A 47,552-nucleotide genomic window follows, 5' to 3' on the forward strand; every position below is an offset into this window, starting at 1 on the left:
CAGCATTTTCCGGCCTTCTGGCGCCAGTGTCATTGTTCTCTTTCCCTAGTGCTAAATCAGCAGGCCACGACGTTGACGGCGAGCCCGCCCATGGCCGTTTCCTTGTATTTGGAGCTCATGTCTTTGCCGGTCTCGCGCATGGTGATGATGACCTCGTCGAGCGAGACCCGGTGCGAGCCGTCGCCCCAGAGGGCCATCTTGGCCGCGTTGATGGCCTTCGCGGCGGCGATCGCGTTGCGTTCGATGCATGGCACCTGGACCAGCCCGCCGATCGGATCGCACGTAAGACCCAGGTTGTGTTCCATGGCGATTTCGGCGGCGTTCTCCACCTGCGCGGGCGTGCCGCCCATGACTTCCGCGAGCCCGGCGGCTGCCATCGACGACGCCGAGCCCACCTCGCCCTGACAGCCCACCTCGGCGCCGGAGATGGACGCCTGTTCCTTATACAGCACCCCGACGGCACCGGCGGCGAGCAGGAAACGCACCACCACGTCGTCGCGGTCTTCCTGGGTCGCCTGGTCCATCCCGGGAGCGAAGTGCAGCGCGTAATAGAGGACAGCGGGAATGATGCCGGCGGCGCCGTTCGTGGGTGCGGTCACTACGCGCCCGCCGGAGGCGTTCTCCTCGTTGACAGCCAGGGCGATCAGGTTCACCCATTCCTGCCAGTATTTGGGGTCCCGGTCCTTGTCCTCCTTGAGGAGGCGTTCGTGCCAGTCGGGAGCACGACGGCGGACCTTCAGTCCGCCGGGCAGCAGCCCCTCGCGCTTGAGGCTGACCTCGACGCAGCCTTCCATCACGGAATAGATGTGGAGCAGGCCCGCCCGGATGTCCTGCTCGGAACGGGAGGCGCGCTCGTTGACCAGCATGATGTCCGCGATGGACAGGCCTTGGGAGCTGCAGTGCTCCAGCAGTTCCGCGGCGGTGCGGAACGGCAGCGGCAGCTCGCCCTTCGATTCCTCAAGCTCCTTCAGGGCCGCATCCTCCTCGCCCTCGCGGACAATGAACCCGCCGCCGACGGAGAAGAACGTCGCCTTGCGGAGCTCGGAGCCGTCGGCATCGGAAACCGTGAAGGTCATGCCGTTGGTGTGCCGGGGCAGCACGGTCAGCGGCCGCAAAACCATGTCTTTGACCCCGTAAGGCAGCGGCACGGCCCCGGCCAGCCGCAGCGTCCCGGACTCCGCGATAGCCAGCAGCCGGTCCTCGACCTCATCGGGAAGGATCAGCTCAGGGTGATAGCCCTCCAGGCCCAGCAGGATCGCCGTCATGGTGCCGTGCCCGTGCCCGGTTGCGGCGAGTGAGCCGTACAGGTCCACCCGCAGCGACGCCACCTGCTCCAGGACCCCGGAGGACGTCAACTCCTCGGCAAACACCGCCGCAGCCCGCATGGGTCCCACGGTGTGCGAGGACGAAGGGCCAATGCCGATGGAAAACAGGTCGAAGACGCCAACAGCCATGGTCGGTTCCTAACTGGGTAGTTGTGGTCGGTTCGGGCTGGGGAGGTGGACTTGCTAGGGTGGAGTTTTTGTACAGATAATGGGCGCAAACGGGCCTCGAACTCGCGATATCTGTACAAAAACTCCAACCTCGGGGGAGCTACAGTTCGCCGCCGTTTGTTGCCGCGTATTCTTCGGCCGACATCAGCGGGCCCTCGTCGGTGACGGCCACCTTGAACAGCCAGCCGGCGCCGTAGGGGTCGCTGTTGATCAGTGCCGGGTCGGCGACGACGCCGTCGTTGATTTCGGTCACTTCGCCGGTCACCGGCGCGTACAGGTCGGAGACGGACTTGGTGGATTCCACCTCGCCGCAGGTTTCTCCGGCCGTGACCGTGGAGCCGACCTCGGGCAGGTCCACGTACACGATGTCGCCCAGGGCGTCGGCCGCGACAGCGGAAATCCCGATCCCTACAGGGCCGGCCCCGTCAGCAGCAACCCATTCGTGCTCGGCGGAGTACTTCAGTTCAGAAACAACTTTGCTCATGGCATTTTCCTTCGAGGTTTGGTGGGTTACTTGGAGCGCTTATAGAACGGCAGTGCGACGACTTCGAAGGGCTCGGCCTTGCCGCGCAGGTCGACGTCCAGAACCGTACCGACTTCGGAATGCTCGACGTCGACGTACGCCATCGCGACCGGGTAGCCGAGAGTGGGGGAGGGCTGGCCGGAGGTGACCTCGCCGATCAGCATGCCGTCCTTGAGGACGGGGTAGTGGCCGCGGGCGGCGCGCCGGCCCAGGCCTTTGAGGCCCACGAGCTTTTGGCCAATGGTGGAACCGACGCCGGCTGCCTTGATCGTGGCCAGCGCCTCCTTGCCCACGAAGTCGCTTTCCTTGGCCAGCGACACAACCGGGCCCAGTCCCGCCGCGTAGGCATTGACCTGGCGCGAGAGCTCGTTGCCGTAGAGCGGCATGCCGGCTTCCAGCCGCAGTGAGTCTCGGCAGGCCAGGCCTGCCGGGATGAGCCCGTGCACGGCGCCCGCGTCCAGAAGCGCCTCCCACAACCCGGCGGCGTCGTCGTTGGGCACGTAGATTTCGAAGCCGTCCTCGCCGGTGTAGCCGGTGCGCGCAAGAAGGAGGTCCTGAACGGTGCCGTTGACGGCAATCCCTACCTCAACAGCCGCATAGTACTTCAGCTCGGTCACCAGGGAGTGCTGTCCGGCCGGGACGAGCTGGAGCAGGATGGCTTCCGCGTTGGGCCCCTGCACCGCGATCAGCGAGATCTCCGCTGAGACGTCCTCGACGGCGACGTCGAATTTCGCAGCGCGCTCGGCGAGGGCAGCGGCGACCTTCTTTGCATTGCCGGCGTTCGGTACTACGAGGTACTTCTCCTCGCCGCGGCGGTAGGAGATCAGGTCGTCGATGATGCCGCCGTCGCGATCGCAAATCAGTGAATACTTTGCTTTGCCGACGGCGATTGCGGACAGCTTGCCGGCCAGGGCGTAGTCCAGGAAGGCGCCGGCGTCCGGGCCGGTCACCCAGACTTCACCCATGTGGGAGAGGTCGAACAGGCCGGCCGTGTTGCGCACGGCATGGTGCTCGGCCAGCTCGGAGGTGTACTTCAGCGGCATCTGCCAGCCTCCGAAATCGGTGAAGGAGGCACCGGCCGTTTTGTGCTGGTCGTAGAGGGCGGTGTAGTTCTCGGTCATCGGGGAATCCTTAGTTTTCGAAATCTTCGATGGGAGGGCAGGAGCAGACCAGGTTCCGGTCGCCTGCTGCGCCGTCGATGCGGCCCACCGGCGGGAAGTACTTGTCCTGCCTGAGGGTGGGCACGGGGAAGGCGGCCTGCTCGCGGGGATAGGAGCGGTCCCAGTTGGAACTGACGACGGCGGCTGCCGTGTGGGGTGCGTTGCGCAACGGGGAGTTCTCCACGGTGAAGTCGCCGTTGGCGACCTGCTCGATCTCGGCGTGGATGGTGATCATCGCGTCGATGAACCGGTCAATCTCGGCCAGGTCCTCGGACTCGGTGGGCTCCACCATCAGCGTGCCGGCCACCGGGAACGCCAGCGTGGGGGCGTGGAAGCCGTAGTCGATCAGGCGCTTGGCCACATCTTCGGCGGTGACGCCGGTCCGGGCGGTGAGTTCACGCAGGTCCAGGATGCACTCGTGCGCCACCAGCCCGCCTTCGCCTGTGTAGAGGACCGGGAAGAACTCATTCAGCCGCGACGCAACGTAATTGGCCGCCAGCAGCGCGGACTTGGTTGCTTCGGTCAGGCCCTGTCCGCCCATGAGTTTCACATAGGCCCACGAAATCGGGAGCACACCCGCGGAGCCGTACCGGGATGCAGAAATTGCAACGCCGTGCCCCGCCTCATGCGCGGCCTTGTTCGCATCGCCCGGCATGAACGGTGCCAGGTGCGCCTTCGCCGCAACAGGGCCGACGCCGGGTCCGCCGCCACCGTGCGGGATGCAGAACGTCTTGTGCAGGTTCAGGTGGGACACGTCGCCGCCGAACTTGCCCGGCTGCGCGAGCCCGACGAGGGCGTTGAGGTTGGCGCCGTCCACGTACACCTGGCCGCCGGCCGCGTGGATGGCGTCGCAGACCTCACGGACGTCGGCATCGTACACACCGTGCGTGGACGGGTAGGTGATCATGATCGCCGAGAGAACGTCCTTGTGCGCCTCAATCTTCGCGTACAGGTCGGCGTGGTCGATGGTGCCGTCGGCAGCGGTGGCCACCACCACTACCTTCATGCCGGCCAGCACGGCCGAGGCCGCGTTGGTGCCGTGTGCCGACGCCGGGATCAGGCAGATGTTGCGCTGGTCGTCGCCGCGGGACAGGTGGTAGCCGCGGATGGCCAGCAGCCCGGCGAGCTCACCCTGCGAGCCGGCATTGGGCTGGATGGACACCTGGTCGTACCCGGTGATCTCGGCGAGGTCGGCTTCCAAACCATCGATCAGTTCGCGCCAGCCCTCGGTCTGGGAATCCGGGGCGAACGGGTGGATCGAGGCGAACTCCGGCCAGGAAATGGCTTCCATCTCCGCCGTGGCGTTCAGCTTCATGGTGCACGAACCCAGCGGAATCATGGTCCGGTCCAGCGCCAGGTCACGGTCGGATAGCTTGCGGATGTACCGCAGCAGCTGGGTCTCGGAACGGTGCGTGTTGAACACCGGGTGCTGCAGGTAGTCCGACGTGCGCAGCACGGCTTCGGGGAGTTCAAAGCCCGCTGCGTCCCCTACGGGACCGGCGCCGAAGGCGACGGCTACAGCGGAAAGCGTTGCCGCCGTCGTCGTCTCATCGATGGAAACGCCCACGGTGTCCGCGTCGATGCGGCGCAGGTTGATCCCGCGGGCTTCTGCTGCCGTGATGACCTTGCTGGCCTTGCCGGGCACGCGCACGGTGAGGGTGTCGAAGAAGGAGTCGCTGACCAGCTCGCGGCCCGCCGTCTTGAGCGCGGTGGCGAGGATGCGGGCGCTGTTGTGGACCGTCTCGGCGATTGCCTTCAGGCCGTCGGGGCCGTGGTAGACCGCGTAAAAGGACGACACGATGGCCAGCAGTGCCTGGGCGGTGCAGATGTTGGACGTGGCCTTCTCGCGGCGGATGTGCTGCTCGCGGGTCTGCAGCGCCAGGCGGTAGGCGGGCGCGCCGGCGTTGTCCTTGGAGACGCCGACGATGCGGCCGGGGAGCGTGCGCTCCATGCCGGTGCGCACTGCCATGTACGCCGCGTGCGGGCCGCCGAAGAACAGCGGCACTCCGAAGCGCTGGGCAGTTCCGACGGCGATGTCGGCGCCCTGCTCGCCCGGAGGCGTGATCAGGGTCAGAGCGAGCAGGTCAGCAGCCACTGTCACCAGCGCGCCCCGCTCCTTGGCGGCGGCGATAACGCCGGTCTGGTCCCAGACCCGGCCGGAAACGCCCGGCTGCTGGAGGACGACGCCGTTGATGTCGCCGTCGGGCAGTCCCTGGGAAAGATCAGCAACCTCGACCTCGAAGCCGAGGGCCTCGGCGCGGCCCTTGACGACCGCGATGGTCTGGGGGAGGCAGTCGGCGTCCAGGACCGTCTTGCCGTCCTTGGCCTGCTTGTTCTTGTTCGCCCGGCGCATCAGCAGCACAGCCTCAGCCACGGCGGTCGACTCGTCCAGCAATGAAGCGTTGGCGACCGGCAGTGCGGTCAGGTCCTGGACCATGGTCTGGAAGTTCAGCAGCGCCTCCAGCCGGCCCTGCGAGATCTCCGGCTGGTACGGCGTGTACGCGGTGTACCAGGCGGGGGCTTCGAGGATGTTGCGGCGGATCACCGGCGGGGTCACGGTGTCGTAGTAGCCCTGGCCGATCATCTGCACGACGGTCTTGTTCTTGGCGGCCAGACGGCGGAGCTCGGCGAGGACTTCAACCTCACTCAGGGCAGCGGTGAGCCGGAGGGCATTCTCCTGGCGGATGGACGCCGGAACGGCAGTATCAACGAGGCCATCGACCGAGTCATAACCGACGTTCTTGAGCATGGTGTCGATGTCGGCCTGGCGCCGGGCGCCGATATGCCGGTCGGCAAAGGTTGATGGAAGAGATTGAATCGTCATGAGGAACTCCAGGTTTGGCCGGCCACGTGTGGCACGGCATGGTTTGGGTTCCTCCCCGCTCTGTATTGGACCTGAGAGATTCCGCGGACGTGGTTCTCCGCTTGCACCGTCGGTGAGCCAAAAACGTTTTTTGGCTGCTTTCCAGAGTTGCCTAGCCGCGGCGGTACGGGGGCCTGAGAGATTCCTGGGGAGGATTTGCTCCTACGGCGCCTGCCCGGTGAATGACTGGGAGGACTCTCCCGCCACGGTTCGAAAGGCTATGAAGATGTGGGGTGATTCGGCTCACAAGTTACCGGACAATTCTGCACAGCACAAATCGGAGGTCCTCGTTTGACATTTCTCCGTGACCGAGACCACACTGAACCGGTGGCCAGCGGGTCCGGCCGGCAAGACGGCCGCCGTCGGCACGCATAATTTTTTTACATAACTGAAAATGCTTACGATCTGCGGCGGGAGAGTCCTGCCGGTACGTTCAGCAGGCGCCGTAGGAGCAAACCCTCCCCAGGAAACTCTCAGGCCCACGTACCGCCGCGGCGAGGCAACTCTGGAAAGCAGGCAGGCGCGTCCTGTCTCACCGACGGTGCAAGCGGAAGACCATGTCCGCGGAATCTCTCAGGTCCAAGACAGAGTGGGGAGGAACCGAATCAGTGTGGCTATTCGCCACTTGAACGATGGAGTTCCTTATGACGATTCATCCCCCCGCCTCCCCGCCCAGTTCCTCAGCCGGTGAGGCTTCCCGCCTGGAGCGGCAGCTGAGCAACCGGCACATTCAGCTGATCGCCATCGGCGGTGCCATTGGCACCGGCCTGTTCATGGGTTCCGGCAAGACCATTTCCGCCGCCGGGCCGTCCGTGATCTTCGTGTACATGATCATCGGCTTCATGCTCTTTTTCGTCATGCGGGCCATGGGTGAGCTGCTGCTGTCCAACCTGAACTACAAGTCCTTCAGCGACTTCGCCGCCGACCTGCTGGGGCCGTGGGCGGGATTCTTCACCGGATGGACCTACTGGTTCTGCTGGGTGATTACCGGAATCGCGGACGTCATCGCCATCGCAGGGTACTCCCGTGAGCTTTGGCCGGGACTGCCGCTGTGGATCCCGGGCCTGGCCACCGTCGCCATCCTGCTGCTGCTGAACCTCACCACAGTCAAGGCGTTCGGTGAAACCGAATCCTGGTTCGCCCTCATTAAGATCATCGCCATCGCCGCCCTGATCATCGTGGGCATGTTCATGATCTTCAGTGGTTTCCAGAGCGACGCCGGACAGGCAAGCTTCACCAACCTGTGGAGCCATGGCGGCTTCTTCCCCAACGAATTCATGGGGTTTGTGGCCGGTTTCCAGATCGCCGTGTTCGCTTTTGTGGGCATTGAACTGGTGGGCACCACGGCTGCGGAGGCCAAGAACCCGGAGAGGAACCTTCCCAAAGCCATCAACTCCATCCCGGTCCGCGTGCTGCTCTTCTACGTGGGCGCCCTCATCATCCTGATGTCCGTCACGCCGTGGACCCAGTTCGCCGCCGGCCACAGCCCGTTCATTGCGATGTTCTCGCTGGCCGGACTCGGAGCCGCCGCCACGGTGGTCAACCTCGTAGTGCTGACCTCGGCGATGTCCTCGGCCAACTCCGGGATCTACTCCACCTCGCGCATGGTCTACGGACTGGCCCAGGAAGGCGACGCGCCGTCCGTCTTCGGCAGCCTGTCCCGACGCAAGGTACCCAGCAACGCCCTGTTCCTGTCCTGTGTGCTGCTGCTCTCCGGAGTGGTGCTCATGTACGCCGGCCAGGACGTCGGCAAGGCGTTCGATATGGTCACCACCGTTTCCGCCGTCTGCTTCGTCTTCGTCTGGTCGATCATCCTCGCCAGCTACATCGCATTCCGCCGCCGCCGCCCGCACCTGCACAATGCGTCCAAGTTCAAGATGCCCGGCGGCATTCCCATGGTGTGGGTGGTCTTCGCGTTCTTCGCCTTCGTGCTGTGGACCTTGACCACCCAGCCCGACACCCTGACCGCGCTGCTGGTCACCCCCGTCTGGTTCGTCCTGCTCGGTGCGGCCTGGCTGGTTCTGCGCCGCGGGCCGGCGCACCTGGCCCGCTACGCGGCCTTCCAGGATGAACTGAAGGCTGAGGGGACCGCCGCCCGCGAGCATGCGAGCCGGCGTCTCGAAGAGAAGGAAAGCGTCAAGGGATGATCAGGACAGAGGAAAAGCCATCAACTGTTGCCCGTGCGGCGGACCCGACGGCGGAGCGCCAGGCGGAGGACCGGACGACGGTGGCGGATCAGGCCCGCGGGGCCGGCGGGGAGTTTGTGCTCACCTTCCATTGCCCGGATTCCCTTGGAATCGTCCAGGCGGTCGCGGACTTCCTGCTCAAGCAGGAGTGCTACATCGTTGACCTCAAGCAGTTCGGCGACCGGAACGCGGGGCACTTCTTCATGAGGGTCCACTTCGCCTCGACGGGTGACTCGCCGGTTGACACCGCCGCCGTCGAACAGCTCCGGGACAGCTTCGCGCCGCTGGCAGGTCAATGGAGCATGGATTGGCGCCTGGAGCGCCACGACCGCAAGCAGCGGATCCTGGTGATGGTGTCCAAGTACGATCACTGCCTCAACGACCTGCTGGTCCGCGCCCGCAGCGGCGAACTGCCGGTGGAGATAGCGGCGGTGGTGTCCAATCACCCGGACCTCGAAGGGCTCGCGACCTGGCACGGCGTCCCGTTCCACCACATCCCCGTGACGCCGGAGACCAAAGCTGAAGCGGAGGCCAAGCTCCTGAAACTGGTGGACGAGTATGACGTTGAACTGGTAGTCCTGGCCCGCTACATGCAGGTCCTCAGCGACTCGGCCACCGCCCGGCTCGCCGGCAAGGCTATCAACATCCATCATTCATTCCTGCCCAGCTTCAAGGGCGCAAAGCCGTATCACCAGGCCTATGAACGAGGCGTGAAGACGGTCGGTGCCACGGCCCACTACGTCAACTCAGAGCTCGATGAGGGCCCGATCATCGCGCAGCAGGTGATTGAGGTGGACCACACCTACGCACCCGCGGATCTGGTGTCCGTGGGCAAGGATGCGGAGTGCAAGGCCCTGACGAATGCTGTTCGCTGGCACGCCGAAGGAAGAATCATCCTGTCCGGTAACCGCACGGTCATCCTCCGCTAACAAGCCCATGAAACCAGATCTGGAGTTGCTCATGACGAACCAATTGCCTGTGCGCCTGGAGGTCATTCCCACGGACGGTATCTTTGCCAAAGTCCAGACGGACGTTCCTGTGGGATCAACCCTGACCGTGACCTGCCTCCCGCACCACGGGGTCGAGACCACCGTGCGGGCCTCGGTTCAACTTGGCCAACTGGGCTACAAGGTGATTCCGCATCTTGCCGCGCGAAGCCTCGAAAGCCGTGCCCAGCTTGCCACCATGCTTCGTGGCTGCGAGGCCGCGGGGATCACGGAAGTCTTCGCGATCGGAGGGGACGCTCCGGAGGCTGCGGGTCCCTACGGCAACAGCGGCCGGCTCATGGAAGATATTGCCGACCTGACCGGCGGGAACATGGCCATCGGCGTGGCCGGATACCCGGAAGGCCATCCGAAGTTCAACGAGCTGCAGATGCTCGATGCGCTGCTGGAGAAGCAGCATCTGGCCTCGAACGTGGTGACGCAGATGTGCTTTTCGGCGCCCAGGATCGGCTGGTACGCCGAACTGCTGCGCCGCGAGGGTATTCATCTTCCGATCTGGGCGGGCGTGGCCGGGGCCGTCCCGCGGGCCAAGCTCATCTCGCTGGCCACCAAGATCGGTGTGGGTCCTTCGTTGAAGTTCCTGAACCGCAAGGGGCCGCTCGCGCGCAGGCTCCTGAATGCCGGCAGCTATTCATCCCGGTCCCTGGTTTCCGAACTGGACGCCGTGGAACCTGCGCTTGCGGGCATCCACCTCTACACGTTCAACAACGTCGAAACCCAGCCCGCGGTGGACTGGAGCGGCGTGGCAGGCGCGAGGGCTTCCTGAACCGGGAGCGCTGAGCGTTCACAAGACAAGACGGATAACCAGCGCAGAAGACGCCCGGCCACACGGCCGGGCGTCTTCTGTATTTAAAGTTGTCGTCAAAATCTTGCATTGTGAGTTGAAACCCATAATATGGGAACAGCGAATGTGTCGCTCCTCACGACCGACCCCTGCTCCCAACCCTTCAGTGCGGAAGGCCCAATGATCGGATTCCCCCTCATGTCAGACATCGCTGTCCTGATCAACACAGCCGTCGCGGTGCTCGCCGCCGTGCTGCTCATTGTCCGTTTCAGAGTCAACCCAGTCATCGCCCTGGTGCTCAGCTCCGTTTACCTCGGCCTCGCCGTCGGCCTCGCCGTCGGCCTCGGCGTCGAAAAGACCGTCAAGACCATCACCGCCGGATTCGGCGACATCATGGTGGACGTTGGCCTGCTCATCGCCTTCGGCGTCCTGATGGGCTCCATCCTCAACCAGAGCGGTGCCATCCGGCGCCTCGTGGAGCACCTGCTGAACACGTTCGGACCCAAGCGCCTCCCGTACACCATGGGCCTGGCCATCGGAACGCTGCTGCAATCCATTTTCTTGGACGTCCTGCTCGTCATCTCGGCCCCACTGGCCCGCAAGCTGGCACCCAAAATCGGCAAACTCGGCACGGCACGCATGGCCACCGCCATGGCCATCGCCCTCGAATGCGGCATTGTCTTCACGGTCCCAGGCGTCGCATCCCTTGCCCTGGCAGGCCTCCTCAACGTGCCGCTCGGCAAAATGCTGCTGTTCGGCCTGCTGCTGGTCATCCCGACCATCATCATCTCCATCGCCATCATGACCTTCCTCTTCCGCCGCGGTTTCTGGAACGAGGCCAAGGATGAGGACCACACCTTCGTCGCCGAGGAGGACCGGGAGGGTGAAGAGGAAGAGTACGACGGCGGTGCTGGCCGCCCCGTTAGTGCCGGCGCCGCCAGCGGCGGGCCGGGCTCCAACGGAACCGCTGCCTCCAATGGAACCAAGGCACAGGTCGCCGGTAGCGTCGCCGTGGCCGAACGCGAACCCAAGCAGTTCCCGCTGATCGTCCTGTTTGCGCCGCTGCTGACCTCGCTGCTCCTCATCGGGGCAGGAGCCATCCTGCAGATCCTCAAGATCGACCTGCCCTGGCTGCAGCTTCTCGGCGAACCCGTCATCGCCCTGCTGATCGGCACCTGCCTCGTCAGCCGCTCCGCCATCGGGCAGAAGCGCGTCGAGGAGGCCATCGCCGTCGGCTTCAAGGAAAGCGGCCAGATCCTGATCCTCACCGGCGTGGGCGGCTCGCTCGCCGCGACCGTTGCCGCGGCCGGCCTCGGCCACATCCTCGGCGGCTTCTTCTCCGCGAGCACCGTCGCCCCGCTCCTGGTGGTCTGGGCCATCGCGGCCGTGCTGCACATCGCCGTCGGCTCCGTCACCCTGTCCGCCATCACCGCCGCAGGCCTGCTGGCCCCCATCGCACCGGTCATTGGCCTGGACCCTGTGCTGCTGGCTCTGTCGGCCGGCGCCGGATCACTGTTCATGGTCCACGTCACCAGTAACACCTTCTGGCTCCTGCAGTCGCTCCTGGGCCAGAGCGTACGGGGTGCCCTGAAATCGGTGACAGTCGGGGTTTCGGTGGCCTCCGTCGTCGCAATCCTGCTGATCCTGCCCATGAGCCTGCTGTTCTAGCCGAACCTGAGAACCCCACGCGTTTCCGGCGTACGCCCACGAAAGAAGAAGACACCATGACACCACCACGCATCGCGCCCCTGGAGGGCATCCGCGTCCTGGAACTCGGAAACTACATCGCCGCTCCCACGGCCGGGCGGCTCCTCGCTGACTTCGGCGCCGAGGTCATCAAAGTCGAGCGGCCCGGCACCGGCGACGAGCTGCGCAACTGGCGGCTGCACAAGGGCGACACCTCCATGCTGTACCGGACCATCAACCGCAACAAGAAGTCCGTGGTGCTGGACCTGCGAACCGAGGCCGGCAAGGAGGCGGTCCTGAAGCTCGCCGCAAAATCAGACATCCTGCTGGAAAACTTCCGCCCGGGCACACTGGAGAAGTGGGGTCTCGGCCCGGAGGTGCTGAACGCGGCCAACCCCGAACTCATCATCACGCGCATCTCCGCCTTCGGACAGACCGGCCCGCTGTCCGAGCGCCCGGGCTTTGCCGCCGTGGCCGAAGCGTACGGCGGGTTCCGGAACCTCGTTGGCGATCCCGACCGTCCGCCCGTACGGGTCGGCATCTCCATTGGGGATTCCATCGCCGGACTTTACGCCGCGTTTGGCTCCATGATGAGCCTCTACCAGCGGGAAGCCCGACGCCGGGACTCGTCCAGCGCCGTGCCGCTCACCGAGCGCATCATCGATGTGGCACTGAACGAGGCCATGTTCTCCATGATGGAATCCCTGATCCCCGACTACCAGGCGTACGGAGTGGACCGGCAGCGCGTGGGCGGCAGGATGGAAGGGATAGCGCCTTCAAACGCCTACATCTGCAGGGACGGCGCCAGCATTGTGGTCGCCGGCAACGGCGACTCCATCTACCAGCGGTACATGCAGACCATCGGCCGCCCTGACCTGGCCGAAGACCCCACACTGCAGAGCAACGCCGGCCGGTGGGACCGGCGCGAGGAACTCGACCAGGCCATCGGCGCCTGGACCGGCGACCTGGATGCCGCAGATGCGCTGGCCGCCCTCGACGAGGCCGGCGTTCCGGCCGGACCCATCTACACGGCGGCGGACATCAGCACCGACAGCCAGTACGCCGCCCGCAACATGGTCCAGAAATTCGACGTCTCCACCGGTGAGGAGATCCTGCCTGGCGTCGGCTTCCCGGGTATTGTTCCGGTGATCGGCAGCGAATCGCTCCCCATCCGGAACCTCGGCCCGGACCTGGGCGAAAACACGGCAGAAATCCTCTCCGGGCTCCTCGGCATGGACCCGGCAGAGATCAATGCGGCGACCGGCCGCGAGGAGGCACTCCAGGCATGAACCAGCACCACGCCTCAGCCACTAGTTTGGGCAACACCATCCTGCGGGATGTCACCCTGCGGGACGGGCTGCAGCTCACCGGGAAAGTCCTGTCCACCGAACGGAAGCTGGAGACGGTCCGGGATCTGCTTCGCCTCGGCGTTCCGGCCATCGAGCTGGGTTCCATGGCCCGGCCGGACCTCGTACCCACCATGGCCAACACCCTGGAAGTAGTCCAGAACCTCACTCCCGAGGAGCTGGAAAGATGCTGGATCTGGGTGGCCACCCCCGGCCACGTGGCCAAGGCCGCGGCCGCCGGCGCGCGCAACTTCCAGTACTGCCTCTCGGCGTCGGACTCGCACAACAAAGCGAACATCGGGCGCACCACCGAGGAGAGCCTCGCCGCACTGCCGCAGGCTGTGGCGTATGCGCAGGAGGTCAACGGACAGATCCAGCTGTGCATCGCGACGTCCTTCACCTGCCCGTTCGAAGGGACCGTGCCCGAGGAGCGGGTCCTGGCGATCGCCAACGACCCCCGAGCGGAGGGAACGACGGACATCGTCCTCTGCGACACCCTGGGCCAGGCCATTCCCGCCCAGGTGACCGGCCTCATTCAGCGCGTCCGGGCGGAATCCCCGTCGCGGCGGATCGTGTACCACGGCCACGACACCTGGGGCCTGGGCGTGGCCAACACCCTCGCCGCCATCCAGGCCGGCGCCGCCATGGTGGACGGTGCGCTCGGCGGACTGGGCGGCTGCCCCTTCGCCCCCGGCGCCAGCGGCAACACCTCCAGCGAGGACATCCTGTTCGCCGCCCGGCCCGGCTGGGTGACTCCCGAAACCCTCGCGGACCTCGTAGTCCTGTCCGAGAAGCTGCTCGCCGAACTGGGCGAGCCCAACCGTTCCAAGGCGGCGCAGGGCGCCAGGTCCAAGGCCCCGGCGTTCGAATGGGTCATCCCGTCGGACAGTGCTGCCACCGGGGCATCCTGCACGACGGGAGTTGAGTAGGAATGGGCAGCAGTTTTCTGGTCACCACGGCTATTCCGGACCCCGGGCTGCGGTTGCTTTCCGACGCCGGCACGGTCACCGTGCTGCCGTCGCCTCCCGACTATGACACGCTGGCGGCGCTGTGCGCCTCGGGCGAGTACGACGTCGTCCTCACCCAGCTGCGAGACGTGGTCGACGCACCACTGCTGGCCGGCGCGCGGGTGAAGGGAGTGTCCAACTTCGCGGTCGGCTACAACAACATCGACGTGGACGCTGCCACGCGGCACGGCATCCTGGTGGGCAACACCCCCGGGGTGCTGACGGATGCGACGGCGGACATCGCCATGCTGCTCATCCTCGGCACTGCCCGCCGTGTGGTGGAAGCGGACCGGCTGGTCCGCGACGGCAAATTCCACGGTTGGGAACCGGAGCTGCTGCTGGGCCGGGACGTCTCCGGTGCGGTGCTGGGCTTGGCCGGGTTCGGCCGGATTGCCCGCGCCACCGCCCGCCGGGCCCTGGGTTTCGGGATGGAGGTGCTCTTCGCGCCGCGGCCCCCGGGCCACCGGCAGGTCAGCGACGAGGAGCTGGGCGAGTTCGCGGGAAAGGTACGGCAGGTTTCCTGGGACGAGCTGGTGGAACGCAGCGACTTCCTGTCCCTGCACGTGCCCCTCAACGACCAGACCCGGCACCTGGTGGACCGGGCCGTGCTGGAACGGATGAAGCCCGATGCCATCCTGATCAACACCGCCCGCGGGCCGGTAGCGGACGAGGCCGCACTGGTGGGGGCGCTCCGGGACCGCGTCATCGCCGGCGCCGGGTTGGATGTGTTCGAGGATGAACCGCGGCTGGCCTCCGGCCTTGCCGAACTGCCCAACACCGTGCTGCTGCCGCACGTGGGCAGCGCCACCGTCTCGGTCCGCAGCGAGATGGCCCGCCTCAGCGCGCTCAACGCCGTCGCGATCGCCGAGGGACGCACCCCGCCGCACGCCGTCAACACCCTCACCGGCGAATGACCGTCCTGGTCGCCCCGAACAGCTTCAAGGGGACCTACTCCGCAGGCCTCAGCTGTTTCCGTCGGCACGCAGAACCCGTGGGGTGAGCCGCTCGCGGCGGCCATCGGGCTGTCAGCGGACGGAACCGCCGTCGTCGAACTTGCGCAGGCCAGCGGACTGAACGCCTCCGGGGTGCCCGGCTCACCGTGCTCTCCGATGTCACTTCGACGTTCCTGGACGCGCCGCGGATTTTCGGGCCGCAGAAGGGCGCCGGCCACGCCGAGATCGAACCGGAAACGGGTACGCAATTCCGGCCGGAGTATCCCGGTGGTTGCCGTGGTTGGGTCCGTCGCGGAGGACCTCGGCGCCTACGCCCGGAACTTCACCGAGATACTCGTGGCCTCCGATGCCGCGGCGATGTACGCGGCGGGCAACTCGGTGGCCGGGTACTCCGCTTCGCGACCCTGATGTTTCCCGGCGGGGCTTCCCTGCGGGGCGCTACGCCTCGCCGGGAAAGCGGCCGCCGATCAGTCGTGTCATGTGCTCGGCGGTTGCAAGCAGCGGCTCAACCCAGGCCTCACAGGTCTCCAGGGGCATCCGCAACGTGGGCCCGCTGACGGTCACCGCGCCCACCAGTCCGGCCGCGGAGTCGAAAACCGGGGCGGAAAGCCCGGATGCCCCGTGTTCACGCTCACCCACCGTGATGGCGAACCCGTCCGTCCGGGTTTGCTTCACCACGCCCTCGAGATCTTCGGAACTGGTAATGGTGGACTCGGTGATCGGCTCCAGCGGATCCTTGAGCACGGCGTCCATGAGATCGTGATCCCACGCCAGCAGGACCCGGCCCGCCGAACCGGCATAGAGCGGAAGCACCTTGCCCAGGTGCATCTCCCGGCGCAGCGCATGGCGGGTCTCAGCCATGGCGACACACACCCGGTAATGCTGCTCGGCCTTGAAGAAGCATGCGGTCTCGCCAGTGGTGTCGCGCAGAGTCTTGAGCAAGGGGCTGAGGACGTCGATGACTTCCATCCCCCGCGTGGCAGGGGCAGCCCAGTACGCCATCCGCATTCCGATGCGGTAGGCGTCCCCCTCCCGGTCCAGAAAGCCCTGGGAGGTGAGGTTGGTGACCAAGCGCTGGACAGTGGAAGTGGGCATCCCGGTGTACTCCCGGATGTCACTTAGCGACAGCACCGGCCGGGAGAGCGAGAAGGCATCCAGGATCGACGTGATTTTCCCCAGGACAAGCAGGGGGTTGCTGCTGGATTTCGATGAAGCATCGGCTGCCGACATAGGACTCACGCTAGACGGTGGCCTCACCCCGGTCCAATCCTCTGCCCAGGCCCGGACCCTGGAGTTTTTGTACAGATAACGGCCGCAAACGCCCTGGCAACCCGCGATATCTGTACAAAAACTACCATTCACTGCTCCGTAAGTGCCGTTTCCTGTTCTCCTTGAAGGTGACCAGGCTCAGGCCCGGGGCGAGGAGCCGAGGTTCACAGGGTCTTCGTCTGTCAGGTAGGCGAACTCGGAGTGGGCGGCGAGGTCGATGCCGCGGAGTTCGTCCTCTTCATGGATACGCAGGCCCATGGCCATGTCCACCACCTTGGCGATCACCCAGGTCAGGCCGAAGGAGTAGGCCAGCACGGCAACGGTGGCGAGCGTCTGAATGCCCAGCTGCCGCAGCCCGCCGCCGTACAGCAGGCCGCTGACTCCATTGGGCGCGCTGTCCGTGGCGAAGATGCCAATGAGCAGCGTGCCGATGATGCCGCCCACGAGGTGCACGCCCACCACGTCCAGTGAGTCGTCGAAGCCGAGGCGGAACTTCCATTCGATCGCCAGCGAGCAGACGGCGCCGGCGATCGCGCCGATGGCCACCGCGCCCAGCGGGCTCACTGCACCGCACGCGGGGGTGATGGCCACGAGCGCGGAGACCAGCCCCGAGGCGGCACCCATGCTGGTGGTAGCACCGTGCCTGATTCGCTCGACGAGGGCCCAGGCGAGGAGCCCGGCAGCGGCTGCCACGGCCGTGTTGAGGAACACCACCGACGCCGAGTGCCCGGCGGTCAGCGCAGATCCGGCGTTGAACCCGAACCATCCGACCCAGAGCAGGCCGGCGCCCACCAGCACCAGGGGACGGCTGTGGGGCTTGGAATGCTCCATCTTGGGCCAGCCGGAGCTGCGGCCCAGGACCAGTGCCAGGGCGAGGGCGGCGGCACCGGCGTTCATGTGCACGGCCGTTCCGCCGGCGAAGTCAATGGCCTTGATGCCGTTGGCGATCCAGCCGCCGGTCATGGAGCCGTCCGCCGAACTGAACGCAAACACCCAGTGCGCGATGGGGAAGTAGACCAGTGTGGCCCACACCCCGGCGAACACCATCCAGGCGCCGAACTTCATCCGCCCGGCGGCCGCACCGGCAACCAGCGCGGTGGTGACGCAGGCGAAGAACAGTTGGAAGGCCGTGAAGAGCGCAGCCGGCAGGGCGGCGTCGGGGTTGTCCGTCAGCATCGGCTCGAGGCCTGCGTACTGCGTAATGTCCCCGATCAGGCCCAGGCCGTTCACGGAATTGCCAAAGGCCATCGAGTATCCGAACAGTGCCCACAGCACGGCCACCAGGCTGGCCCCGCCGAAGCACATCATCATCATGTTCAGGATCCGGCGCGATCCCACCATGCCTCCGTAGAAGAGGGCCAGGGCGGGAATCATCATGCACACCAGTGCAGAACTTGCGAGGATCCAGGCAACATCTCCAGCGTTCATGGGAACTCCACTCAAGAAATCGGTGTGGTGGCATTTTGCTGAGACCGGACGAATGCCGTTTGTCCCCACAACATAGAGCGCCGGAATCCGCCGTGGGTTTCAGGAAAGTAAATTGGTTGTCACCGTGGTTGGTTGTCACGTGGTTTTGTCACGACGACGACGGCGGCGGGCCCCCCCATTTAGCCCGCCGCCGTCGTGTCTGTGTTGAGTTAGGTCTGTGTGTTGAAAATCGCTCCTAATGCGTGACGCTGTGGGTGGTGTCCCCCGAGCTCGGAAGCTCGCCCAGCCAGCCGGGCACGGCTCCGGCCACGCCCAAAGATCCAATAGCGATTGCCCCCACCACAGCCAGTGCTCGGAGGTGGGCCGACGCCGCCGTCCGCCGCTCCGGCTCGCCGGTTTCCCTGCGCCTCGCGCGGAGCAGGACGAGGGCGATCACCAGGGTGCCAAGTTCGAGGAGGCAGGCGGCCACATCGGCGAGGCCAACAGGCTCGGGCGCATTGGAGTTGGGGCCGAAGGGGAGCCCTGACGTGCGGGACCACACCCACAGAACCAGCGGCACCACGGAGGCGACCGCGACGGCAACGAGGACGTTCAAACCCGGCCGGCCGAGCAGCAGGACGCCGCCGGCCACCTCGGCCAGTGCCAGGGCAAGGAAGAAGGCGCTGGCGACAACCCAGTGACTGAGGTGGTCTGGTATGACAGCGAGGTGGATGGCGGCGGACCCGAACAGTGCAACGGCCGCCAGCGTCTGCCGAAGGTCCGTGGCGACCGTCCGGGCTCGACCGGTCACGGCACGGCGCGGGGTGCGCCGCGGTGTCGCCTTCTGCTGCCGGCTGACGTCCAGCCGTCCGCCCCGGATCGCCACCGTCCACCCGGTCACCACGAGGTTGGTGACCAGGAGCAGGCCGACGCCATAGCCAAAGGCGGTCAGTTGGAGTCCCAGGGATGCCTGGTCCAGCTGCTCCACGGACTGGACGGAAGACGCGTGGTGCAGGGAGCCCATGAGGTCGTGCTGCAGGGCGTAGTCCCAGGCTTCACTGGCAGCCAGTATGACGGTCCCGGCGACTGTGCCGGCGGCGGCAACCAGCAAGGCGGTAGTCAGGAAGGCCTTCTTGCCGGCCAGCAACGGCCCGAACCACCGCAGCGCCAGCGTCACGGCCGCAATGACCGCCAGGACAAAAGCCGGCAGCAGCACGGTTGACTCCCGAAGCCAGCTCGCAAAGGGCTCCTGGGTGCGTTCGATGGCCCCCACGGCGCCCCGGAGCGACACCATCCAGAACCCGTCGGCGTAGGCCATCATCGCTGCCAGCGGGATGATCGTCAGCCAGGGGACGGCGGGGCGGGCCGGCGCCGGGGCGCCGGTCCCGCTGCTGCTCCAGTTCGCAGTGCCCGCGGGTACCGCTGTCATGGCGTGATTTCCCAGCCGAACATCATGGCGTGGTCCTCGTGCGCCAGGTTGTGGCAGTGCGCCACATACGGCCCCACGAAGTCCCGGAAGCCGCGGTAGATGATCACCGACTCACCGGGATCCAGGGCCACCAGATCCTCACGTGAGACATCGTCAGGATGCGACTTGTCCCCGCCGCGGGTCACGTCCCTGCCATTCCGCATGACCGTCCGGTGTTCCTCCATATGCAGGTGGAAGGGGTGGACCCAGCCGCCGCCGCCGTTGCGGATCTCCCAGAGGTTGTAGCTGCCCTTCTTCTGCTGGGCCAACGGGGACCGTCCCGCGCGGTTCTTGAGGCTGGTGGCAACGGTGTCCGGCACGAACGGCTTGCCGTTGATGAGCCACTCCGTTTCGCCTCCGCCCGAGCCGCGTTCCACCTCGAAGATCAGCCGGTTGTCCAGCATGGTCTGCCAGTTGCCCGGCAGCGGCGGCAGGTCGCGCATCTTCACGGGGATCTGGCTGTCGTCCGGGGCGTCGTCGCCGATCACGATTTTGATCATCGGCACCTTGTAGCTCGGGTCCGGCGCGAACCGGGACGAGTTGCTCCACATCCGGCCGTTGGGCATCTTCATGACGTTCGTCAGGTAGATGACGTCGCCCTTGGTGGTGGGCGTACCGTCCTGGTAGCGGCTGAAGTCCACCACCACTTCACGCCGCTTGGCCGGCCACAGCTCAAAGGAATCGCGCTTGATCGGGAACGGCAGCAGGCCGCCGTCGGAGGCGATCTGGGTGAACTGCATGCACTGCTGGGCGTCCGGGATGCGGTACTGTCCCTCGAGTTCGTCGCCCTTGTAGCCGAGCGACACGGAGCTCTTGGGGCCTTTCGTGGAGCTCATCAGCTTGAACTCGTAGATCCGGGCGATGGACGCATCGAGGAAGCGGAAGCGGTACTTGCGCCGCTTTACCTCCATCACCGGGTTGGCTGTGCCATTCACGGTGAAGATGTCGCCCACGAAGCCGTGGTTTGGGAAGTGCTTGTAGAAGGTCTTGCCCCACCATTCCGGGTGCTTGGCGGGGTTCTTGGCGGCCGGGAACTCCTTTTGCACGTCGTGGATGTCCTTGTGCATGGTGACGCCGTCATCCAGCCGGCAGTCGTAGAAGGCCAGCGGGATGTCGTAGTCGACGTCGAAGGACCCGTCCGGGTTGTCCTTGCGGACGCCCGGAAGCCGCAGGCCCTGGCGCTCGTCGCCCATGTCCATGCCGTTCTTGGGGTCATAGATGGGGTAGAGGCCCACCATGCCCTTGTAAACGTTGGAGCCGGTGTGGTCCATCCGGTGGTCGTGGAACCAGAAGAAGCTCTGCTTTTCGCGGTCGTCGTTGCCCGCCGGCCAGTTCAGGTAGAGGTTGTCGCAGAAGGTCTGCGGCATGTAGCCCTCGTACTTGGGCCCGCTCACCATGGTGTAGTGCGGGTTGCCGTCGCTCTCGGGTGCGGTGTGCCCGTTGTGCAGGTGGGTCAGGAAGGACCAGTCGGGGGAGCCGAAGTCCTGCCGGTCCAGGTTCAGCGGGTTCTCGTCGAGGTGGTTTTCGAACCGGACCAGCGCGGGCTTGCCGTACTCGGCGTTGATCATCGGGCCTGGGAACTGGCCGTTGAACCCGTAGATCGTGCTCAGCGGCAGCATCCGCTTGGTCCCGGCCGGATACGTCTTGCGCTTCTCGTCGAAGGAGATCGTTGGCCGGCCGTTCGCATCGATGGGAAGTACCTGCGATGTAGTGAACGCGTGCTGCCGCAGGAGCAGGTCGATCTTGTACACCACGGGATCGGGGGAGCCGATCGTGTTCGGCCAGATCTGGTGCCGCTCATTCTTGAAGGAACTCTGCTGGCCCTGGCCGGGGCCGGGCGGGTCGCTCCACTCGGTGTAGCCCTTCGTGAAGCCGTCGCCCACGGCTGGCGTGGGGGCCAGGGCCTTGGGAATGGGCAGCTGGTCCTTGAACGGCGTCAGGATCAGGGGGCTGGTGGGAAATGCCTCGATGTAGAACAACAGATCGCCGAGCGCGGTGGAGGAGGCAGCGAACGCGCCGTCGGGCGAAAGAAGTCCTTTCTGTGCGAGCAGGGGTCCTGCCCAGCCCTGGGCGGCGACAACGGCCGCGCCGGCACCTCCGGCCGCGCCCAGCCGCAGGAGATTGCGGCGGGACACATTGTTTGTGGTTGCGGATTCTTCTGACATGGAAACGCGCCTCCTTAACGGGGCAAAAAAGAATGGCCTGCCGGCCCCGGTAGTGTTTAGCTCTCAGGGCTTTCCCGGCGGTTTCAGCACCGGAAATCCTGGCCTTGCGGAAGCTGGCTGCGCTTGTCGTTGCCCCGCGCAACCACTGTGCGGGCGGGGGCTTGGGAAAACATTGGACGATCGCGGTGCATACCCCCTCAATGAGATGGGTAGAAGGGGGTGGCCTTTCCAAGGCCGGGCCCAGGCCAGCGCCGCGCTAGAACAGCGGGGCGAGCCCGTTCCACCCGGTGCTGATGCGCACCCGGGAGGCAAACAGACCTGTACCAAGCCCGGGGTAGAGCCACAGGACGCCGGCGGCATCGCGCGCCAGCAGGTCCGGATTGCGGTCGCCGTTGAAGTCGCCGGGACTTACGACGGCGGTCATGACGTTCCAGCCGGCGCCCACCCTGACGCGGGGGAGCCAGCCGCCGGTGCCGCTGCCGCGGTACAGCCACAGGACGCCGGTGGCGCGCTCGCGTGCCAGGACGTCGACGCTGCCGTCGCCGTTCATGTCGCCTGGGCCTGCCAATGCATTGATGGCGTTCCAGCCGGCGCCCACTTTGACCCGGGGCAGGAACCCGCCCGTGCCGTTGCCGCGGTACAGCCAGAGGAAGCCCGTGGCAGACTCCCGGGCAAGGATGTCCACGCGCTGGTCACCGTTGAAATCACCGGGGCCGATGATGGCGCTGAAGATGTTCCAGCCCGCGCCGATCCTAACCCGCGGAAGGAACCCCCCGGTGCCGTTGCCGCGGTACAGCCAGAGGATGCCGGTGGCGTCCTCCCGGGCGAGGACGTCCAGCGGGCCATCGCCGTTGAAGTCGCCAGGCGTCTCAAGGGCGCTGTAGCCCCGCCAGCCATTACCGATCCGCACACCGGGGAGCGGACTGCCGCGGCCGTTCCCCCGGTACAGGCGCAGTTCGGCCGTAGCCGTGACCCGGGCCAGGATGTCCGTGTTCCAGTCCCCGTTGAAGTCGGCCGTCGAGCGGGACAGGGTGGAGGCCGGAACGGGCAGGGGCGTGAAGGCATAGGGGTCGCAGGTCAGGTCGTAGTCCCGGACGTCGTCGTACCACTGCGAAAGGTATACGCGGCCGCCGGAGAAGCTGGGCGAGCGGCAGAGGTTCAAGGCTTCGCCGGGGAAATCCAGCCGGCCGGCGGTGGCCCACACCGGTACGCCGGAGAGCCGCCAGGAACCGGTGATGCTGGCCCAGCCCGAGGCAAACGAGTACAGCCCATAGGAATAGCCGGAATCACGCAGCCCGCGCATGAGGCCCTCGACGATGTACCGGTTTTCGCGCTGCTGCGCCACGCTCGCTGTGGGCCACGGCTGGGCCGGGCGGGGTTCGACGTCGATCCACACCACGCGCGGCGCAAACCGGACCCGCGCAAGGCTTGCAATCGCGAACCGCGCTTCGGCGTAACCGACGTTGGAGAGCTGCCCCGCCCGCGTGGTTGCGGACCACGGTCCCGAGGACCGCTGGGCGGTGAGCTGGGCGGCCGTGGGGAAGGCGGCCATGGTGTAGGCCTGGGCCGGCTTGCGGTTGCTGGACGCCCAGGCAACCTGGCTGGCCAGGCACGGATTCTCCGTGAAGGGCAGTCCCTTCGTCAGGCCGATCACCACGAACTGGGACGTCGCCGGCGGGAGGGGCAGGCCAAAGCCGCCCATCGACGTCGGGCACTGGGGCCAAGAGATGTCATGGCCATTGAGTGATACTGCCCGTGCGGGAGTGGCGCCGGGCAGGTATCCAAGGAGGAGGGCAAGCAGGAGCAAAAGGCCCGTCAGCATGTGCCGTGCGGAAAATCCGCCCCCCGAATGATGAACTTTGCCGTCCATCGCCAGTGCTCCTTTGCTCCCATCAGTTTACGTCGCGCCGCGTCCATTCGTGCTTCCGGCTTAGGTCGCGCACAATTACTCCATGGCAAAAACCAGTGCCCGGATGCCCCGGCTTGAGGATGTGGCGGAGCGCGCGGGAGTCTCGCACCAGACCGTGTCCCGGGTGATCAACAACCACCCCAATGTCAGCAAGGCCACCCGTGAGCGGGTGGAGGCAGCGATTGCCGAACTCGGGTACAGGCGCAACACCGCGGCGCGGAGCCTGGTCACCCGGAAGTCGCAGACCATCGGCGTGCTCGGCAGCGAGCTGTCCCAGTACGGTCCCGCCAACACGTTGCTGGGCGTTGAGCACGCCGCGCGCGATGCCGGCTACTTCGTCAGCATCGCGGCCCTGCGGGCGGTGAGCCGCGAGGCGATCTTCGATGCCATCCGGCACTTCCTGGATCAGTCGGTGGACGGCATCGTGGTGATCGTGCCGCATTCCGAGACGCTCCTTGCCCTCGAGGAACTGAAGCCCGGGGTGCCCGTGGTGGCCGTGGGATCGCTGGGCAGCGAGTCGGTAAGCGGCGCCATGGTGGATCAGAAGCGGGGGGCCGAGCTCGCCGTCGGGCATTTGATCGAGCAGGGCCACCGCCGGATCGGCCACATTGCGGGCCCGCAGGACTGGATCGACGCCGTGGCGCGCGCGGAGGGTTGGAGTGCGGCCCTGCGGGCGGCCGGCCTGGAGGACAACCTTGTGGTCGAGGGGGACTGGAGCGCCGGAAGTGGCTACGAGATCGGGCGGAAGCTGGCTGCGGAGCGGACCGCAACGGCGCTGTTCGTGGGCAATGACCAGATGTCGCTCGGCTTGCTCCGCGCCTTCAACGAGGCCGGCGTCCGCGTGCCCGAGGACGTCTCCGTGGTGGGCTTCGACGACCAGCCGGAGTCGGGCTATTTCACGCCGCCCCTCACCACCGTGCGGCAGGACTTCGAGGAGCTCGGCCGGCGCTGCATGGATCTGATGCTGAGCGCCATCGAGAACGGGGACACGGTGAGCACCACGGTGGTGGAGCCTGAACTCGTCGTTCGCCGGAGTACCTCAGCCCCTGCCTGATCCGGCGTTGTCCAGAAATCAAGGAAGGTACTTGACGGAGTAAGTTGTTAGCGCTCACAATAGTTTCAGCCCGGAAAGCAACGGGCCTTTATCTGGAGGATTCATGGACGTCACAGCAGACGGCAGCGAAAACTATGTCATCGGGGTGGACTATGGCACCCTGTCCGGCCGGGCCGTGGTTGTGCGGGTCCGGGACGGCAAGGAACTCGGCAGCGGCGTGTTCGACTACCCGCACGCGGTAGTCACCGACGCGCTTCCGGCGGACGTGGCTGACGTTGCCGATGAAACAGCCGCCCGCCTTCCGGGGGAATGGGCCCTGCAGGTGCCCAACGACTACCGGGATGTGCTGCGGCACGCTGTTCCCGCCGCGATTGCGGACGCCGGGATCGACCCGGCCGCCGTCGTCGGAATTGCCACGGACTTCACCGCCTGCACCATGGTGCCCGTCAAGGGAGACGGCACGCCGCTCAACGAACTGCCGGGTTACGCCAACCGGCCCCATGCGTACGTCAAGCTCTGGCGCCACCACGCCGCGCAGGGCCAGGCGGACCGCATCAACGCGCTGGCCGCCGAACTCGGTGAATCCTGGCTGCCGCGGTACGGCGGGCTGATCTCGTCCGAGTGGGAGTTTGCCAAAGGGCTGCAGCTGCTGGAGGAGGATCCCGAGGCCTACGCCGAAATGGACCACTGGGTGGAAGCCGCCGACTGGATCGTCTGGCAGCTCTGCGGCAACTACGTCCGCAACGCCTGCACCGCCGGTTACAAGGGCATCTACCAGGACGGGCACTACCCGTCCGATGACTTCCTCGCCGCCCTGAACCCGCAGTTCAAGGACTTCGTGAGCGCCAAGCTGGACCACACCATCGGCCGCCTGGGCGACGCCGCGGGTTACCTGACCGCCGAGGCCGCCGCCTGGACCGGACTGCCGGAGGGCATCGCCGTCGCCGTCGGCAACGTGGACGCCCACGTCACCGCCCCGGCCGCGAAGGCCGTGGAGCCGGGCCAGCTCGTGGCCATCATGGGCACCTCCACCTGCCACGTCATGAACGGTGCCGAGCTCCATGAGGTGCCCGGCATGTGCGGCGTGGTGGACGGCGGCATCGTCGACGGGCTCTGGGGCTACGAGGCCGGACAGAGCGGGGTGGGTGACATCTTCGGCTGGTTCACCAAGTACGGCGTCCCGCCCGAATACCACCAGGCCGCAGCCGAGGCCGGGCAGGGCATCCACGAATACCTGACGGACCTGGCCTCCGGGCAGGCGATCGGCCAGCACGGCCTGATCGCCCTCGACTGGCACTCAGGCAACCGCTCCGTGCTGGTGGACCACGAGCTTTCCGGCGTGGTTGTCGGCCAGACCCTCGCCACCCGGCCGGAGGACATCTACCGGGCACTGCTCGAGGCCACCGCCTTCGGCACCCGCACCATCGTGGACGCCTTCCGTGATTCCGGCGTTCCGGTGAAGGAATTCATCGTGGCCGGCGGCCTGCTGAAAAACCGGCTCCTCATGCAGATCTACTCCGACGTGACCGGCCTCCAGCTCTCCACCATCGGCTCCACGCAGGGCCCGGCCCTGGGTTCGGCCATCCACGCGGCCGTTGCCGCCGGGAAGTACTCCGATGTCAGGGCCGCCTCCGAGGCGATGGGTGCTGCGCCGGGCGCGGTCTACACGCCCATCCCGGAGAACGTCGCGGCGTACGACGAACTGTTCCGGGAGTACCGGACCCTCCACGACTACTTCGGCAGGGGAACCAACGAGGTCATGCACAGGCTCAAGGCCATCCAGCGCAACGCTGTCCTATCACCGAACGCCCAGTCCCTGCACGCTGAATCCCTGACCGCTGAGGAGGTTTCGGCGTGAGCGCACTGCTGGAAACCATCGCCCGTATCCGCCGCGAGGTCTGCGAACTGCACGCCGAGCTGACCCGGTACGATCTCGTGGTCTGGACCGCCGGTAACGTGTCCGGCCGGATCCCCGGCTACGACCTCATGGTCATTAAGCCCTCGGGCGTCTCCTATGACGATCTGACCCCGGAGCTCATGGTGGTCACCGATCTGTACGGCACCCCGGTCAGCAGCCTGAGCGCAGACGCCGAAGGCGTTCCGGCCCAATGGGAGAACCCGGACCTCACGCCGTCGTCTGACACCGCCGCCCACGCCTACGTCTACCGGAACATGCCCGACGTCGGCGGCGTGGTCCACACGCACTCCACCTACGCCACGGCCTGGGCTGCGCGCGGCGAGGAGATCCCGTGCGTGCTGACGATGATGGGCGACGAGTTCGGCGGCCCCATCCCGGTAGGTCCGTTCGCGCTGATCGGCGACGATTCGATCGGCCGCGGCATCGTGGAAACACTGCGCGGATCCAACTCCCCGGCGGTGCTCATGCAGAACCACGGCCCGTTCACCATCGGCAAGGACGCCCGCTCGGCAGTCAAGGCCGCCGTCATGTGCGAGGAAGTGGCCCGCACGGTCCACGTCTCCCGGCAGCTCGGCGAACCGCTGGCCATCGACCCGGCCCAGATCGAGTCGCTCTACGACCGCTACCAGAACGTTTACGGCCGCTAGTTCCGGCCCCCGCACACCCGAAGACTTTCAAAAGGAGACACCAATGCCCAGCGCCAACAACACCTCCCTCGAGCACTACGAGGTCTGGTTCCTCACGGGCAGCCAGCACCTCTATGGCGAGGACGTCCTGAAGCAGGTGGCGGCCCAGTCCCAGGAGATCGCCGCCGCCCTGAACGCGTCCTCGGAGGTTCCGGTCAAGCTCGTCTGGAAGCCCGTGCTGACGGATTCTGACGCGATCCGCCGGACCGCGCTGGAAGCCAACTCGGACGATTCGGTGATCGGCGTGACGGCGTGGATGCACACGTTCTCCCCGGCCAAGATGTGGATCCAGGGCCTGGACCTGCTCCGCAAGCCGCTGCTGCACCTGCACACCCAGGCCAACGTGGAGCTGCCTTGGGCGGACATCGACTTCGACTTCATGAACCTGAACCAGGCCGCGCACGGCGACCGCGAGTTCGGCTATATCCAGTCCCGGCTGGGCGTGCCGCGCAAGACCGTCGTGGGCCACGTGTCCAACCCGGAGGTGGCCCGCCAGGTGGGCGTCTGGCAGCGCGCCTCCGCCGGCTGGGCAGCCGTCCGGAACCTGAAGCTGACCCGCTTCGGGGACAACATGCGCAACGTCGCCGTCACCGAAGGTGACAAGACCGAGGCGGAACTGCGCTTCGGTGTCTCGGTCAACACCTGGTCCGTCAACGAACTCGCCGACGCCGTGCACGGCGCCGCGGAGTCCGACGTCGACGCCCTGGTTGCCGAGTACGAGCGGCTTTACGACGTGGCGCCGGAGCTCCGCTCCGATGGAGCCCGCCATGAATCCCTCCGCTACAGCGCCCGGATCGAACTCGGGCTGCGCAGTTTCCTCGAAGCCAACGGCTCCGCCGCCTTCACCACCTCCTTTGAGGACCTCGGCGAACTGCGGCAGCTGCCGGGCATGGCCGTCCAGCGGCTCATGGCCGACGGCTACGGCTTCGGCGCCGAGGGCGACTGGAAGACCGCCATCCTGATCCGCGCGGCCAAGGTCATGGGCGCCGGGCTGCCCGGCGGTGCCTCGCTCATGGAGGACTACACCTACCACCTGGTGCCCGGCCAGGAAAAGATCCTCGGCGCACACATGCTCGAAGTCTGCCCCTCCCTGACCACCGCCAAGCCGCGCATCGAAGTCCACCCGCTGGGCATCGGCGGCAAGGAGGACCCGGTCCGCATGGTCTTCGACACCGACGCCGGCCCCGGTGTCGTCGTCGCCCTGTCCGACATGCGCGACCGGTTCCGCCTCGTGGCGAACGCCGTCGACGTCGTCGACCTCGACGAGCCGCTGCCCAACCTCCCCGTGGCACGGGCCCTCTGGGAACCGAAGCCCGACTTCGCCACCTCCGCCGCCGCCTGGCTGACCGCCGGAGCCGCGCACCACACCGTCCTCTCCACCCAGGTGGGCGTGGACGTGTTCGAGGACTTCGCCGAGATCGCGCAGACCGAGCTGCTCACCATCGACGAAGGCACCACCCTCAAGCAGTTCAAGAAGGAACTCGCCTGGAACGCCGCCTACTACAGGCTGGCCGGCAGGCTGTGACCGAGTCCCGGGCTGCGACCGAGTACAAAATCCGGGCGGGGGATTACACCGCTGCCGTCACGGCACAGGCGGGTGCGCTGCGGGAGCTGCGCCACCGGGGACGGGACCTGATTGTTCCGTTCCCGGAGGGCGGGTCCATCCCCGACTACCGGGGCATCGTCGCGGCGCCTTGGCCTAACAGGATCGCCGACGGACGGTACACGTTCGACGGCGCCGAGTACGAGGTTCCCGTCAACGAAACCGACCGCGGCTGCGCCCTGCACGGGCTGGCGTTCCCCCTGGACTGGGACCTGGAGTCGCATGACGAGTCGTCGGTGACGCTGTCCTGCATGCCGCAGCCGACGGCGGGATACCCGCACTCGGTGCGCATGGTCGTCGAATACCGGCTCACGGAGGACGGCCTGCACAGCCAGGTCACGGCGTCGAACCTTGGCGCTTCTGTGGCGCCGTACGGCGTCTGCCCGCACCGCTCGATGAGTGGACCCTTCAGATCCCCGCCGGGCAGTTCCTCGAGGTCACCCCGGACCGGCTGCTGCCGAAGGAAACGCGCACCGTGGAGGGCCACGGGTTCGACTTCCGCGCGCCGCGCGCCATCGGCGCCACGGAGATTGACCACGCGTTCACCGGCATGGCGTTCGACGGCGGTATGTCCGACGGCGGTTCGTCCGACGGCGGCGGGCTGGCCCGCGTGCTGGTCCGGGACCCGGGCGGGACCGGGGTCGGAATGGCCTGGGACCGCACCTGCCAGTGGCTGCAGATCCACACCGCCGACAAGCAGCCCCCGGCCCTCAACCGGCTCGGCCTCGCTGTGGAACCCATGACCTGCCCGCCTGATGCCTTCAACAGCGGCGTGGACCTGATCCGGCTCGAGCCGGGCGCCACGCACGAGGCATCCTGGAGCATCTTCGCCGCATGAGCGCCCAGGCCACGCCACGTCCTCCCGTCATGGAGGACGTGGCGCGCCTCGCGGGCGTGTCCCACCAGACCGTGTCGCGTGTACTCAACGCCCATCCGAACGTCAGTGCCCAGACCCGCAGGCGTGTGGAACGCGCCATCGCCGAGCTGGGATACCGCCGCAACACTGCTGCCCGCAGCCTGGTTACCCGGCGTTCGCAGGCCATCGGGGTGCTGGGTGCCGGCACCGCACACTACGGGCCTGCCAACACGTTGCTGGGCGTCCAGCAGGCAGCCCGGAATGAGGGCTATTCCGTCAGTATGGCCAGCCTCAGCGAGGTGACCACCGCCGGCATCCACGATGCCCTCGAACACTTCCTGCTGCAGTCCGTGGACGGGATCGTAGTGATCGTTCCGCACGAGACGATGCTGAAATCGCTGCACACCATCGCACTGTCCGTCCCGCTGGTTGCCGTGGGGTTCGGCGCGGATGCGCACCTGACGGTCGCGGCCGTGAACCAGCGCGTTGGCGCAGGCCTTGCCGTGCAGCACCTGGTGAACCTCGGGCACACCGCGATCGCCCACGTTTCGGGACCGCAGGACTGGATTGACGCCGCGGCCCGGACCGAGGGCTGGCGGCGCACCCTGGAGCAGGCCGGACTGCCGGAGGGCGTGCTGATCCAGGGCGACTGGAGCGCCGAAAGCGGCTACCGCGCCGGACTGGAGCTGGCAACCACCGGCGATGTTACAGCCCTCTTCGCGGCGAACGACCAGATGGCCCTGGGGGCACTGCGGGCGTTCAGCGAGGTAGGCCTGCGCGTGCCGGAGGACATCAGCGTGGTGGGGTTCGACGATCAGCCGGAGGCCGCTTACTTCGTCCCGCCCCTGACCACCGTGAACCAGGGCTTCAAGGAACTCGGCGCGCGGTGTATCCGGATGCTGCTGTCGGACATGGCCCATGGCCCCTCGGCAGCGGCTTCGGTCCTCAACCCGAAGCTCGTGGTGCGGAGCTCCACGGCCCCGCCGGCACGCTAACGGATAGGGCGGGCTGAGGGGTCCGTCAGGCCCCCCACGTGCGCCAGGTCGATGCCGTCCGGCTACAGGAAGACCGGGACGGCACTATCGGTGACGGGGTAGCGGGCCTGCAGGCCGACGTCGTCCTCGATCCCGTCTGCTTCACGCTCGAATCTGCGACCTCTCTGATCAACCCGCTTCGCGGCGAGATCGGGCACCTGCTGTCGGACCCGGCTGGCATCCCACCACCGCCTGGAGCCCAGTTGGGGCCACCTCTACCGCAGCCATTGCTTCACCATCGAGAAAGCCATGGCCCTCCTGTGCTACGCGCCCCGGTCCGCCCGCCTGTTGGGCGTCATGGCGGGCTGATCCGCCGTCGACACTGGCTGCGTTTAAACGCGGAGCCCCTCCCGCGGTTTTGTTACCGGTGGGAGGGGCTCCGCTTGCTCTGTTGGTCAGTAACGTCTCAGCGAATGGCTTCGCGGGTCATTCCGAACGGGACCTGGTCAGAAAGCGCGGCCGTATAGTTTCCGGGCCTGTGGCGCGTGACCAGGATTCCGTGCGTGCCCGTGAGCATCGCGAGTTCCTGGAGGTTCTTCACTGCTGCCTCTAGGTGCTCGTCCAGGGCGTGCCGGTTGGTGACGTGGATGTCGATGGAATCAAGGAGGTCGGTCATGGCGTGTCCTTTCCGCTGGCTGTGGGCTGGTTGGTTATGCGGTTTTCAAGCGTTGCCCGGATCGCGGCTGCCCGCTGCCACGGGCGTGGCGGCCTCGGCTGGTGCGTTTGTTGGTGCCGGTGCCTTGGTTTGTTCTGTGGCGGGCGGCGTGGTCCTGAGCCTGAAGCGCTTGGCGATGGAGGATCCGCCGCCGGCGCGGTTCTTGTTGAAGATGTCAAAGCCGACGGCAATCAGGAGCACCAGGCCCTTGATCAGCTGCTGGTAGTCGGTGCCGAGGCCGAGGATCGACATGCCGTTGTTGAGGACGCCCATGATGAGACCGCCGATCATGGCTCCGGCCACAGTGCCGATGCCTCCCGTGACTGCTGCTCCGCCGATGAAGGCGGCGGCGATGGAGTCGAGCTCGAAGCCTGTACCGCCCGCGGGCTGGGCCGAGTTCAGGCGGGCCGTGAAGATCAGGCCGGCCAGTGCAGCAAGAACGCCCATGTTCACGAAGAGCCGGAAGGTCACAGCCTTCGTCTTGATGCCGGAGAGCTCGGCGGCGTGCAGGTTCCCGCCGATGGCGTAGGTGTGCCTGCCGAAGATGCTGTTGTTCATCAGCGCGGAGTAGGCGATGACCAGGCCAGCGAGGACGATCAGCACGATCGGGGTGCCGCGGTAGCTGGCGAGGAGGAACGTGATGACGAGCATCAGCAGGGCAATGAATGCCGTCTTAGTGGCGAACCAGGCCATCGGCTCGTTTTCCAGGTTGAACCTGCGGCGGACGCGCCGTTCCTTGATGGACTGGAACAGCAGGGCCGCGGTGCCGCCGACGCCGAGGATCACGGTGAGCCATTCGAGTACTGAGGTGCCGCCCGAGATGTCCGGCAGGAATCCGCCGCCGAGGGCACGGAGCTCGTCCGGGAACGGGGTGATCTGCTGGTTCTTGAGGGTGATCAGGGTCAGGCCGCGGAAGATGAGCATGCCGGCCAGGGTGACGATGAACGCGGGGATGCCGACGTACGCGATCCAGTACCCCTGCCAGGCGCCGACGAGGGCGCCGACGAGGAGGCAGGCCGGGATGGCCGCCCACCAGGGCCAGCCCCAGTGGACGATCATGACGCCGGCGACGGCACCGATGAACCCGGCGATCGAGCCGACGGAGAGGTCGATGTGGCCGGCGATGATGACCATGACCATGCCGATGGCCAGGATGAGGATGTAGCTGTTCTGGACAACGAGGTTGCTGACGTTCTGCGGCTGGAGCAGGATCCCGTCGGTGAGGACCTGGAACAGCAGGACGATCAGGATCAGGGCGACGAAGATGCCGACCTGGCGGAGGCGGCTTGCCAGGAAGCCGAGGGATTCTCGTAGGGCGGACATGTCCGTTATTCCTTCTCTTTTGTCATGTAGTGCATAAGGGTTTCCTGGGAGGCTTCGGCGATGGGGACTTCGCCCGTGACGTGGCCGGCGGACAGGGTGTAGATCCGGTCGCAGATGCCCAGGAGCTCGGGGAGTTCGGAGGAGATCACAATGACGGCTTTGCCCTGGGCGGCGAGCTCGGCGATGATCGTGTAGATCTCGTACTTGGCTCCGACGTCGATGCCGCGGGTGGGTTCGTCCAGGATCAGCACGTCGGGGTCGGAGAACATCCATTTGCTGAGGACCACTTTTTGCTGGTTGCCGCCGGAGAGCTTGCCGGTGATGGCCGCAACGGACGGTGCCTTGATGTTCATGCTCTTCCGATAGCTGTTGGCCACCGTGGTTTCCTTGTTCCCGTCCACCCAGCCGCGTTTGGCGAGCTTGGGCAGGGCCGCCATGGAGATGTTGCGCTTGATGTCCTCGATCAGGTTCAGGCCGTAGTGCTTGCGGTCCTCGGTGGCGTAGGCGATGCCGTGGCGGATGGCCTCGGGGACGGTGGAGGTGTTGATTTCCTTGCCGTGCTTGAACACCTTTCCGGAGACGGCACGTCCGTACGTCCGGCCAAAGACGCTCATGGCCAGTTCGGTGCGGCCGGCGCCCATGAGGCCGGCGAGTCCTACCACTTCTCCCTTGCGGACGTTGAGGTTGGCGTTGTGGACCACGGTGCGGGTGTGGTCCTGTGGGTGCTGGACCGTCCAGTCTTCGATGCGCAGGACTTCCTCGCCGATCTGCGGTTCACGCTCGGGGTAGAGGCTGTCCAAGTCGCGGCCAACCATGCCGCGGATGATGCGTTCCTGGGTGATCTGGCCCTGGTCCACGCGGAGGGTTTCGATGGATTTGCCGTCCCGGATGATGGTGACGGCGTCCGCGACCTTGCGGATTTCGTTGAGTTTGTGGCTGATGATGATGCTGGTGACGCCCTGGCCCTTCAGGTGCAGGATCAGGTCCAGCAGGTGGTCGGAGTCCTCATCGTTCAGGGCTGCGGTGGGCTCGTCCAGGATCAGCAGCTTCACTTCCTTGGACAGTGCCTTGGCGATTTCGACAAGCTGCTGCTTGCCCACGCTGATGTGCTGGATGGGGGTGACCGGGTTTTCGCTCAGGCCAACCCGGGCCAGCAGCTTGGCTGCTTCCAGGTTGGTCTTGCGCCAGTCGACCCAGCCGCGTGAGGCCAGTTCGTTGCCCAGAAAGATGTTCTCCGCGATGGACAGGTACGGGCTCAGTGCCAGCTCCTGGTGGATGATCACGATGCCGCGCTTCTCGCTGTCGCTGATGGATGCGAAGTCACAAGGTTCGTTCTCGAAGAGGATGTCCCCCTCGAAGGTGTTGTGGGCGTATACGCCCGAGAGCACCTTCATCAGGGTGGACTTGCCGGCCCCGTTTTCGCCGCAGATCGCATGGACCTCGCCGCGGTTCACATCCAGGGTGACATCCTGGAGGGCCTTGACGCCGGGGAAGGTCTTCGTGATCCCGCGCATCTGAAGAATGGGTACGTTCATTGGTTAATTCCCGCTGATCTGTTCGATGAGCTGATCTGTTCGAGGGGGGTGTGGGGGCGCCTGCGGCTGCGGGCGCCCCCACCGTGCTGCTACTTGATGTCGGCGTCCGTGTAGTAACCGGAGTCGATCAGTTCCTGCTTGTAGTTGTCCTTGGTGACGATCACGGACTTCAGCAGGAAGGCCGGGACAACCTTGACCTTGTTGTTGTAGGTCTCGGTGTCGTTGGTTTCCGGCTGCTGGCCCTTCAGGACGGCGTCCACCATCTTTACGGCCTGCTCACCGAGCTTGCGGGTGTCCTTGAAGATCGTGGAGTACTGCTCGCCGGCGACGATGGACTTCACCGAGCCCTTTTCCGCGTCCTGGCCGGTCACCACCGGGAGGCTGCCCTTGGAGTAGCCGCCGGTGCTGGTCAGTGCCGAGATGATGCCGATCGAGAGGCCGTCATAGGGCGACAGCACGCCGTCGAGCTTCTTGCCCGAGCCGTATGCGGCGGTGAGGATGTCTTCCATCCGCTTCTGGGCGGTTGCCGCCTGCCAGCGCAGGATGGCGGCCTGTTCAAACTTGGTCTGGCCGCTGGGGACCTTGAGGGTGCCGGCATCCAGGTACGGCTTCAGGGTGTCCATGGCGCCGGTCCAAAAGAAGTTGGCGTTGTTGTCGTCCGGGCTGCCGGCGAAGAGCTCCACGTTGAACGGGCCCTTGCCCTCGACCTTCTTGCCGGATGCATCCACCAGGCCCAGGCCGGTCAGCAGGGAGGTTGCCTGCTGGACGCCCACCTCGTAGTTGTCGAAGGTGGTGTAGTAGTCGACGTTCGGGGTTCCGTTGATCAGCCGGTCATAGGCGATGACCTTGACGTTCTGCTCCTTGGCCTTCGCCAGGACATCCGTCAGGGTGGTGCCGTCGATGGCGGCGACGATCAGGGACTTCGCGCCCTTGGTCAGCATGTTTTCAATCTGCGAGACCTGGGTGGGAATGTCGTCGTTGGCGTACTGGAGGTCCGTCTTGTAGCCGAGCTTGGCTAGGGAATCCGAGACATTCTTGCCGTCCGCGATCCAGCGCTCCGACGTCTGCGTCGGCATGGAGATTCCTACCAGGGCTCCGGCAGCGTCGGCGCTGCTGGTTCCGGTAGTGGTGCCGGGACGGCTGCCGCAGCCGGTGGCCCCCACCGTCACGGCCAGGACGACGGCGACGGCGCCCAGCAGTTTCTTGATTCTCACGTTATTCTCCTTCCGTGGCCTGGTTGGGCCACGAATCGGTGCTTGAGCGGAAAGCGTATGTACTTTCCGCCAGTGCCGGCCACTCGTGTCCGGCGTACCGAGGCCGTTCCGCAGGACCGGCACCGGAGGGCTGTTATCACCGGAGCGGGGACTCCGGCTGCTCCAACATTTCTGTTAGCGCTAACAATCTTGAACAAGATTATCCCCGCATGGGCTGTGAAGCAAGACACAAGTTGATGACGGCGGCCGATCCCGTCGTCGCGCTTTCCTCGCCTGCTTGCGGGTGAAAGAGGGTGAGTAGGTAGACTGGTTTACCTACTCACTCTTACTGTCGGAGGTATGTCGTGGCTTCGTCTGAAGGCCAGCCTGCAAAGAAGCGGCCAGCGCGTTCATTGCTGCTCGAGGCTGCGGCCAGCCTCTTCTACTCCGAGGGCGTGGTGGCCACGGGCATCGACGCCATCACGGCGGCGGCCGGCGTGGCCAAGAAAAGTCTCTACAACAACTTCGCTTCCAAGGCGGACCTGGTGGCGGCCTACCTCGCCGCCCGACACGAGGAATGGCTCGGCCTGTACCGGGCCCGGGTTGCGGTGGCGGCCACTCCGCGGGAACGTGTCCTGGCAGTGTTCGACGCCTACATTGACCATGCGAACTTTGCCTATGAACGCGGATTCAGGGGGTGCGGCCTGCTGAATGCCGCCGCGGAACTGCCTGCGGGCGCTCCCGGAAGACTGGCCGTGCGGCAGCACAAGGAGGAGATCGAGGGCCTACTGCTCAAACACGTCGCCGAACTGCTGCCGCCGCAGGACAAGGCGGCCGCCGGTGTGGCCCGACATCTGGCGTTCCTGCTCGAGGGCTCCATGGCCAGGGCAGGCCTTGAAGGCGAAGACGGTTGCCTGCAGGAGGCCCGGATGATCGCTGCTCAGATGCTGGAGGAGCTGTGAAGGTGGCGCTCGGCCGTTTGAACGGGCCCCTCCTGGGCGCCATTTTTGTTGTGGGTGCGTCGGTGCTTTGGGGTACGACGGGAACGGCTGCCACGTTCGCGCCGTCCGTGAGTCCGCTTGCCATCGGTGCGGTGGCAATGGGTGTGGGCGGGTTGCTCCAGGCGCTGTGCGCGTTGCAGCCGATAGCGAGCCACTGGGTCAGCCTCCGTAGGCGGTGGCTGCTTGTTGCCCTGGGGGCGGCCGCCGTCGCGGTCTACCCTCTTGCCTTTTACAGTTCCATGCGCCTTGCTGGCGTGGCGCTCGGAACGGTGGTCTCGATCGGCTCGGCGCCTCTGGCGTCGGCGGTAATCGAACGGTTGGCGGAGCGGAAGGTGCTGACCCGTCGCTGGATGCTCGGCGCGCTGCTCGGCGTGGCAGGCGCCGGACTCCTGAGTTTTGCCGGTGACAGTGCGGAACGGCCGGGCGCCCTTGCCGGATCCTGGGCCGTGCCGGCGGGTATCGTTTTGGGGCTGGTGGCGGGCGTTACCTACGCGCTGTACTCGTGGGCGGCTCACCGCCTGATCAGCGGGGGAGTGCCGTCCCGGGCCGCCATGGGCGCGGTGTTCGGGCTGGGCGGACTGCTGCTGATGCCCGTGCTCGCGGTAACCGGCCGCCCGCTCCTTGAGTCGTGGACCAATTTCACGGTGGGGGCGTACATGGCGCTTGTCCCGATGTTCGCAGGGTACGTCCTGTTTGGATGGGGATTGGCGCGCATCCGCGCCAGCACCGCAACGGGCCTTTTCCTGATGGAGACCGTCGTCGCCGCCGTGCTAGCAGTTGTTGTGGTCGGTGAACGGCTGCCCGCGGCGGGATGGCTCGGCGTAGTTCTGGTGCTGGCGAGTTTGTTCGTCCTCACGCCCCCTAGCCTGCCCGGGCAGGGCATCCGGTGAATCTGCAAATACATCGGACTACGCGCTCTTCCGGATGAGCGTTGCACTTGAGGCACCTTTACCGGGCTTTTTTTGGGGGCAGGGCATATGCGAATCGAAGGTGCGCGTAGTTTCGGGCAAATCCGGCTTGGGGCGTGCGGCCTCAACGTGTCGCGCCGAAGGACCGGCTTACGCGACTGAATGTGTCAGGTTGAGGTCGGGACCTCAGCTTGAGCGCGTCAGATAACCAGGAAGGGAACCCTATTCTGACGTCTATCCCGCGGTGTAGCTGACGTCAATGTCATTTTCAGAAGTCCTCTGCACTGCGATTGTGTGCCGCAGGCGGATACTTCACATCAGCAGGCTCCACGGCAGCCATCGCAAATGGCCACGCCGACCGAATTCGAGGCGGGCCGCTACGCGCCCCCGCAACTCGTATGACAGCGGCACGGAACCTGCGCCGGTTCAGACAGACCCCGGTGAGAGTCGACGGATACAACCAATTAACTTTCTCAAGCTCTTGACCGGAGCGGATGGCACCCTTAGAGTTCTGATATATGAGTCATATGTCACATGTTGCCGACCTCGACTCTAGGTTTTGATCTCGATGGGTCGGCGCGAGGGTGCCGGCAACCAAGGCCATGGCATATCCATCTCGAAGAGCAGTGATACATGACGACGCCGTAATCATCTCGCGAGTCCTGCGGCCATATCGGCTGGCATTGAGCCAGTCGGCATCGTCCACCGGTCGCTAAGGGCTGCGGCTGTCCGAGCATCTAGGTAACGGCGCCCTGGTGCCGTCAGCGGTTTGCACTGAAGCCAGAAGGGAACAAATCTTAATGATCGATTCGCCCGGGACGACGGCCTCCGTCGACACCTCCATATCAAAAGAGACCAGCTCCAAGTTCAAACGCCGCTTCATGGTGCGGCTTGTGGCCGTCTTCATCGGCGGGATGTTCCTCGACGGTTACATCCTCGGAATCATCGGCCCCGTCGCCGGACTCATGCGGTCAGATCTCCAGCTCGACGCACTATCGCTGGGTATGATCGCTGCAGGCCCGCTGGTTGGTATCTTTGTCGGCTCCCCGCTGGCCGGCTGGGCTACTGACAAGTTCGGACGCAAGCCCATGTTCCTCGTGGACATGGGCTTGTTCCTGGTCGCCTCAGCGGCCCAGTTCTTCGTAACCTCCGGAGACGGCGCCGTGATCCAGCTGGCCATCATCCGGTTCTTCATGGGCGTCGCGATCGGCGGCGAGTACTCAATCGGGGGGCCATTGCTATCAGAGTTCTCCCCTCCAAAGCTCCGCGGGCGATTGCTCGGGCTGACTCTGATCGCCTGGTACGTCGGTTTCATGATGGCATTCATCATCGGCACGCTCCTGCACGACGCCGGCACCCCATGGCGCCTCGTAATCGGCACGAGCACGATACTCGCATTCGTCCTGTTCCTCGCCCGCTTGGGCCTCCCCGAATCGCCGAGCTGGCTCATTACGAAGGGACGGAATGAGGAAGCACTCGCGATCGCACGCAGATACGTCGAATCGCCCGAGATGCACAACAGCATCACCGAAGAGATGGATCTGAGGATGATCCAGGAGGCCCAAGCCGCGCAGAATAGGACCAAAATCAAGGGCGCCTCCTTCGGAATGCTGTTCTCGAGGCAGTACTGGCGCACCACCCTCTTCACCGCAGGTTTTTGGTTCTGCGCGGTCACTCCGTACTTCGCGATCGCGACCTTCGCCGACGACGTGCTGAACCAAATCGGCCTCGGCGGCGGTTGGGCCGGCGGAGTCGGCCTGTCCGCACTTGCGGCCGCGGGTGTTGTCACCACCGTACTTCTGATTGACAAGCTCGGCCGCCGAATCCTCACCGTGCCCGGGCAGTGGCTTTGCGCAGGCATCCTGCTGATCATCGGAGTCTGGGCAAACGCACCAGCGATCCTCGTGCTCGTCCTGTTTCTCGCCTTCTCCTTCTTCAATGCCGGCTACACCACGATGACCCAGGTCTATCCGGCCGAGGTATTCCCCGGCCACCTGCGCGGCATCGGCATGGGCTTCGCCGCGGCCTTCAGCCGCATCGGAGCCGCACTCGGCACCTTCGCCCTGCCATGGGCGATCAGCAACATCGGCTTGGGCCCAACCATGGTCGTAGCCGCCGTCGTCGCTTTACTCGGCGCAGTCCTCTCGCAATGGCTCGCGCCCGAGACGAAGGGGCGCACCCTCGCCGAGATCTCAGCAAACTTCTCCCACTGACACCGGGATTGCACGGTGACTTAGAGTCAGAGCTATGAGCCATCATTCTTGCCCTGGTTGGGGTAGGCGTGCCTACAGCACAGCTGTAGGCACGCCTAGCGTTCATCAGACCCGCCGCCCAAGCCACCTACTGGGGCACTGAACAAAGAATAGTGGCAGTGGCTCTGAGAGCGTCCCACTTTCTTGGAAGTGGAACGCCCCGGTGAGGTTCTTCAAAAATTTGAAACACGCCACGAAAATTCGTTCCATAACTATATTCATTTCGACGTCCCACCCCCGGGGTGCAGGGTAAGAATCGGTACAGTAGTTCCATGGATATTGGGTACGCCCGCGTCTCGACCGCGAAACAGGGACCTATACCGGCAGATCGACGCACTGCGCGGCGAGGGCATCCCCTCCAAACGCATCTACGTGGACAAGAAATCCGGGTCCACGACAAACCGGCCCGGCCTGCATGAGGCCCTCGACCAGGACCGCGACGGGGACGTCGTCGTGGTGCACACCCTCGACCGATTGGGCCGTACCGTCCGGGACACTCTGAACCTCATCCACGACCTGGCAGCCCGCGGCGTCGGAGTCCGGAACCTGGCGGACCCGATTCGGGTTGATTCCGCCAGTCCAGAAGATCCCATGTCGCAGCTGGCAGTTGTGATGCTCGCGCTCTTCGGCCAAATGGAACGAACCTACGCGATCGAACGCGCAGCCCACGCAAGCGCCGTTGCTGCCGCTAAGGGCAAAAGGATCGGCCGGCCCAGCGTGATCGATCCAGCGAAACTTACCTACGCCGTGCACCTTCGCGACCAGGAAAATAAGTCCATCTCCCAGATCGTAAAAGCCACCGGTATTACCCGCTCCAGCCTCTACCGCTACCTGCCGCCACGTCCACCGGAAACGCTAACCGCGGAGACCCAGAAGAGTGCCTAAAAATCCCGGACGGCAGTGACGTTTCGTGCAGGCGACTTCGGACAGACCGACGGTTGGTGCACACGACTCCCTACCAACGTGACGCTTTGTGCAGGGGACTTCGGACACCAGATGTCCATACCCGACTGCACAACTCCCCTACTTTCGGGGCAGCTTGTGCGGACGACCGGAAAATGACAGTCAGGTTGGGGTGTGCCCTAACTGGATGCGCAAGCGCATTGACTAACAGGAGGTGGTCAATAGTTGTTGTCTCCTGTGGTGACGAGATGTGCCTGGCCCGGAACAGCATGATGCTCCAGCCGATCAGCGGCGGCACCACGATCTTGATGGCCTGGGCAGGATGACCAGGCACAGTGCGTTGCATTAGCTCAGGGCCAGGATACCGCACGCTTCCCACTGGCCTTGGCGCACGGCGCGGAAGCCGGCGACGCGACAAAGATCTCGAACAAAGAACGCGTCGGGGCGGACGGTCCCGGCCTGGCTCCGACCAAAGTAGGAGATTTCTAGCCGACATTCGGCCTCAACCAGCTTCTGCGGCAGCCGAGCACGTTTTGCCCTGCTCGTCGAGAACAACTTTGACCAGACACGGCGCCCCGCCGCCTCTTTAGATGTTTTGTATGCAAGGAACGCAACTGATGCCTGTACTGCAACTGTTTGAGGCGACTGGAGGTAGAGTCAAGAGCTGGGGATCGAGGTAAAGAAGTAACGTGGGGGTGGAGAGATTTACCGCGCTGTAACACCCGGGCAGCTATATCCCGCCTTGAAGCCCCAGCTGGTCGGCCGCCGGCCGGAGCCTCGCGGCTATGTCCGCGAATACCTCGTACGGAAGCCGGTGCTCGGGTCCGGTGGCGGTCATTGCTGCTAGTACCTGGCCGGCGGGGTTGCGCACCGGCACCGCGACGGCGTTGATACGGTCCTCCCACTCCTGATGCGAGTAGGCCCATCCACACCTTCGAACCCGTTCCAGCTCCTCATTCAAAGCGCTGTGCTCGGTGATAGTGCGGTCGGTAAAGCGCTCGAGTTCCATCCGCCCATATGCCCTGCGTGTCTTCTCGTCCGCGAACGCCAAAAGCACCTTGCCGCTGGACGTCGCGTGCAGCGGGGTGCGGTGCCCGACATGCTCGTGGGCTTGGTAGAGCGCAGCGTTGCCGGTCGCTTGGGCTATGTTGACTGCAGCTAGGTCATCGAGGATGCTGACGTTAAGGGTTTCCGGCAGGCTTCGGGAGAGCTCCTCGCAGGCCTGTTGGGCTGCCCGGGGGAAAGAACTCTGGGCTGTGACGGCCCCGGCGAGCCGGACCAGCCCGAAGCCCAGCGAATACGTGCCTCGCCACGACGACTGGGTCACCAACCCCTGGAGTTCCAAGACCGCCAGCAGCCGGGAAGCGGTGGATTTGTGGACTTCAAGCTCATGGGCAACTGCACCGACCGTGGCATCGGGGTACTTGGCGAGGATTCGCAGGATGGTCAAGGCGCGATCTACGGACTGGTTCGTGCCAGCCCTTTCCACGGCGGGGGATCTGTCAACTCCGCTGCTCATGCCTATTCGGAACTCAGGATCTTCGGATCAACTGGTCAAGCACACCGATAAACCAGCGTTCCGCCAACCTGCTCGCAACTGCACAAGCCTTGGCTTTCGGCCCACTAGGAGGACCTTGAAAGGTCCACGGCTGGGTCAATTCGGGTTATCCACGGCTGGGTATTGGGAGCCGTTGGGTAGCTCGCTAGCAGTAGTAGCGTTGGTTTTTCTCGCCACGTGGTGCTTGCGCGCGAGTTCCCGGATCGACGTTCGTTCGACTCTGGCGTCCCTGCGGATACTAGCGAACAGCTCCACTCTTGACCCCATCCCGGCCCTCCTGAAATTGACCCGATATTGATGGGATCAACGCTCACAGGTGGGTACCATTCAAGCCGTCCTAGTGGTCTCCGATCAGACTGACATATTCACGCTTCGTCGCCAACCACGAAATTGTCAACTTCAATTAGGGTGCGCTTGGCGTTGCTGACCACAGTGCGTCGTCTCAGGAAACCAAGTCTGCAAGGGGGGCTCTGAGGGCGCTCAGCATTGTCGCGGGACTGGCAAACCGGTCCGCTTGAATGATGTCCACGGAGGTGGTCTGTCCGAGTCGCATCTACTGGGCGTGAACCTAGCCGAGGCGCTATCCGCCCGCGAACGGCGGCAGGATGTCGATGACATCCCCCAGACGGAGGGCCGCAGAGCGGTCCCGTAGGGCGACCTCGTTGCGAAGGAAGCTGCACTGTGGGATGACCCCGGCCAGGGAAGGTGTACCTGCTGAGTATCCGTCGCAGCGTTCAACCGCCAGTACGGCGGCGATCAGCTCCTCGAAGGTGGTTCCTTCGGGAAGATCGAAGTGTTCCTCCTGGACGCCGGCCGCTGCGCAGGCGGCGGCGAAGTATCGTACGAGCATGATTCCTTAGCCTCCGATCGCACTCATACTGCGGTTTGGCTGCACAAACTCTTCGGTTCCGAGGCCAGTCTGGTCCATGCCGTGCGCGCGGGGTTTCATCCACATGGCGTCCTGCCAGCGCCGCACTAATTCGTCGTCATGCGCACCGGTTCGTAAAGGTCCCAAGAGGTCGAATTCGTCCCGGGAGAAGAGGCAGCTCATCACCTTTCCCTCAGCGGTAATGCGGGTTCGTCGGCAATCGGCACAGAAAGGTTCGCTGACCGACGCGATAATCCCCACGGTTCCCAAAACAGGTCCGGATGCCTCGCTGGTAGCACCGTTCCTCCGTCGCACTTCAAACCGTTCGGCCGGTGCGCCGTCCCGCTGACGGCGATCCCGATCCAAGACAAAGTCCGCTGACAGCAGGGTGCGGATTTCGAGGGCCGTAATCATCTCCCGTTCGGTCCATCCGCGCTGGGCATCCAACGGCATTTGTTCGATGAAGCGCAGTTCAAAGTTTCGCTCCAATGCCCATGCCAAGAGCCCCGGGGCTCCGTGGTCATTGATACCCCGCATCAGCACGGCGTTGATCTTGACCGGGCCTAGGCCAACGGCGCGGGCGGCTTCGACGCCGGCGAGAACCTGGCCGAGGAACGGGCGCCGGGTCAACTGCGTAAAGGTTTCCTCATGCAGGGAGTCGAGGGAAACATTGACCCTGGTTAGACCCGCAGCCTTGAGCGACTTAGCCTTCTTCTCAAGCCCGACGCCGTTGGTAGTCATGGAGATGGGGAGGCTGGGGTGGCGCTGCCGCAGTGCGGCGATAATATCCACGAGGTCTGGCCGAACCAGGGGTTCTCCGCCGGTGATTCGGAGTTCCCTCACGCCCAGACGCTCAACGCCGAGGCTGACGATTCTCTCAATCTCGCCCGCCGTCATGACGGCTTTATTGGGCAGCCATTGCAAGCCTTCTGCCGGCATGCAGTAGGTGCAGCGAAGGTTACATTTGTCCGTGACCGACAGCCGCATGTCCGATGCTTGGCGGCCAAAGCGGTCCAGCAGTGCCGGGGGAAGTTCGCGCGGACGCGGATCCGGTGCGGTCCCCTGATAGTTGGTGAGGACGGGGCGCAATGCTGGGATACCTAGCTGAACGGTCATGGTTCAGGCTGATTCAGGGCACTGGCCGCAGCCGCCGTCAGCGGATGCCAAGATCACTGTCAATGTACGAACCAGGGCGGTTTCCGTGGTCGTGCTGGCAATTGCAGTGACCATCCAGCTGTAGCCGAACGGTCACTGGACTGGATGAGTCCAGTTGGATATCCACCGCTTCCTTCCCGTTGCTGCTAACTCGAAGAGTATGTATTTGATCGTTGAGCTGGGTCATGTAAAAAACTTTCTAATGAGTTGGGGTGGGCCCAGGTGGCACGGGCTGCGAAGCCACGTGCCACCAAGGCGGGTTGGTGCATCAGGTGAGCAGCTATTTAATGTCCGGGCCCGGACGGCGGGCCTCAACGGTTGGCGTGCTCCCCGTGGGAGTCCCTCCTATACAGTCCGAGTCGGAGCATTTGTCGGCGCAATCGTGCTTTGTTACGAGGTCGAACTGCGCGCCGCCGTGTTGTTCCACACCAGTGCGTATGGCCCGCTCCACTACGGAGGTGGCCAGTCGGCGCCGTAAGGAGAGGGGATCGCGACGCAGGTCCTTGGTTAGGGCAAAGCAGAGCAGCAGCATGACAACCACGAATGGCAGCGCTGCCACAATGGTGATTCGTTGCAGGCCAGCCAAGGCTTCCGAAGGTTCATCGCCGCCAGCCAGCAACATGACCGCTGCCACGGCGCCGGTGAGGCAGCCCCAGAAGATGACCACTCCGCGGCGAGGGTGCTCGGCGCCATTGGAGCTGAGCGATCCCATCACGATGGAGGCCGCGTCGGCACCGGTGATAAAGAAGATCGCGACCAGAACCATGGCCAGCACAATAACGGCAGTGGTAGCCCAGCCGGGCATGCTCAGGTTCTTGACCAGGTCGAAGAGAGCTCCGTCGAAGTTGACGGACGGGGTCCCGTTGACCAGGGTGACCAGGCCGGGGGTATTGGCCTTGTCGGCTTCCTGCTGGACGTGGAAGGCGGCGCCTCCGAAGATAGCGAACCAGATCACGCTGACGATGCTGGGCACCAGCAGCACACCGGTGACGAACTGGCGGATGGTGCGGCCGCGGCTGATGCGTGCGATGAAGAGGCCTACGAACGGGGTCCATGAGACCCACCAGGCCCAGTAGAAGATAGTCCAGCTGGTCATCCAGCTACGCAGTGACTCATCGCCGACCGCTTCAGTCCGGGACGACATCTCGGCCAGGTCGCGAGCGTAGTCGCCGACTGCGGAGGGGATCAAGTTAAGGATGAAAAGGGTGGGGCCGGCGATGAAGACGATCAGTGCAAGGACGACGGCCAGGACCATGTTGATGTTGGAGAGCCACTGGATGCCGCGGCTGATGCCGGAGACGGCGGAAGCGACGAAGCATAAGGTCAGGACGGCGACGATCGCCACGAGCACGGGGGTGCCGATTTCGCCGAACCAACCGTTGGAGGTCATGCCGCTGCCAATCTGCAGGGCGCCCAGGCCCAACGATGCAGCGGTACCAAACAAGGTGGCGAAAATGGCCAGGATGTTGATGAACTTCCCGACCGGACCTTCGACGGTCCTGACGCCGAAGAGCGACGTGAAGGCGACAGAGATCAGTTGCCTGCGACCCAAGCGGTAGGTCCCGTAGGCCATTGCGATGCCCACTACTGCATACATGGCCCAGGGGTGCAGGGTCCAGTGGAAGATCGAGGTGGCCATGGCAGTTTGGATGGCTTCGGGGGTCCGTCCGTCCACGGTGCCGGGCGGGGGAGAGATGTAGTGGTAGAGCGGTTCGGCCACGCCGTAGAACATCAGCCCGATGCCCATGCCGGCGGCGAACATCATCGCGACCCAGGAGACAGTACGGAATTCGGGTTTTTCGCCGTCCTTGCCCAGCGGGATATTGCCGAACTTGCCCAAGGCCAGCCACAGGACGAACACGACGAACAGGGAGGCCAGGCCCATGAAGAGCCATCCGGTGTACTCCATGACCCAGTCCAGGGCACCTGTGGAGGTCTCGGACAGACTGTCGCGTCCCACGAAGCCCCAGATAACAAAGGCAATGGCGATGACGCCTGTGATCCCGAACGTGATCTTGTCGAGGGTGAGCTTGTGGTTCCGCCGATCCGCAACTGCTTGCTCGGTCTTGGCATGACGCAGCTCATCAAGGATTTGTTCGTACTCTTCAACGTCCGGCAAGGTGGCTGCGCCTCCTTCCTCCGGATCGAGGACTGCCGGGTTCATGCTTTCTTCCGCGGAGACACTGAAGACTGCTTTAGTGTTCTGCGTACTTCCGGGTTCTGCGTTGGGGGAAGCTGCTGCCGAGCTATTCTTGGCAGGCAACTCCTCGGGCGTTGAGGGTTTTAAGTCATTGCTTATAGCCATGAGCGAATCCTTTGCTCGGCGAATCATGAGCTTCACGGTGATGCTGGTCGCATCAGACGGTCCGTGAGGTAGTTCTTGTCAGTTTTCGTGAAGCAAGTGGGTCAATTTATACATGCCGCGAATATCGCTACGGGGGCAACGAAGTCGTTCAGGCCACGTAGTCGGGGGAGCCCGCGGATCCATAGGGGGCAAGCGAAACGCCACGCGTGCATCCTCGCACTTGTGTTCTTGCCGTGAAAACAATCCCTAATGCTGTCCGGCCTGAAGCAGCTGGAAGCGGCTAGGCATCGATCACTAAATCGGTCTGTGCGGTGGAGCAGCAGGGCAGGAATTTGCCTGCAGAGATTTCCCGTGCCCGGATCCCGCCCTGGTGGTTCATCTCGACCTCACCGGAAAGCTTGACGACCTTGCATGAGCCGCACATGCCTTCCTTGCAGTTGGCACCGATCCTGACGCCCGCGCGCTGGGCCGCCCCGAGGATGTGTTCGTCGGGGTCGATGCGCACGTTGATGCCAGTGCGCATGAAGGACAGGGTGAGGCTTCCCGTGCCGACTGTGTCGAAGCTCGACGCATCGGGGGACCCGGCCTCCGGCCCCACGTCCGGACTGCCGTTAGGGGCTTCGGACTTGAGCGCGTCCGGGTCGACGGTTTCCAGCGGCAGCCCCGCGGCCTTTAGAGTTCCCTCGGCGTCGTAACCGGGCTCGTAGAGCCCGAACGCTGTGGGCTGGCTTTCGTAGTAGTCCTCGGCCGAATCAGCGATTTCCTCGGCGATTTCCTCCGCAATGTCCACTGCAAACGCGAGCTCCGCCTGGTATTCAAGGATCGTCTGGCGGTCTCCCGTGAAGAATTCCATGTTGATGGAGGTGTCGTCGACCCCGATCTTCCCCAGGAGCTCGGTGGCGGTGTTCAGGTAACCTTCGGGGCCGCAGGCATAGACCTGGCGGCCGTTGGCATCGGGGGCAACGTCGTCGAGCATGGCCGCCGTCAGCCTTCCGCTGAGCCATTCCCATCCTTCGGGTTTACTGCGGTCGCCCAGGGCGTAGAAGACCTTGACTCGCGAGTCCACGGAGGCGATGTAGGCAAGCTCCTGGTGGAAGGCAAATCCTCCGGCCTCCGCTCCGTGGTAGAGCACCACGACATCGGCCGTTCCGGGCAGGGAGTGGATGGTCCGCAGCATCGACATGATGGGGGTGATGCCTGCGCCGGCGGCCAGCAAGAGGTAGCGTGCCCGGCGGTCGGCATCGGGCAGGTGAAATGCCCCGACCGGTCCGAGCATTTCGAGGACGGTGCCGGGTTTGACGTTCTCGTGCACCCACGGTGAGACAATTCCAGCGGTGTCGCGTTTGACTGTGATGTTGAAGGTCCACGGCTGCGTGGGCGAACTGGACAGTGAGTAGCTGCGGTCCACCGGATCCTGGTCCTCGCCGTTCACGGGAAAGGCGACGTTCACGTATTGGCCCGCACGGAACGCCAGGGGCGCGCCGTCGCAGCGGCGGAACATGAAGGTCATCATGCCGCCCGC

35 protein-coding genes, 1 pseudogene and 2 riboswitches are annotated in these 47,552 nt (G+C 65.0%); of the genes and pseudogenes, 18 read left to right on the forward strand and 18 right to left on the reverse strand.

Annotated elements, in window-relative coordinates:
* Positions 1 to 56: 56 nt before the first annotated feature.
* The 4 genes from J7I85_RS10810 to gcvP all read right to left on the reverse strand — a co-directional run bounded on the left by J7I85_RS10810 (position 57) and on the right by gcvP (position 6,000).
* Positions 57 to 1,454, reverse strand: a complete 1,398-nt coding sequence (locus tag J7I85_RS10810) for an L-serine ammonia-lyase (protein WP_214851653.1) — start codon at positions 1,452 to 1,454, stop codon at positions 57 to 59.
* Between the two features lie 139 nt (positions 1,455 to 1,593).
* The gene (gcvH, locus tag J7I85_RS10815; protein WP_102974685.1) at positions 1,594 to 1,977 is read right to left on the reverse strand and encodes a glycine cleavage system protein GcvH; all 384 of its coding nucleotides are present in this window, start codon (positions 1,975 to 1,977) and stop codon (positions 1,594 to 1,596) included.
* Positions 1,978 to 2,003: 26 nt separating this feature from the next.
* Positions 2,004 to 3,137, reverse strand: coding sequence for a glycine cleavage system aminomethyltransferase GcvT (gene gcvT / locus J7I85_RS10820; RefSeq protein ID WP_214851655.1), 1,134 nt, complete (start codon positions 3,135 to 3,137; stop codon positions 2,004 to 2,006).
* A gap of 10 nt (positions 3,138 to 3,147) precedes the next feature.
* A complete protein-coding gene (gene gcvP / locus J7I85_RS10825; RefSeq protein WP_214851657.1) occupies positions 3,148 to 6,000 on the reverse strand; it encodes an aminomethyl-transferring glycine dehydrogenase in 2,853 nt (950 codons plus the stop codon).
* Between the two features lie 151 nt (positions 6,001 to 6,151).
* Positions 6,152 to 6,252, reverse strand: a riboswitch (glycine riboswitch).
* A 188-nt stretch (positions 6,253 to 6,440) separates the two neighbouring features.
* A riboswitch (glycine riboswitch) is annotated at positions 6,441 to 6,538 on the forward strand.
* A 145-nt stretch (positions 6,539 to 6,683) separates the two neighbouring features.
* Here gcvP and cycA point away from each other — a divergent pair.
* The 8 genes from cycA (at position 6,684) to J7I85_RS25000 (ending at position 15,413) form a co-directional block, all read left to right on the forward strand.
* Positions 6,684 to 8,186, forward strand: coding sequence for a D-serine/D-alanine/glycine transporter (gene cycA, locus J7I85_RS10830; RefSeq protein ID WP_214851659.1), 1,503 nt, complete (start codon positions 6,684 to 6,686; stop codon positions 8,184 to 8,186).
* On the forward strand, positions 8,183 to 9,154 hold the full coding sequence (gene purU, locus J7I85_RS10835; protein ID WP_251024227.1) for a formyltetrahydrofolate deformylase: 972 nt from the start codon (positions 8,183 to 8,185) through the stop codon (positions 9,152 to 9,154). The genes cycA and purU overlap by 4 nt, the downstream gene beginning before the upstream one ends.
* 31 nt (positions 9,155 to 9,185) lie before the next feature.
* Positions 9,186 to 9,995: a methylenetetrahydrofolate reductase gene (locus J7I85_RS10840; protein WP_214851667.1), complete on the forward strand. Its 810-nt coding sequence runs from the start codon at positions 9,186 to 9,188 to the stop codon at positions 9,993 to 9,995.
* A gap of 198 nt (positions 9,996 to 10,193) precedes the next feature.
* The gene (locus tag J7I85_RS10845) at positions 10,194 to 11,681 is read left to right on the forward strand and encodes a GntP family permease (protein ID WP_251024228.1); all 1,488 of its coding nucleotides are present in this window, start codon (positions 10,194 to 10,196) and stop codon (positions 11,679 to 11,681) included.
* Between the two features lie 56 nt (positions 11,682 to 11,737).
* A complete protein-coding gene (locus tag J7I85_RS10850) occupies positions 11,738 to 12,988 on the forward strand; it encodes a CaiB/BaiF CoA-transferase family protein (RefSeq protein WP_214851669.1) in 1,251 nt (416 codons plus the stop codon).
* Positions 12,985 to 13,974: a hydroxymethylglutaryl-CoA lyase gene (locus J7I85_RS10855; RefSeq protein WP_214851671.1), complete on the forward strand. Its 990-nt coding sequence runs from the start codon at positions 12,985 to 12,987 to the stop codon at positions 13,972 to 13,974. Before J7I85_RS10850 ends, J7I85_RS10855 begins: the two co-directional genes overlap by 4 nt.
* 2 nt (positions 13,975 to 13,976) lie before the next feature.
* Positions 13,977 to 14,966, forward strand: a complete 990-nt coding sequence (locus J7I85_RS10860; protein WP_214851678.1) for a D-glycerate dehydrogenase — start codon at positions 13,977 to 13,979, stop codon at positions 14,964 to 14,966.
* Between the two features lie 306 nt (positions 14,967 to 15,272).
* The gene (locus tag J7I85_RS25000; protein ID WP_251024229.1) at positions 15,273 to 15,413 is read left to right on the forward strand and encodes a hypothetical protein; all 141 of its coding nucleotides are present in this window, start codon (positions 15,273 to 15,275) and stop codon (positions 15,411 to 15,413) included.
* A 30-nt stretch (positions 15,414 to 15,443) separates the two neighbouring features.
* Here the strand turns inward: J7I85_RS25000 and J7I85_RS10870 are convergent, their stop codons facing one another.
* The 5 genes from J7I85_RS10870 to J7I85_RS10890 all read right to left on the reverse strand — a co-directional run bounded on the left by J7I85_RS10870 (position 15,444) and on the right by J7I85_RS10890 (position 23,184).
* The gene (locus J7I85_RS10870; protein WP_214851680.1) at positions 15,444 to 16,235 is read right to left on the reverse strand and encodes an IclR family transcriptional regulator; all 792 of its coding nucleotides are present in this window, start codon (positions 16,233 to 16,235) and stop codon (positions 15,444 to 15,446) included.
* A 177-nt stretch (positions 16,236 to 16,412) separates the two neighbouring features.
* Positions 16,413 to 17,702, reverse strand: a complete 1,290-nt coding sequence (locus J7I85_RS10875; RefSeq protein WP_214851682.1) for an ammonium transporter — start codon at positions 17,700 to 17,702, stop codon at positions 16,413 to 16,415.
* A 235-nt stretch (positions 17,703 to 17,937) separates the two neighbouring features.
* Positions 17,938 to 19,110 carry a hypothetical protein gene (locus J7I85_RS10880; RefSeq protein WP_214851685.1) on the reverse strand — a complete coding sequence of 391 codons (1,173 nt, stop codon included), beginning with the start codon at positions 19,108 to 19,110 and terminating at the stop codon, positions 17,938 to 17,940.
* Complete coding sequence (locus J7I85_RS10885; RefSeq protein WP_214851692.1) at positions 19,107 to 21,314, reverse strand: multicopper oxidase family protein; 2,208 nt, start codon at positions 21,312 to 21,314, stop codon at positions 19,107 to 19,109. Before J7I85_RS10885 ends, J7I85_RS10880 begins: the two co-directional genes overlap by 4 nt.
* 256 nt (positions 21,315 to 21,570) lie before the next feature.
* A complete protein-coding gene (locus tag J7I85_RS10890; RefSeq protein WP_214851694.1) occupies positions 21,571 to 23,184 on the reverse strand; it encodes an FG-GAP-like repeat-containing protein in 1,614 nt (537 codons plus the stop codon).
* An 82-nt stretch (positions 23,185 to 23,266) separates the two neighbouring features.
* Between J7I85_RS10890 and J7I85_RS10895 the strand changes: the two genes are divergently transcribed.
* From J7I85_RS10895 to J7I85_RS10920, 6 genes and pseudogenes are all read left to right on the forward strand, one after another.
* Complete coding sequence (locus J7I85_RS10895; RefSeq protein WP_214851696.1) at positions 23,267 to 24,277, forward strand: LacI family DNA-binding transcriptional regulator; 1,011 nt, start codon at positions 23,267 to 23,269, stop codon at positions 24,275 to 24,277.
* A 103-nt stretch (positions 24,278 to 24,380) separates the two neighbouring features.
* Positions 24,381 to 26,135 carry a ribulokinase gene (gene araB, locus J7I85_RS10900; RefSeq protein ID WP_214851704.1) on the forward strand — a complete coding sequence of 585 codons (1,755 nt, stop codon included), beginning with the start codon at positions 24,381 to 24,383 and terminating at the stop codon, positions 26,133 to 26,135.
* Complete coding sequence (locus J7I85_RS10905; RefSeq protein WP_214851706.1) at positions 26,132 to 26,842, forward strand: L-ribulose-5-phosphate 4-epimerase; 711 nt, start codon at positions 26,132 to 26,134, stop codon at positions 26,840 to 26,842. The genes araB and J7I85_RS10905 overlap by 4 nt, the downstream gene beginning before the upstream one ends.
* A 43-nt stretch (positions 26,843 to 26,885) precedes the next feature.
* On the forward strand, positions 26,886 to 28,406 hold the full coding sequence (gene araA, locus J7I85_RS10910) for an L-arabinose isomerase (protein WP_214851714.1): 1,521 nt from the start codon (positions 26,886 to 26,888) through the stop codon (positions 28,404 to 28,406).
* Positions 28,403 to 29,322 (forward strand): annotated as a pseudogene (locus J7I85_RS10915) (aldose 1-epimerase family protein). The gene araA and the pseudogene J7I85_RS10915 overlap by 4 nt, the downstream one beginning before the upstream one ends.
* Positions 29,319 to 30,335, forward strand: a complete 1,017-nt coding sequence (locus J7I85_RS10920) for a LacI family DNA-binding transcriptional regulator (protein ID WP_214851716.1) — start codon at positions 29,319 to 29,321, stop codon at positions 30,333 to 30,335. Before J7I85_RS10915 ends, J7I85_RS10920 begins: the two are co-directional and overlap by 4 nt.
* Before the next feature lie 445 nt (positions 30,336 to 30,780).
* Here the strand turns inward: J7I85_RS10920 and J7I85_RS10925 are convergent, their stop codons facing one another.
* From J7I85_RS10925 to chvE, 4 genes are all read right to left on the reverse strand, one after another.
* Positions 30,781 to 30,990: a hypothetical protein gene (locus tag J7I85_RS10925; RefSeq protein WP_214851718.1), complete on the reverse strand. Its 210-nt coding sequence runs from the start codon at positions 30,988 to 30,990 to the stop codon at positions 30,781 to 30,783.
* Between the two features lie 45 nt (positions 30,991 to 31,035).
* On the reverse strand, positions 31,036 to 32,352 hold the full coding sequence (gene mmsB / locus J7I85_RS10930) for a multiple monosaccharide ABC transporter permease (RefSeq protein ID WP_214851720.1): 1,317 nt from the start codon (positions 32,350 to 32,352) through the stop codon (positions 31,036 to 31,038).
* 5 nt (positions 32,353 to 32,357) lie between these two features.
* Entirely contained in the window at positions 32,358 to 33,887 is a 1,530-nt protein-coding gene (mmsA, locus tag J7I85_RS10935) for a multiple monosaccharide ABC transporter ATP-binding protein (protein WP_214851722.1), read from the reverse strand.
* A gap of 89 nt (positions 33,888 to 33,976) precedes the next feature.
* Complete coding sequence (gene chvE / locus J7I85_RS10940) at positions 33,977 to 35,101, reverse strand: multiple monosaccharide ABC transporter substrate-binding protein (protein WP_214851724.1); 1,125 nt, start codon at positions 35,099 to 35,101, stop codon at positions 33,977 to 33,979.
* Positions 35,102 to 35,445: 344 nt separating this feature from the next.
* Here chvE and J7I85_RS10945 point away from each other — a divergent pair, with 344 nt between their 5' ends.
* From J7I85_RS10945 to J7I85_RS10960, 4 genes are all read left to right on the forward strand, one after another.
* Positions 35,446 to 36,042: a TetR/AcrR family transcriptional regulator gene (locus tag J7I85_RS10945; protein WP_214851727.1), complete on the forward strand. Its 597-nt coding sequence runs from the start codon at positions 35,446 to 35,448 to the stop codon at positions 36,040 to 36,042.
* A gap of 2 nt (positions 36,043 to 36,044) precedes the next feature.
* The gene (locus J7I85_RS10950; RefSeq protein WP_374102459.1) at positions 36,045 to 36,971 is read left to right on the forward strand and encodes a DMT family transporter; all 927 of its coding nucleotides are present in this window, start codon (positions 36,045 to 36,047) and stop codon (positions 36,969 to 36,971) included.
* 818 nt (positions 36,972 to 37,789) lie between these two features.
* Positions 37,790 to 39,202, forward strand: a complete 1,413-nt coding sequence (locus J7I85_RS10955; RefSeq protein WP_214851730.1) for an MFS transporter — start codon at positions 37,790 to 37,792, stop codon at positions 39,200 to 39,202.
* 318 nt (positions 39,203 to 39,520) lie between these two features.
* Complete coding sequence (locus J7I85_RS10960; protein ID WP_251024230.1) at positions 39,521 to 40,126, forward strand: recombinase family protein; 606 nt, start codon at positions 39,521 to 39,523, stop codon at positions 40,124 to 40,126.
* Between the two features lie 748 nt (positions 40,127 to 40,874).
* On the opposite strand, the gene J7I85_RS10965 is transcribed toward J7I85_RS10960, so the two are convergent.
* The 5 genes from J7I85_RS10965 to J7I85_RS10985 form a co-directional block, all read right to left on the reverse strand.
* Positions 40,875 to 41,663 carry an IclR family transcriptional regulator gene (locus tag J7I85_RS10965; protein WP_214851732.1) on the reverse strand — a complete coding sequence of 263 codons (789 nt, stop codon included), beginning with the start codon at positions 41,661 to 41,663 and terminating at the stop codon, positions 40,875 to 40,877.
* A gap of 619 nt (positions 41,664 to 42,282) precedes the next feature.
* On the reverse strand, positions 42,283 to 42,552 hold the full coding sequence (locus J7I85_RS10970; RefSeq protein ID WP_214851740.1) for a MoaD/ThiS family protein: 270 nt from the start codon (positions 42,550 to 42,552) through the stop codon (positions 42,283 to 42,285).
* A gap of 6 nt (positions 42,553 to 42,558) precedes the next feature.
* Entirely contained in the window at positions 42,559 to 43,686 is a 1,128-nt protein-coding gene (gene moaA / locus J7I85_RS10975; RefSeq protein WP_214851742.1) for a GTP 3',8-cyclase MoaA, read from the reverse strand.
* Between the two features lie 319 nt (positions 43,687 to 44,005).
* A complete protein-coding gene (locus J7I85_RS10980; protein WP_251024231.1) occupies positions 44,006 to 46,030 on the reverse strand; it encodes a BCCT family transporter in 2,025 nt (674 codons plus the stop codon).
* A 280-nt stretch (positions 46,031 to 46,310) separates the two neighbouring features.
* Positions 46,311 to 47,552, reverse strand: a 1,242-nt coding sequence (locus J7I85_RS10985; RefSeq protein WP_214851746.1) for a flavin reductase family protein, incomplete at its 5' end; no start/stop codon positions are given.

Origin of the sequence: Arthrobacter sp. ISL-65, from assembly GCF_018613795.1 — a bacterium.
In the GTDB taxonomy this organism is placed as follows: Bacteria; Actinomycetota; Actinomycetes; order Actinomycetales; family Micrococcaceae; genus Arthrobacter.

What these genes read in the sequence shown, in the direction of transcription:
- J7I85_RS10810 (WP_214851653.1), bottom strand. Translation starts at nt 1,454, where the DNA reads ATGGCTGTTGGCGTCTTCGACCTGTTTTCCATCGGCATTGGCCCTTCG.
- mmsA (WP_214851722.1), bottom strand. Translation starts at nt 33,887, where the DNA reads ATGAACGTACCCATTCTTCAGATGCGCGGGATCACGAAGACCTTCCCC.
- cycA (WP_214851659.1), top strand. Translation starts at nt 6,684, where the DNA reads ATGACGATTCATCCCCCCGCCTCCCCGCCCAGTTCCTCAGCCGGTGAG.
- J7I85_RS10980 (WP_251024231.1), bottom strand. Translation starts at nt 46,030, where the DNA reads ATGGCTATAAGCAATGACTTAAAACCCTCAACGCCCGAGGAGTTGCCT.
- J7I85_RS10885 (WP_214851692.1), bottom strand. Translation starts at nt 21,314, where the DNA reads ATGTCAGAAGAATCCGCAACCACAAACAATGTGTCCCGCCGCAATCTC.
- J7I85_RS10880 (WP_214851685.1), bottom strand. Translation starts at nt 19,110, where the DNA reads ATGACAGCGGTACCCGCGGGCACTGCGAACTGGAGCAGCAGCGGGACC.
- J7I85_RS10855 (WP_214851671.1), top strand. Translation starts at nt 12,985, where the DNA reads ATGAACCAGCACCACGCCTCAGCCACTAGTTTGGGCAACACCATCCTG.
- araA (WP_214851714.1), top strand. Translation starts at nt 26,886, where the DNA reads ATGCCCAGCGCCAACAACACCTCCCTCGAGCACTACGAGGTCTGGTTC.
- gcvT (WP_214851655.1), bottom strand. Translation starts at nt 3,137, where the DNA reads ATGACCGAGAACTACACCGCCCTCTACGACCAGCACAAAACGGCCGGT.
- gcvP (WP_214851657.1), bottom strand. Translation starts at nt 6,000, where the DNA reads ATGACGATTCAATCTCTTCCATCAACCTTTGCCGACCGGCATATCGGC.
- araB (WP_214851704.1), top strand. Translation starts at nt 24,381, where the DNA reads ATGGACGTCACAGCAGACGGCAGCGAAAACTATGTCATCGGGGTGGAC.
- J7I85_RS10840 (WP_214851667.1), top strand. Translation starts at nt 9,186, where the DNA reads ATGACGAACCAATTGCCTGTGCGCCTGGAGGTCATTCCCACGGACGGT.
- J7I85_RS10890 (WP_214851694.1), bottom strand. Translation starts at nt 23,184, where the DNA reads ATGGACGGCAAAGTTCATCATTCGGGGGGCGGATTTTCCGCACGGCAC.
- J7I85_RS10970 (WP_214851740.1), bottom strand. Translation starts at nt 42,552, where the DNA reads ATGCTCGTACGATACTTCGCCGCCGCCTGCGCAGCGGCCGGCGTCCAG.
- gcvH (WP_102974685.1), bottom strand. Translation starts at nt 1,977, where the DNA reads ATGAGCAAAGTTGTTTCTGAACTGAAGTACTCCGCCGAGCACGAATGG.
- J7I85_RS10920 (WP_214851716.1), top strand. Translation starts at nt 29,319, where the DNA reads ATGAGCGCCCAGGCCACGCCACGTCCTCCCGTCATGGAGGACGTGGCG.
- J7I85_RS10850 (WP_214851669.1), top strand. Translation starts at nt 11,738, where the DNA reads ATGACACCACCACGCATCGCGCCCCTGGAGGGCATCCGCGTCCTGGAA.
- mmsB (WP_214851720.1), bottom strand. Translation starts at nt 32,352, where the DNA reads ATGTCCGCCCTACGAGAATCCCTCGGCTTCCTGGCAAGCCGCCTCCGC.
- moaA (WP_214851742.1), bottom strand. Translation starts at nt 43,686, where the DNA reads ATGACCGTTCAGCTAGGTATCCCAGCATTGCGCCCCGTCCTCACCAAC.
- J7I85_RS10925 (WP_214851718.1), bottom strand. Translation starts at nt 30,990, where the DNA reads ATGACCGACCTCCTTGATTCCATCGACATCCACGTCACCAACCGGCAC.
- J7I85_RS10870 (WP_214851680.1), bottom strand. Translation starts at nt 16,235, where the DNA reads ATGTCGGCAGCCGATGCTTCATCGAAATCCAGCAGCAACCCCCTGCTT.
- J7I85_RS10875 (WP_214851682.1), bottom strand. Translation starts at nt 17,702, where the DNA reads ATGAACGCTGGAGATGTTGCCTGGATCCTCGCAAGTTCTGCACTGGTG.
- J7I85_RS10845 (WP_251024228.1), top strand. Translation starts at nt 10,194, where the DNA reads ATGATCGGATTCCCCCTCATGTCAGACATCGCTGTCCTGATCAACACA.
- purU (WP_251024227.1), top strand. Translation starts at nt 8,183, where the DNA reads ATGATCAGGACAGAGGAAAAGCCATCAACTGTTGCCCGTGCGGCGGAC.
- J7I85_RS10965 (WP_214851732.1), bottom strand. Translation starts at nt 41,663, where the DNA reads ATGAGCAGCGGAGTTGACAGATCCCCCGCCGTGGAAAGGGCTGGCACG.
- J7I85_RS10955 (WP_214851730.1), top strand. Translation starts at nt 37,790, where the DNA reads ATGATCGATTCGCCCGGGACGACGGCCTCCGTCGACACCTCCATATCA.
- J7I85_RS10860 (WP_214851678.1), top strand. Translation starts at nt 13,977, where the DNA reads ATGGGCAGCAGTTTTCTGGTCACCACGGCTATTCCGGACCCCGGGCTG.
- J7I85_RS10895 (WP_214851696.1), top strand. Translation starts at nt 23,267, where the DNA reads ATGGCAAAAACCAGTGCCCGGATGCCCCGGCTTGAGGATGTGGCGGAG.